This window comes from Pseudomonas sp. MIS38, from assembly GCF_019891575.1.
Classification (GTDB): domain Bacteria; phylum Pseudomonadota; class Gammaproteobacteria; order Pseudomonadales; family Pseudomonadaceae; genus Aquipseudomonas; species Aquipseudomonas putida_A.
The window spans coordinates 57039-114709 of sequence record NZ_JAFLXF010000001.1; the positions used below are offsets into that span (position 1 = coordinate 57039).

49 protein-coding genes and 1 tRNA gene (2 of these 50 cut by a window edge) are annotated in these 57671 nt (G+C 60.9%); 31 read left to right on the top strand and 19 right to left on the bottom strand.

Annotated features, from left to right (window positions below; genetic code table 11):
• The 13 genes from J1G18_RS00260 to J1G18_RS00320 all read left to right on the top strand — a co-directional run.
• Window positions 1-3455 carry the 3' portion of a bifunctional diguanylate cyclase/phosphodiesterase gene (locus J1G18_RS00260; protein ID WP_223006912.1) on the top strand. Its footprint begins 292 nt before the window's first position, so only the last 3455 of its 3747 coding nucleotides appear in the window; the start codon falls outside the window, past its left edge; its stop codon occupies window positions 3453-3455.
• Between the two features lie 15 nt (window positions 3456-3470).
• Window positions 3471-3547, top strand: a tRNA-Ile gene (locus tag J1G18_RS00265).
• A 138-nt stretch (window positions 3548-3685) separates the two neighbouring features.
• Window positions 3686-4426 carry a hypothetical protein gene (locus tag J1G18_RS00270; protein WP_134787475.1) on the top strand — a complete coding sequence of 247 codons (741 nt, stop codon included), beginning with the start codon at window positions 3686-3688 and terminating at the stop codon, window positions 4424-4426.
• 157 nt (window positions 4427-4583) lie between these two features.
• On the top strand, window positions 4584-5045 hold the full coding sequence (locus tag J1G18_RS00275) for an Lrp/AsnC family transcriptional regulator (RefSeq protein WP_025108603.1): 462 nt from the start codon (window positions 4584-4586) through the stop codon (window positions 5043-5045).
• Window positions 5046-5252: 207 nt separating this feature from the next.
• The gene (locus tag J1G18_RS00280; RefSeq protein WP_098965925.1) at window positions 5253-6935 is read left to right on the top strand and encodes a flavin monoamine oxidase family protein; all 1683 of its coding nucleotides are present in this window, start codon (window positions 5253-5255) and stop codon (window positions 6933-6935) included.
• Window positions 6936-6947: 12 nt separating this feature from the next.
• Entirely contained in the window at window positions 6948-7742 is a 795-nt protein-coding gene (locus J1G18_RS00285) for a carbon-nitrogen hydrolase family protein (RefSeq protein ID WP_041070017.1), read from the top strand.
• A 48-nt stretch (window positions 7743-7790) separates the two neighbouring features.
• Window positions 7791-10208 carry a pyrroloquinoline quinone biosynthesis protein PqqF gene (pqqF, locus tag J1G18_RS00290; RefSeq protein WP_223006913.1) on the top strand — a complete coding sequence of 806 codons (2418 nt, stop codon included), beginning with the start codon at window positions 7791-7793 and terminating at the stop codon, window positions 10206-10208.
• Between the two features lie 158 nt (window positions 10209-10366).
• Window positions 10367-10441: a pyrroloquinoline quinone precursor peptide PqqA gene (gene pqqA / locus J1G18_RS00295; RefSeq protein ID WP_003422658.1), complete on the top strand. Its 75-nt coding sequence runs from the start codon at window positions 10367-10369 to the stop codon at window positions 10439-10441.
• Between the two features lie 81 nt (window positions 10442-10522).
• Window positions 10523-11434, top strand: coding sequence for a pyrroloquinoline quinone biosynthesis protein PqqB (pqqB, locus tag J1G18_RS00300; protein ID WP_210556537.1), 912 nt, complete (start codon window positions 10523-10525; stop codon window positions 11432-11434).
• Between the two features lie 135 nt (window positions 11435-11569).
• The gene (gene pqqC, locus J1G18_RS00305) at window positions 11570-12322 is read left to right on the top strand and encodes a pyrroloquinoline-quinone synthase PqqC (protein ID WP_223006914.1); all 753 of its coding nucleotides are present in this window, start codon (window positions 11570-11572) and stop codon (window positions 12320-12322) included.
• Entirely contained in the window at window positions 12319-12594 is a 276-nt protein-coding gene (gene pqqD, locus J1G18_RS00310; RefSeq protein ID WP_003228880.1) for a pyrroloquinoline quinone biosynthesis peptide chaperone PqqD, read from the top strand. Before pqqC ends, pqqD begins: the two co-directional genes overlap by 4 nt.
• Window positions 12566-13738, top strand: coding sequence for a pyrroloquinoline quinone biosynthesis protein PqqE (gene pqqE / locus J1G18_RS00315; protein WP_223006915.1), 1173 nt, complete (start codon window positions 12566-12568; stop codon window positions 13736-13738). The genes pqqD and pqqE overlap by 29 nt, the downstream gene beginning before the upstream one ends.
• Window positions 13704-15515 (top strand): S9 family peptidase, encoded by a 1812-nt coding sequence (locus J1G18_RS00320; protein WP_223006916.1) that lies wholly within the window; start codon window positions 13704-13706, stop codon window positions 15513-15515. The genes pqqE and J1G18_RS00320 overlap by 35 nt, the downstream gene beginning before the upstream one ends.
• A 136-nt stretch (window positions 15516-15651) precedes the next feature.
• Here the strand turns inward: J1G18_RS00320 and J1G18_RS00325 are convergent, their stop codons facing one another.
• Together J1G18_RS00325 and J1G18_RS00330 are read right to left on the bottom strand one after the other, a co-directional pair.
• Window positions 15652-15810 carry a YqaE/Pmp3 family membrane protein gene (locus J1G18_RS00325; protein ID WP_003228885.1) on the bottom strand — a complete coding sequence of 53 codons (159 nt, stop codon included), beginning with the start codon at window positions 15808-15810 and terminating at the stop codon, window positions 15652-15654.
• Between the two features lie 196 nt (window positions 15811-16006).
• Entirely contained in the window at window positions 16007-17290 is a 1284-nt protein-coding gene (locus tag J1G18_RS00330; protein WP_223006917.1) for an aspartate aminotransferase family protein, read from the bottom strand.
• 169 nt (window positions 17291-17459) lie between these two features.
• Between J1G18_RS00330 and J1G18_RS00335 the strand changes: the two genes are divergently transcribed.
• Entirely contained in the window at window positions 17460-18389 is a 930-nt protein-coding gene (locus tag J1G18_RS00335) for a LysR family transcriptional regulator (protein WP_096796669.1), read from the top strand.
• 226 nt (window positions 18390-18615) lie between these two features.
• Here J1G18_RS00335 and J1G18_RS00340 read toward each other — a convergent pair whose 3' ends face one another.
• The 9 genes from J1G18_RS00340 to bioB all read right to left on the bottom strand — a co-directional run bounded on the left by J1G18_RS00340 (window position 18616) and on the right by bioB (window position 29154).
• Complete coding sequence (locus J1G18_RS00340; protein WP_096796670.1) at window positions 18616-20394, bottom strand: acyl-CoA dehydrogenase C-terminal domain-containing protein; 1779 nt, start codon at window positions 20392-20394, stop codon at window positions 18616-18618.
• Between the two features lie 189 nt (window positions 20395-20583).
• Window positions 20584-21873, bottom strand: a complete 1290-nt coding sequence (locus tag J1G18_RS00345; protein ID WP_202370965.1) for a GGDEF domain-containing protein — start codon at window positions 21871-21873, stop codon at window positions 20584-20586.
• Between the two features lie 193 nt (window positions 21874-22066).
• Window positions 22067-23872: a phenylacyl-CoA dehydrogenase gene (locus tag J1G18_RS00350; protein WP_095137437.1), complete on the bottom strand. Its 1806-nt coding sequence runs from the start codon at window positions 23870-23872 to the stop codon at window positions 22067-22069.
• A gap of 276 nt (window positions 23873-24148) precedes the next feature.
• A complete protein-coding gene (locus tag J1G18_RS00355) occupies window positions 24149-24445 on the bottom strand; it encodes a pyrroloquinoline quinone biosynthesis protein PqqE (protein WP_223006918.1) in 297 nt (98 codons plus the stop codon).
• A gap of 109 nt (window positions 24446-24554) precedes the next feature.
• Window positions 24555-25235: a dethiobiotin synthase gene (gene bioD / locus J1G18_RS00360; protein WP_098965936.1), complete on the bottom strand. Its 681-nt coding sequence runs from the start codon at window positions 25233-25235 to the stop codon at window positions 24555-24557.
• Window positions 25232-26044, bottom strand: coding sequence for a malonyl-ACP O-methyltransferase BioC (gene bioC, locus J1G18_RS00365; RefSeq protein ID WP_134787486.1), 813 nt, complete (start codon window positions 26042-26044; stop codon window positions 25232-25234). The genes bioD and bioC overlap by 4 nt, the downstream gene beginning before the upstream one ends.
• Window positions 26037-26768 (bottom strand): alpha/beta fold hydrolase, encoded by a 732-nt coding sequence (locus tag J1G18_RS00370; protein WP_134787487.1) that lies wholly within the window; start codon window positions 26766-26768, stop codon window positions 26037-26039. The genes bioC and J1G18_RS00370 overlap by 8 nt, the downstream gene beginning before the upstream one ends.
• Entirely contained in the window at window positions 26761-27939 is a 1179-nt protein-coding gene (bioF, locus tag J1G18_RS00375; protein WP_098968458.1) for an 8-amino-7-oxononanoate synthase, read from the bottom strand. Before bioF ends, J1G18_RS00370 begins: the two co-directional genes overlap by 8 nt.
• 159 nt (window positions 27940-28098) lie before the next feature.
• A complete protein-coding gene (bioB, locus tag J1G18_RS00380) occupies window positions 28099-29154 on the bottom strand; it encodes a biotin synthase BioB (protein ID WP_047596458.1) in 1056 nt (351 codons plus the stop codon).
• Between the two features lie 91 nt (window positions 29155-29245).
• On the opposite strand from bioB, the gene J1G18_RS00385 reads away from it, so the two are divergent.
• The 5 genes from J1G18_RS00385 to rarD all read left to right on the top strand — a co-directional run bounded on the left by J1G18_RS00385 (window position 29246) and on the right by rarD (window position 35170).
• A complete protein-coding gene (locus J1G18_RS00385; RefSeq protein WP_223006919.1) occupies window positions 29246-29980 on the top strand; it encodes a ComF family protein in 735 nt (244 codons plus the stop codon).
• A 187-nt stretch (window positions 29981-30167) separates the two neighbouring features.
• On the top strand, window positions 30168-30932 hold the full coding sequence (locus tag J1G18_RS00390; protein ID WP_223006920.1) for a TOBE domain-containing protein: 765 nt from the start codon (window positions 30168-30170) through the stop codon (window positions 30930-30932).
• Between the two features lie 71 nt (window positions 30933-31003).
• A complete protein-coding gene (locus tag J1G18_RS00395; protein ID WP_223006921.1) occupies window positions 31004-32908 on the top strand; it encodes a PhoX family protein in 1905 nt (634 codons plus the stop codon).
• Between the two features lie 206 nt (window positions 32909-33114).
• The gene (locus J1G18_RS00400; protein WP_027610685.1) at window positions 33115-34089 is read left to right on the top strand and encodes a serine/threonine protein kinase; all 975 of its coding nucleotides are present in this window, start codon (window positions 33115-33117) and stop codon (window positions 34087-34089) included.
• Between the two features lie 193 nt (window positions 34090-34282).
• Entirely contained in the window at window positions 34283-35170 is an 888-nt protein-coding gene (gene rarD, locus J1G18_RS00405) for an EamA family transporter RarD (RefSeq protein ID WP_095137447.1), read from the top strand.
• Between the two features lie 223 nt (window positions 35171-35393).
• On the opposite strand, the gene J1G18_RS00410 is transcribed toward rarD, so the two are convergent.
• Window positions 35394-35912, bottom strand: coding sequence for a glycine cleavage system protein R (locus tag J1G18_RS00410; protein WP_210556518.1), 519 nt, complete (start codon window positions 35910-35912; stop codon window positions 35394-35396).
• A gap of 648 nt (window positions 35913-36560) precedes the next feature.
• Here J1G18_RS00410 and J1G18_RS00415 point away from each other — a divergent pair.
• On the top strand, window positions 36561-38738 hold the full coding sequence (locus J1G18_RS00415) for a malate synthase G (protein WP_223006922.1): 2178 nt from the start codon (window positions 36561-36563) through the stop codon (window positions 38736-38738).
• A 204-nt stretch (window positions 38739-38942) separates the two neighbouring features.
• Here J1G18_RS00415 and J1G18_RS00420 read toward each other — a convergent pair whose 3' ends face one another.
• On the bottom strand, window positions 38943-39389 hold the full coding sequence (locus J1G18_RS00420; RefSeq protein WP_096797572.1) for a response regulator: 447 nt from the start codon (window positions 39387-39389) through the stop codon (window positions 38943-38945).
• 259 nt (window positions 39390-39648) lie between these two features.
• On the opposite strand from J1G18_RS00420, the gene J1G18_RS00425 reads away from it, so the two are divergent.
• The 8 genes from J1G18_RS00425 (at window position 39649) to J1G18_RS00460 (ending at window position 48933) form a co-directional block, all read left to right on the top strand.
• Window positions 39649-41583, top strand: coding sequence for a putative nucleotidyltransferase substrate binding domain-containing protein (locus J1G18_RS00425; protein ID WP_316851766.1), 1935 nt, complete (start codon window positions 39649-39651; stop codon window positions 41581-41583).
• The gene (locus tag J1G18_RS00430) at window positions 41580-42287 is read left to right on the top strand and encodes a PolC-type DNA polymerase III (RefSeq protein WP_223006924.1); all 708 of its coding nucleotides are present in this window, start codon (window positions 41580-41582) and stop codon (window positions 42285-42287) included. The genes J1G18_RS00425 and J1G18_RS00430 overlap by 4 nt, the downstream gene beginning before the upstream one ends.
• Window positions 42288-42575: 288 nt before the next feature.
• Window positions 42576-43094: an RNA polymerase sigma factor gene (locus J1G18_RS00435; RefSeq protein WP_096797587.1), complete on the top strand. Its 519-nt coding sequence runs from the start codon at window positions 42576-42578 to the stop codon at window positions 43092-43094.
• Window positions 43091-44062, top strand: a complete 972-nt coding sequence (locus tag J1G18_RS00440) for a FecR domain-containing protein (RefSeq protein ID WP_223006925.1) — start codon at window positions 43091-43093, stop codon at window positions 44060-44062. The genes J1G18_RS00435 and J1G18_RS00440 overlap by 4 nt, the downstream gene beginning before the upstream one ends.
• A 234-nt stretch (window positions 44063-44296) precedes the next feature.
• Window positions 44297-46735, top strand: a complete 2439-nt coding sequence (locus tag J1G18_RS00445) for a TonB-dependent siderophore receptor (protein WP_223006926.1) — start codon at window positions 44297-44299, stop codon at window positions 46733-46735.
• Window positions 46736-46809: 74 nt separating this feature from the next.
• Window positions 46810-47934, top strand: a complete 1125-nt coding sequence (locus J1G18_RS00450) for a PepSY-associated TM helix domain-containing protein (RefSeq protein ID WP_223006927.1) — start codon at window positions 46810-46812, stop codon at window positions 47932-47934.
• Window positions 47931-48110, top strand: coding sequence for a hypothetical protein (locus J1G18_RS00455; RefSeq protein ID WP_098965951.1), 180 nt, complete (start codon window positions 47931-47933; stop codon window positions 48108-48110). The genes J1G18_RS00450 and J1G18_RS00455 overlap by 4 nt, the downstream gene beginning before the upstream one ends.
• Before the next feature lie 193 nt (window positions 48111-48303).
• Window positions 48304-48933 carry a glutathione S-transferase gene (locus J1G18_RS00460; protein WP_098965955.1) on the top strand — a complete coding sequence of 210 codons (630 nt, stop codon included), beginning with the start codon at window positions 48304-48306 and terminating at the stop codon, window positions 48931-48933.
• Window positions 48934-49105: 172 nt separating this feature from the next.
• Here J1G18_RS00460 and creD read toward each other — a convergent pair whose 3' ends face one another.
• From creD to J1G18_RS00480, 4 genes are all read right to left on the bottom strand, one after another.
• Complete coding sequence (gene creD, locus J1G18_RS00465) at window positions 49106-50476, bottom strand: cell envelope integrity protein CreD (protein WP_223006928.1); 1371 nt, start codon at window positions 50474-50476, stop codon at window positions 49106-49108.
• 203 nt (window positions 50477-50679) lie between these two features.
• The gene (gene creC, locus J1G18_RS00470; protein WP_098965961.1) at window positions 50680-52098 is read right to left on the bottom strand and encodes a two-component system sensor histidine kinase CreC; all 1419 of its coding nucleotides are present in this window, start codon (window positions 52096-52098) and stop codon (window positions 50680-50682) included.
• Window positions 52098-52778: a two-component system response regulator CreB gene (creB, locus tag J1G18_RS00475; RefSeq protein ID WP_135296717.1), complete on the bottom strand. Its 681-nt coding sequence runs from the start codon at window positions 52776-52778 to the stop codon at window positions 52098-52100. Before creB ends, creC begins: the two co-directional genes overlap by 1 nt.
• Before the next feature lie 68 nt (window positions 52779-52846).
• Window positions 52847-53350 carry an ATP-dependent zinc protease gene (locus J1G18_RS00480; protein ID WP_007962587.1) on the bottom strand — a complete coding sequence of 168 codons (504 nt, stop codon included), beginning with the start codon at window positions 53348-53350 and terminating at the stop codon, window positions 52847-52849.
• A gap of 309 nt (window positions 53351-53659) precedes the next feature.
• On the opposite strand from J1G18_RS00480, the gene J1G18_RS00485 reads away from it, so the two are divergent.
• On the top strand, window positions 53660-54547 hold the full coding sequence (locus J1G18_RS00485) for an acyltransferase (protein WP_135296718.1): 888 nt from the start codon (window positions 53660-53662) through the stop codon (window positions 54545-54547).
• 1 nt (window position 54548) lies between these two features.
• On the opposite strand, the gene J1G18_RS00490 is transcribed toward J1G18_RS00485, so the two are convergent.
• Complete coding sequence (locus J1G18_RS00490) at window positions 54549-55106, bottom strand: DUF2780 domain-containing protein (protein ID WP_135296719.1); 558 nt, start codon at window positions 55104-55106, stop codon at window positions 54549-54551.
• Window positions 55107-55254: 148 nt separating this feature from the next.
• Between J1G18_RS00490 and J1G18_RS00495 the strand changes: the two genes are divergently transcribed.
• Complete coding sequence (locus J1G18_RS00495) at window positions 55255-55890, top strand: RNA polymerase sigma factor (RefSeq protein ID WP_098965966.1); 636 nt, start codon at window positions 55255-55257, stop codon at window positions 55888-55890.
• Window positions 55887-56561 carry an anti-sigma factor domain-containing protein gene (locus tag J1G18_RS00500; RefSeq protein WP_098965968.1) on the top strand — a complete coding sequence of 225 codons (675 nt, stop codon included), beginning with the start codon at window positions 55887-55889 and terminating at the stop codon, window positions 56559-56561. Before J1G18_RS00495 ends, J1G18_RS00500 begins: the two co-directional genes overlap by 4 nt.
• Before the next feature lie 216 nt (window positions 56562-56777).
• Here J1G18_RS00500 and fdhA read toward each other — a convergent pair whose 3' ends face one another.
• Window positions 56778-57671, bottom strand: the 3' portion of a protein-coding gene (fdhA, locus tag J1G18_RS00505; protein ID WP_027610665.1) for a formaldehyde dehydrogenase, glutathione-independent. 306 nt of this gene lie beyond the right edge of the window; 894 of the gene's 1200 nt are visible here — the last part of the coding sequence; its start codon lies off the right edge, out of view — the gene reads right to left on this strand; it ends in the stop codon at window positions 56778-56780.

The window sequence follows — 57671 nt, forward strand, 5'->3', positions numbered from 1 at the left end:
TCGACCTGCTGCCAGGGATCATGTCCACGCCGGAGCGCCAGAGCTATCTGTCGTTTACCCGCCCCTACCTCGATTTCCCGATCGTGATCCTCGCCCACATCGGCGGCGCTCAGCCGCGCAAAATCGAGGACCTGTACGGTCTGAAGATCGCCGTGGTGGAGAACTACGCCCCCCACGAACTCCTGCGCACCCACCATCCCGACCTGAATCTGGTGGCCATGCCCAATGTCAGCTCGGCCTTGCAGGCTCTGGCTACCGATGAGGTAGACGCCGTGGTCGGCGACCTTGCCTCCAGCGTCTGGAGTCTGCGCCAGCTCAAGCTCGACGGTTTATACGTGAGCGGCGAAACCCCGTATCGCTATCAGCTGGCAATGGGCGTACCCCGCGACAACAAAATGCTGGTGGGTATTCTGGACAAAGTCCTCGCGGACATGAGCCCCGAGGAAATCAGCAGCATTCAGGAACATTGGGTCGGTAATGTTCTGGACCATCGGACATTCTGGTCGGATCTTCTGATCTATGGCCTTCCTGGCCTGTTGCTGCTGGTCAGCATTCTGGCGGTGGTCATTCGCATCAATCGCCGCTTGAGTTCGGAAATCGCCCGCCGCGTCGACCTAGAACAGGAATTGCGCAGCAGCGAATATCATTACCGCGGATTGGTCGAGAGCCTTTCGGCCATCGCCTGGGAAGCGCGCATGAGCGACTTCACCTACAGCTATGTGTCGCCCCATGCCGAAGATCTGCTCGGTTATCCACAGGCGCACTGGCTGATTCCGGGCTTCTGGCGCAACATCATTCACCCCGCCGACCTGACCCGCGCCCAGGCCATTTGCGATGAGGCGGTACGCGACGGACGCGATCACACCCTCGACTATCGGGTGATCACCGCTGACGGGCGCTGCCTGTGGGTGCGTGACATTGTCAGTCTGATTGAACATGGCCATGAGCCTGTGATGCGCGGGCTGATGATCGACATCAGCGAAACCAAGCGCACTGAGGAGGCGCTGCGGCTTTCGGAGCAGAAGTTCGCGTCGGTGTTCCAGCAATGCCCGGATATCCTCGTGATCGCGCGGTTGTCCGACGGCTGTCTGCTGGAGGTCAACGAAGCCTTTGAAGAACAGATCGGCCTCAAGGCCAAGGACGTCGTCGGCCAGACCGCCACCGAACTCAACATCTGGGGCATCCCCGGGGTCGGGCCCGGGCTGTTACAGCGCTTGCAGGCTGGCAGTATCCGCAACCTGGAGATGCCCTTTCGCCGCAACAATGGCCAGGTGTTCACCGGTCTGATCTCCGCCGAGCCCTTCGACCTCGACACCACTCCGGCGCTGGTGGTGGTCGTGCGCGACATCACCCAGCTCAAGGAAACCCAGCAGCAACTGCAAACCTCCGAAGAGAAGTTCGCCAAGGCCTTTCACGCCTCGCCGGACGGCTTGCTGCTGTCGCGTCAGAGCGATGGCTTGCTGTTGGAGGTCAACGAGGGTTTCAGTCGCATCACCGGGTTCAACAGCGCGATGTCGGTGGATCGCTCGGCGCTGGATCTGGGGATCTGGGTCAATCTCAACGAACGCAAGCAGATGCTCGACCTGCTGCACCGCGACGGCTTCGTACGCGATTTCACCTGCCATATCCGCCGCAGCGACGGGCAGATCCGTCTGTGCGAAGTGTCCAGCCGTCCTCTGCCGATCGGCGAAGAAGATTGCATGTTGACCATTGCCCGGGACATCACCGAGCGCCATTTGATGCAGGAAAAACTGCAGCAGGCGGCCACCGTATTCGAGAGCACCGCCGAAGGCGTGTTGATCACCGACACCCAGCAGCACATCAGCGCGGTGAACCGTGCGTTCACCGAAATCACCGGCTACAGCGAAAGCGAAGCCCTCGGCCACACCCCGCGCCTGCTCGCCTCGGGACTGCATGACAGCGCGTTTTACGCGGCAATGTGGCACCAGTTGACTGCTGAGGGACACTGGCAGGGCGAGATTTCCAACCGGCGCAAGAACGGCGAGTTGTATCCGAGCTGGCTGACCATCAGCGCCGTACGCAACCGCGACAAGTTCATCACCCACTTTGTTGCGGTGTTCGCCGATATCTCCAGCCTCAAACACGCACAGGCCAAGCTCGATTATCAGGCGCACCATGACCCGCTCACCGGCCTGCCGAATCGCACCCTGTTTGAAAGTCGCCTGCTCACCGCGCTGAACAGTCAGCAGGAAAACGGTGGTCAGGGCGCGGTGCTGTTCCTCGATCTCGACCGCTTCAAACACATCAACGACAGCCTCGGCCACCCGGTTGGCGATCTGCTGCTCAAAGGCATTGCCGTGCGTTTGAAAGAACAACTGCGTGATATCGACACCGTCGCACGACTGGGCGGTGATGAATTCATCATTCTGCTGCCGGGTCTGCAACAAGCCAGCGATGCCGACAACATCGCATTCAAACTGCTCAACTGCTTTGGCGCACCGTTTCAGGCCGGTGAGCACGAGTTCTTCATCAGCGCCAGCATCGGCACTAGCCTCTATCCACGGGATGGCTGCGATGTCGCCACCTTGGTGAAAAACGCCGACGCGGCGATGTACCGCTCCAAGGCCAAGGGCCGCAACCGCGTCGAAAGCTACACCCGCGACCTCACTGCCCAGGCCAGCGAGCGCGTGGCACTGGAGCACGAACTGCGCCGGGCCATCGAGCGCGAAGAGTTGTTCCTCTACTACCAACCGAAAATCAGCCTCGACGACCATCGCCTGGTCGGCGCCGAAGCACTGATTCGCTGGCGTCACCCGACCTTCGGGGAAGTGCCGCCGGAGCACTTCATTCCACTGGCCGAAGAGAACGGCATGATCCTGCAGATAGGTGATTGGGTGCTCGAAACCGCCTGTCGGCAGATGTTCGAGTGGAATCAGATCTACGACAGCCTTGGCCCGCTGTCGGTCAACCTGGCCGGCGCGCAACTGCGCCAGCCGAATCTGCTCGGGCGCATCGAACAACTGCTCAGGGACAACCGTCTGCAGCCGGATTTACTGCAACTGGAAATTACCGAAAACTTCATCATGAGCCAGGCCGAAGAAGCACTGGCGGTGCTGCACCAGCTCAAACACTTGGGCGTACAACTGGCGATCGACGACTTCGGCACCGGTTATTCTTCGCTCAGTTACCTCAAACGCCTGCCGCTGGACATCCTCAAAATCGACCAGTCCTTTGTTCGCGGACTGCCCGATGACCCGCACGACGCGGCGATTGTCCGCGCGATCATCGCTCTGGGCCGGAGCATGCAATTCACCGTGATCGCCGAAGGCGTCGAAACCCAGGCCCAGCAACAATTCCTCGCCGCCGAAGGTTGCGAACAGATCCAGGGCTACATCGTCAGCCTGCCGCTGCCCCCGGAAGAATTCGCCGCAACGTTTCTTCGTGTAACCGTATCGGATTATTCGGATAGCACAGCCGCCAAACCGTCGCTATAATCCGCGGCCTACTGAGGGCCTATAGCTCAGTTGGTTAGAGCAGAGGACTCATAATCCTTTGGTCCACGGTTCAAGTCCGTGTGGGCCCACCAAACATACAAAGGCTTATGCTTGATGGCATAGGCCTTTTTTGTTTTTGTGTCTCGTCAGCCACTCAGTCGACCCCATCCACCTGGATGTGAGTGGTGCCTGCGGGTCATACGTAAAATCAAATCGCAACGGAGCATGCAATGAGCGTAATGGAAAAGGAACTTCCAGAAATACACATCGACGATACCATCAAAGTTCTTGAACACTTGAGTACATGCAGACCCCTGAAGGCATCTGCACGGCGTAGCAGACTCGAAGTGAATGCGGAGAAATTTGCCAATTGGTGTCTCATTCTCGGCGGTGCCGGGATGGCCGTCGCGGCCTGCATGGCCTACTGGCATACGTCGCAGACTCCGTTGCCGGAAGAGGCCAAATATCTGGCTCTCTATCTTGTGTTCTTCTCGACAATATCTACTTTGCTGTCACTGCTTACACCCATGGCGGCACTGGTCTACGCGCTTTTCCGATGGGAGACCATCACCTTGAAAAGCATGATTGCCGATGTCAGACACGAGAATGCGTTGGTAGATTCACTTGAACCTCATTCGGAAGTGGCACTTCTAGATGCAAAGTATTGGCTCGAACTCAGAATCAATCGAGCAGAAGCGCGTGTCGCCCTGTTTTTTGGAGAAAAAGCTGCAGCCCTTGCTCTGCTGGGAACGGCCTACGTCTGCGCGGAAAAATTCGGCGGTTTCCCCTGGATCAGTAAGACCTTGTTGGCCGGACCTGTGAGCGGAAACTGGGGTGATAGCGCCTTATTGATGATCATTGCCTTGGTACTCGGTCTTTCAATAGGAGCGGTATTGCTCAAACGCGTAAATCTCCGATACCGCTTCCAGATCGAACTTATCGATCAAGCCTTACGCAGAATGGCCAGATAACGGTCAATCCAACGCATAAAAATCCGCGCAATTACGCGGATTTTTCTGTCCACTCTTCGCGCCCCGTTGGCCAATCATTCGATTACCGCCCACAAGCGTCTCGTCGGTTGAGCCTGTAACATGCTCGCTCCAAGATCCGCGCCCTATGGAGCCTTCCTTGCCCGACATCCGCCCGCCCGTGCTCGATGAAATCGACCGGCAGCTAATCGCCGCCCTGCAAATCAACGCTCGCGAGAGCGTGGCCATGCTTGCCCGCCAATTGGGCATTGCGCGCACCACAGTGACGTCGCGACTGGCGCGTCTGGAAAAGGCCAAGGTGATCACCGGTTATGGCGTACGTTTGGGGCAGCGCGTGGTCGATGGCGGGTTGCAGGCGTATGTCGGGATCAAGGTGCAGCCGCGTTCCGGCAAAGAGGTATTGCGCCGGTTGAGCGCGATGGCGCAGGTGCAGCAGTTGTGCGCGGTGAGTGGCGAATTTGATTATGTGGCGTGGTTGCGCACCGACTCGCCGGAGCAACTGGATCAGTTGCTGGATCAGATTGGCGGGGTGGATGGGGTTGAGAAGACCACGACTTCGATCATTTTGAGCAGCAAGATTGATCGGGGGCAGCCGGTTTGAGCGCTGGTGAGCTTGATGGCCTCATCGCGAGCAGGCTCACTCGTACATTTGGTCGGAATGCAGTCATTAATCGTCATATTGATCAATTAACTGGCAAAACGACGACACTTTGCGTCTTATTAACGTGTTCTACGCTCCCTAGAATGGCTGGCATCTTTTCCTATACTCAGACGCGCATCCTGCGTCGGGTCGCCAGCAAGGTCAGCCATGAACAAGAACAATCGCCATCCTGCAGACGGTAAGAAACCCGTCACCATTTTCGGCCCGGACTTTCCGTTCGCCTTCGACGACTGGATCGAACACCCGGCCGGTCTCGGCAGCATTCCTGAACACCATCACGGCGCTGAAGTGGCGATTGTCGGCGCGGGTATCGCGGGTCTGGTGGCCGCCTACGAACTGATGAAGCTCGGCTTGAAACCGGTGGTGTACGAGGCCTCGAAACTGGGTGGCCGCCTGCGTTCGCAAGCGTTCAACGGCACCGACGGCATCGTCGCGGAACTGGGTGGCATGCGTTTCCCGGTGTCCTCAACTGCGTTTTATCACTACGTCGACAAGCTCGGTCTCGAGACCAAACCTTTCCCGAACCCGCTGACACCGGCCTCCGGCAGCACAGTGATCGATCTCGAAGGCAAAACCCATTACGCACAAAGCCTGAAGGATCTTCCTGCACTGTTCCAGGAAGTGGCTGACGCCTGGGCGGATGCACTGGAGGCTGGCTCGCAGTTCGCTGATATCCAGCAAGCGATCCGTGAGCGCGACGTACCACGCCTCAAAGAACTGTGGAATAAACTCGTTCCGCTGTGGGACGACCGCACGTTCTACGACTTCGTGGCCACTTCCAAAGCCTTCGCCAAACTGTCATTCCATCACCGCGAAGTGTTCGGTCAGGTCGGCTTCGGTACCGGCGGCTGGGACTCGGACTTCCCCAATTCGATGCTGGAAATCTTCCGCGTGGTGATGACCAACTGCGACGATCACCAGCATCTGGTGGTTGGCGGTGTGGAACAAGTGCCGCAAGGCATCTGGCGGCATGTGCCGGAGCGCTGCGTGCACTGGCCGGAAGGCACCAGCCTGAAATCCCTGCACCGTGGCGCGCCACGTTCCGGCGTGAAGAAAATCGCTCACGCCCCGGATGGCCGCTTTGCCGTCACCGACAACAACGGCGACACCCGCGAATACGCTGCCGTGCTGACCACCTGTCAGAGCTGGCTGCTGACCACCCAGATCGAATGCGACGAAACCCTGTTCTCGCAGAAGATGTGGATGGCGCTGGACCGCACGCGCTACATGCAATCGTCGAAGACCTTCGTGATGGTCGACCGGCCATTCTGGAAGGACAAGGATCCAGAAACCGGCCGCGACCTGATGAGCATGACCCTCACCGATCGCCTGACCCGCGGCACCTATCTGTTCGACAACGGTGACGACAAGCCGGGGGTGATCTGCCTGTCCTACTCGTGGATGAGCGACGCGCTGAAGATGCTGCCGCACCCGGTGGAAAAACGCGTAGAGCTGGCGTTGAACGCGCTGAAGAAGATCTACCCGAAAGTCGATATCGCCGCGCGGATCATCGGCGATCCGATCACCGTGTCGTGGGAAGCCGACCCGTACTTCCTCGGCGCATTCAAAGGCGCCCTGCCCGGCCACTATCGCTACAACCAGCGCATGTACGCGCACTTCATGCAGGACGACATGCCGGCGGAGCAGCGGGGGATTTTCATCGCCGGTGACGACGTGTCGTGGACCCCGGCGTGGGTCGAAGGCGCGGTGCAAACTTCACTCAACGCGGTGTGGGGCATCATGAAACACTTCGGCGGTTCGACACATAAAGAGAACCCGGGCCCGGGTGATGTGTTCAAAGACATCGGCCCTATCGCCCTGCCCGAGTAAGAGGAATCCCCGATGCGTGTAGCCCTTTACCAATGTCCACCGCTGCCCCTGGAACCCGCCGCCAATTTGCATCGCCTGCAGCAACTGGCGATGGAGGCCAAGGGTGCGGACCTGCTGGTGCTGCCGGAGATGTTCCTGACCGGCTACAACATCGGCGCCGAGGCAGTCAGTACGCTGGCCGAGGTCTACAACGGTGAATGGGCGCAACAGATCGGTCGAATCGCCAAAGCCGCCGGGCTGGCGATCGCTTACGGATACCCCGAGCGCACGGCCGACGGGCAGATCTACAACGCCGTGCAGTTGATCGACGCGCACGGCGAGCGCCTGTGCAATTACCGCAAGACCCATCTGTTCGGCGATCTCGATCGATCGATGTTCAGCCCCGGCGAAGATGATTTTCCGGTGGTTGAACTCAACGGCTGGAAGCTCGGCTTTCTGATCTGCTACGACCTGGAGTTTCCGGAGAACGCGCGACGTCTGGCCTTGGCCGGTGCCGAGCTGATTCTGGTGCCGACGGCAAACATGATTCCGTTCGATTTCGTCGCTGACGTTACCGTGCGTTCCCGTGCCTTCGAAAACCAGTGTTACGTGGCGTACGCCAATTATTGCGGGCAGGAAGGCGAGATCCACTATTGCGGACAAAGCAGCATCGCCGCGCCGGACGGCAGCCGTATCGCCCAGGCCGGACTTGATGAAGCGTTGATCGTCGGTGAGCTGGATCGACAGTTGATGGCCGATTCCCGCGCCGCCAATCGCTACCTCAACGACCGTCGTCCCGAGCTTTACCATGCGTTGAACAAGCGCTGACCCCACCCAATCCGCTAGCATTGGCACTTCACTGTTCTGGAAGTGCCCATGCCTGCGCCGACTCACCCCCGCCCCCACACTGAAACCCTGCCAAACGGCTTGCGCGTGACCCTGCGTCAGGTGCCCGGCTTGAAGCGCAGCGCCGCTGCGTTGCGGGTGGCGGCCGGTAGCCATGATGTGCCACTGGAGTGGCCGGGGCTGGCGCATTTTCTTGAGCATTTGCTGTTTCTCGGCACTGAGCGTTTTCCTGCGAGTCAGGCGCTGATGGCCTACGTGCAAAGTCACGGTGGCCAAGTGAATGCCAGTACCCGTGAACGCACCACCGACTTTTTCTTCGAACTGCCGACCTCGGCCTTCAGTGCCGGGCTCGAGCGCCTGTCAGACATGCTCGCCCAGCCGCGTATGAATCCGCACGATCAGTTGCGCGAACGCGAAGTGCTGGACGCAGAATTTGTCGCGTGGTCGCAAGATCCCACGGCTCAGCAGGAACTGGCGCTGTACGAGGGATTGCCGGCCACACATCCGCTGCGCGGGTTTCATGCGGGAAATCGCGACAGCCTGAAAGTTGAGTTACCAGCGTTTCAACAGGCGCTGAAAGATTTCCACCGGCAGTTTTATCGCACCGGACAAATGACGCTGAGCCTGGTCGGGCCGCAGAGCATCGAGGAATTGCGCGTACTGGCGCAGCAGTTCGCCGCCGTGCTGCCTGTTGGGGATAAGGTCGAGCAAGCAGCGCCGCTGCCATTGGCGGTAAAAAGTTATCAACAGGTCGGCGAGCGAAGCGGCAATCTGTTGTTCGCTTTCGAAGCGCTGCCCGACTCGTCCGCCGAAGCGCTGGCGTTTCTCTGCCATTGGCTGAACAGCGCCAAGCCCGGCGGGCTGCTCGCCCATTTGCAGCAACAACGCCTCGCGGACGGTTTGAAAGCCGTGCCGCTGTATCAGTTCGCCGGGCAAGCGCTGCTGCATCTGCAATTCACCGCCCCCGCCGAATCCTTCAGCGTCATTCGTGAACAGTTTCTGGACTGGTTGAGCTTCTTTGCCGCGCAACAGGACTGGGCAGCGTTGCGCAAGGAATACACCAAGCTGCTTGAGCGTCAGCAGCAAATCAGCGGCGCCCTGCAACTGGCGCGGCTCGACAGTGAACAACACGAAAACGGTCTGTCGGAAAACGGCGTGGTTGCGCTCAAACAGATCCTGCGCGACATCGGCGTTGTGGATAACTTCAGCGACCATTGGCACCTGCCTGCCGCCAATCCTTTTCTAGGCTCCAACGAGCCTCTGGCCAACGCCGGCCTGATTCGCGGCCAGACCAGCGCCCATCGTGGCTTGCGGACTTTCGCTCAGGATCGCTCGCGCGGTCGGCGTGAGCGTTCGCCGATGCAGTTCAGCCAGGCGTTGCCGGATCATAGCGACCACGGCGCGATTTACTTGCGTTGGCAAACGCAGGCGGCGGCCGGCACAGATCTGCAAGGCAAGCTGCGACGCAGTCTGCGGGAAACGCAGGAAGACGCGCGGCAGGCCGGCGTCGAGTTGGCGTTCAGTGCCACCGGCACTCAGTGGCTGCTGAAACTGACGGGCTTGCAGGAGCCGATGCCCAGTGTCCTGGAGCACGCGCTGAAATGTCTGACGCAAATTGACGCCGATTCAGCGAGCGCAGAGGCAGAAACACCGTTGATACCGATCCGCCAGTTGCTCAAGGCGTTGCCTGAATATTGTCTGTCATCGGCCGTCGAGTCGCACGACGTCAAACAGCTGTGGACAACTTCGCGCTGGGACGGACTGGCCCTTGGCCTCAACACACAGACGCAATCGGCCATGGGCCTGGCCCTGAGCCGCATCCCCGGCACACCGGACAATCAATTGCCGGCAGCGCCGACGATCAATACGCAACATCTGTGGAGCCACATCGACACCGCGTCCAGCGAACATGCTTTGCTAATGTTCTGCCCGAGCGCCAGTCGCGAGATCGCCGACGAAGCCGCCTGTCGCTTGCTCGCGCAGCTGTGTCAGACACCGTTCTATCAACGCCTGCGAGTCGAATTGCAATTGGGCTACGCCGTGTTCAGCGCCCTGCGGCAGATGCATGGCCAAAGCGGATTGCTGTTTGGTGTGCAGTCGCCAAATACTGCGCCCGTTGAACTGCTTGGGCATGTCCAGCAGTTCCTCGAGGGCATTCCTGCGCTGATCGAAAACCTCGATGAAGAGCGTTTCACCCAACAACGCCAGTCACTCGCAGATCAGTTCGCTGAGAATCATCTGTCCGACAAGGACGCCGCCGAGCTGCTGTGGCAGGCCAAGCTCGCCGGCCACTCGTCGGATTATCTGGCGCAACTGCACACAGCCATTGGTCAACTGAAACGCTCAACATTGCTGGAGGCAGCGCAGCGCTTGCTCAACGCCAAGGGCGGCTGGCGCTGCCTGGCCAACGAATCGTCACCCGGCGGGCCGTGGCAAGCGACAAAATGATCATTACCCAGGCTGCAAGGAGCTTTCTCAAAGATTCACGGGCAATACCGTTGAAATTTTGAGTAACATAGCAGCCTAACTATTTGGAACATCCCTGCGCTGCCGTGGACTATAACTATGGACAGCGCTATCCCACCCACCCAATGAGGAGTCACCCTATGTCCTGGACAAAACCGGCTTACACCGACCTGCGTATCGGCTTCGAAGTCACCATGTACTTCGCCAGCCGCTGAGTTCTGCCTACGCAGACTTGCAGTGCAACGCCTCGGCTCGCCGGGGCGTTTTATTTTCAGCGTTGAAAGATGGGAGCGTTCATGTTCGTCCAGATTCTGGGTTCGGCCGCCGGTGGCGGATTTCCGCAGTGGAACTGCAACTGCGTCAATTGCGCAGGCTTTCGCGACGGCAGCCTGAATGCCAAGGCCCGCACCCAATCGTCCATCGCAATTTCCGATGATGGCGTGAACTGGGTGCTGTGCAATGCTTCGCCGGACATCCGCGCGCAACTGCAGAGCTTCGCCCCGATGCAACCGGGCCGTGCACTGCGCGACACCGGCATCAGCGCGATCATCCTGATGGACAGCCAGATCGACCACACCACCGGCCTGCTCAGCCTGCGCGAAGGCTGCCCGCATCAGGTCTGGTGCACGGACATGGTTCACGAAGATTTGAGCACCGGTTTCCCGCTGTTCAAGATGCTTACCCACTGGAACGGCGGTTTGAGCTGGAATCGCATCGAGCTCGACCAGAGCTTCACTGTCGCTGCCTGCCCGAACCTGCGCTTCACCCCGCTGCCGTTGCGCAGCGCCGCGCCACCGTATTCGCCGCACCGTTTCGACCCGCACCCGGGCGACAACATCGGCCTGATCGTCGAAGACATGAACACCGGCGGCAAACTGTTCTATGCACCGGGGCTGGGCAAGGTCGACGCACCGCTGCAGGAAATCATGGCCGGAAGTGATTGCCTGCTGGTGGACGGAACGCTGTGGGATGACGATGAAATGCAGCGCCGTGGCGTCGGCACCCGCACCGGTCGCGAGATGGGCCACCTGGCGCAGAACGGCCCCGGCGGCATGCTCGAAGTGCTGGAGCAATTGCCTGAGCAGCGCAAGGTGCTTATCCACATCAACAACACCAACCCGATTCTCGATGAAGATTCGCCGGAGCGCGCGGAGCTGGCGCGGCGTAATGTTGAAGTGGCCTATGACGGCATGAGTATTGTGCTGTAGCGGATGGCCCCATCGCTGGCAAGCCAGCTCCCACAGGATTCTGTGGCGTTCACAAACCCTGTGGGAGCGAGCTTGCTCGCGAAGACGTCCGAACAGACACCCAGTATTCCAACGGTTGTTCCCCGGAGAACCGCAATGACCGACACCCCGCTGTCCCCCAGCGAATTCGAAGCCGCCCTGCGCGCCAAAGGCGCCTACTACCACATCTACCACCCGTATCACGTGGCGATGTACGAGGGCCGTGCCACCCGCGAGCAGATTCAGGGCTGGGTTGCCAACCGCTTCTACTATCAGGTGAACATCCCCCTGAAAGACGCGGCGATCCTCGCCAACTGCCCGGATCGCGAGATTCGCCGGGAGTGGATTCAACGCCTGCTCGACCACGACGGCGCTCCCGGTGAAGACGGCGGCATTGAAGCCTGGCTGCGTCTCGGTCAGGCGGTCGGCCTCGACCCGGATCAACTGCGCTCCCAGGAACTGGTGCTGCCCGGCGTGCGTTTCGCCGTCGACGCCTACGTCAACTTCGCCCGCCGTGCCAGTTGGCAGGAAGCCGCCAGCAGCTCGCTGACCGAACTGTTCGCACCGCAGATCCACCAGTCGCGTCTCGACAGCTGGCCGCAGCATTACCCGTGGATCGACCCGACCGGTTACGAATATTTCCGCACTCGCCTCGGTCAGGCGCGGCGCGATGTCGAGCATGGTCTGGCGATCACGCTCGAGCACTACAAGACCCGCGAGGGTCAGGAGCGCATGCTGGAAATTCTCCAGTTCAAACTGGACATTCTTTGGAGCATGCTCGATGCCATGAGCATGGCTTACGAACTGAACCGCCCGCCGTATCACAGTGTCACTGAGCAGCGGGTCTGGCACAAAGGAATCACCCTATGAGTTTTGATCGCAGCAAGATCCCGACCTGGCGTCCCGGCTACCGTTTCCAGTACGAACCGGCGCAAAAAGGTCACGTGCTGCTCTACCCCGAGGGCATGATCAAGCTCAACGACAGCGCCGCGCTGATCGGCGGTTTGATCGACGGTGAACGCGATGTCGCGGCGATCATCGCCAAACTCGACGAGCAGTTCCCCGGCGTGCCCGAGCTCGGTGAAGACATCGAGCAATTCATGGAGGTTGCCCGTGCGCAGCACTGGATCGAACTTGCCTGAGGCATCGGTGCAAGTACCGCCTAAACCTGAAGTCGGCCTGCCGCTGTGGCTGCTCGCCGAGCTGACTTACCGCTGCCCGCTGCAATGCCCGTACTGCTCCAATCCGCTGGATTTCGCCGAGCAGGGCAAAGAGCTGAGCACCGAGCAGTGGATCAAAGTCTTCCGCGAAGCGCGGGAGATGGGCGCGGCGCAACTGGGCTTTTCCGGTGGCGAACCGCTGGTGCGCCAGGACCTCGCCGAACTGATCCGTGAAGCGCGGCAGTTGGGTTTCTACACCAACCTGATCACTTCCGGCATCGGCCTGACCGAGCAGAAAATCAGCGACTTCAAAAAGGCTGGGCTTGATCACATCCAGATCAGTTTCCAGGCCAGTGACGAACAGGTAAACAACCTGCTCGCCGGCTCGAAAAAGGCCTTCGCGCAGAAGCTGGAAATGGCTCGGGCGGTGAAGGCCCACGGCTATCCGATGGTGCTGAACTTCGTCACCCATCGGCACAACATCGACAAGATCGACCGCATCATCGAGCTGTGTATTGCGCTCGAAGCGGACTTCGTCGAACTCGCCACCTGCCAGTTCTACGGCTGGGCACAGCTCAACCGTGTCGGCCTGTTGCCGACCAAAGAGCAACTGGTGCGCGCCGAACGCATCACCAACGAATACCGCGCCAAACTGGAAGCCGAAGGGCATCCGTGCAAGCTGATTTTCGTCACCCCGGACTACTACGAAGAACGCCCGAAAGCCTGCATGAACGGCTGGGGCAGCATCTTTCTGACGGTTACCCCGGACGGCACTGCCCTGCCCTGTCATGGCGCCCGACAGCTGCCGGTACAATTTCCCAACGTGCGCGACCACAGCATGCAGCATATCTGGTACGACTCGTTCGGCTTCAACCGCTTTCGCGGTTACGACTGGATGCCCGAGCCATGCCGCTCCTGCGACGAGAAGGAACAGGACTTCGGCGGCTGCCGCTGTCAGGCGTTCATGCTCACGGGGGACGCGAGCAATGCCGACCCGGTGTGCAGCAAGTCCGACCATCACGGCGTGATTCTCAAGGCCCGCGAAGCAGCCGAGACCGCCACCCAGACCATCGAACAACTGGCCTTCCGTAATGAACGAAACTCACGCCTCATCGCCAAGGGCTGAGCCTTTCAGCGCCGCCCAGGCTGTCGCCGCCGGAATGGACTTCGCCGAACTGCAACTCGGTGCCCAGGGTTTGTTCTGGAATGAATATCGCCCCGAAGATGCTGCGTGCCGGATCTGGCACTGGCGAGACGGCGCGGCGAAATGTCTGACGCCGAATGGCTTCAGTGTGCGCAGCCGGGTGTACGAATATGGCGGTGGTGCGTTTTGTCTGACGCCAAGTGGAGTGGTTTTCGTCAATGAGGCGGATCAGCAGTTGTATCGGCAGGCGCTGGATGGCGCGCCCGAGGTGCTGACTTCTGGCGAGTGTCGTTATGGCGATCTGCATTTTGCGTTCGGCCAAGTGCTGGCGGTCGAGGAACTGCGCGACCAGCATCGGCTGGTAGCGATTGATCTGGCCGACGGCACCCGGCATTTGCTGGCTGAAGGTGCGGATTTTTATGCAGCACCGGTGATCAGCCCGGACGGTTCGCGATTGGCGTGGATCGAGTGGAGTCGGCCGCATCAGCCGTGGACCTCCACGCGATTGATGGTGGCCGAGCGTCTGGCTGAGGGTGGTTTTGGCGCACCGCGTTGCGTGGCGGGGGCTGACCTTGAAGAGTCGATCCAGCAACCGCGGTTCGACGCGAAAGGACGCTTGTTGTGCCTGACTGATCGCGGCGGTTTCTGGCAGCCGTGGGGCGAAACGTCCGACGGTTTGCAGCGACTGCCCTGCGCCGAGGCCGATCATGCGCCCGCCCCGTGGCAAATGGGGGGCTGCACCTGGTTGCCGGTGGGCGATTCGTTTCTGGCGAGCTGGAGCGAAGGCGGTTTTGGTCGCCTGGCGCTCGACGGTGAAGATTTCACCGGCGACTACAGCCGCTTCCGCCATCTGGCGCTGGATCAGCAATTTATCTATTGCATCGCCGCTTCGCCGATCAGCCCTTCTGCGGTGATCGCCATTGATCGCGCTACCCGCGAAGTGAATGTGCTGGCTGGCGGTGTGGCGCCTTTGCCGGCGGAGTGCATCAGCCGTCCGCAGACCTTGCGCTACTCGAGCGGCAGCGGTGAGGCTCACGGCTTCTTTTATCCGGCGATGAACGATGAAGTGCGACCGCCACTGGTGGTGTTCATCCACGGCGGTCCGACCTCGGCCTGCTACCCGATGCTCGACCCGCGCATTCAGTACTGGACGCAACGCGGCTTCGCCGTCGCCGATCTCAACTATCGCGGCAGCAGCGGTTATGGCCGCGAATACCGTCAGGCGTTGCATCTGAGTTGGGGTGAGGTGGATGTCGAGGACGCCTGCGCAGTGGTGGCATATCTGGCCGAGCAAGGTCTGATCGACGGCGAGCGCGCGTTTATCCGCGGCGGCAGCGCCGGGGGTTACACCACGTTATGCGCGTTGGCGTTTCAGCAGGTGTTCCGCGCGGGCGCCAGCCTCTATGGCGTCAGCGACCCGGTGGCACTCGCCCGGGCGACCCACAAGTTTGAAGGTGATTATCTCGACTGGCTGATCGGCGATCCCGGACAGGATGCCGAGCGCTACGCCGCCCGCACGCCGCTACTGCATGCGAGCAACATCCGTGTGCCGGTGATTTTCTTCCAGGGTGAACTGGATGCGGTGGTGGTGCCGCAACAGACCCGCGACATGGTCGCGGCGCTGGAGCAAAACGGCATCCCGGTCGAGGCGCATTACTACGCCGAGGAACGCCATGGCTTCCGCCGGGCGGTGAACCAGGCGCATGCGCTGGAACAGGAGTGGAAGTTTTATCGGCGGGTGATGGGGTTGGCGGACTAAGCGCCGCATTTACATTTCAAAATAGCGGTGCCCCTATCGCGAGCAGGCTCACTCCTACAGTTGACCGTGTTCACAACACAAATCCCCTGTGGGAGCGAGCCTGCTCGCGAAAGCTATCTATCTGGTGCCGCTGAACTCAGCGCTTGGCGATGATATACACCGCATGCACGATCCCCGGGATATAGCCGCACAGCGTCAGCAGAATGTTCAGCCAGAACGCCCCGCCGAACCCGACCTGCAGAAACACACCCAGTGGCGGCAACAGAATAGCGATGATGATACGAATGAAGTCCATGGGTCAGCTCCTGAATGGGGGTTGGCTCACATGAGCCATACAAGCTAATCGACCTGCGCCGTTCTTCAGGGTTCAGTGCAAACGCCATTTGATCGCCACCATCGGGCACAAAAAAACGCCCCACGCCAAAAGAATCAGGCGTGGGGCGTGCGTTATACCGCGAGACGGTTCTTCAAATCGGGTAGGAAACTTCAGCTCAGACGGCAATCCCTTTGCGGCATTGCAGTTGCGCGGTACGCACTCGCGAGAAGGCGCGGGCCAGGCGAAGGAGCATTTCGTCGATGTTGGCCTTGCTGACGCTGAGTGCCGGGGTGAAACGCAGGCAGTTGGCTTGCGGCGCGTTGAGCAGCAGGCCTTCGTGCAAGGCGGCATTGACTACGGCATCAGCGGAATCCTCTGACAGGCTCAGTCCCCAGAACAGGCCTTGACCACGCAGTTCGCCATGCCCGTAGCGGTGCGCCAATCGAGCTAGACCTTCGCGCAGGTGCTGGCCGAGGTCTTTGACCTGCTCGAGAAATACCCGATCCTGCACGCTATCAAGCACCACCAGACCGGCCGCTGTCATCAGCGCATTGCCGTGATGAGTGCCGCCCAGTTCACCGGCGTCAAAACAGCAGGCCTTGCCACGGGCCAATAACGCCGCCAGAGGAACACCACCGCCGAGGCCTTTGCCGAGCACAACGATATCGGCGCGCACGCCGTAGGACTGTTCAGCGAGCAATGTGCCGCAGCGCCCGATGCCGGTCTGCACTTCGTCGAGGATCAGCAAAATGCCCAATTCTCGGCACAGACGCTCGACGCCTTTGAGGTAATGCTCGGTGGCCGGAATCACCCCGGCATCGCTCTGGATCGGTTCGAGCATGATCGCCACGGTTTGCGCATCGACAGCCGCATGCAGCGCCGGCAAATCGTTGAACGGCACCAGATCGAAACCCGGCAGCAACGGTGCGAAGCGGTTGTGCAGGTTGCAACTGTCCGACGCGGAAATCGTTGCCAGGCTGCGGCCATGGCAACCCTGCTTCGCAACAATGATCCGCGAGGCGCCGCCACGATGCAGTTGGCCCCATTTGCGCGCCAGTTTGATCGCTGCCTCACAGGCCTCGCTGCCGCTGTTGAGCAGGTAAGCCTGATCGCTGGAGGTGCTGGCGCACAGGCGTTCGGCAAGGCTGAGCATGCCGCGGTTGTGCAGATTGAAACCGGGATTGATCAGCGCCTGGGCCTGACTGGCGATGGCTTTGACCAGCGCCGAAGGGCTGTGGCCGAGGCTGTTGGCGCCGCCGGCCTGGGAGAAGTCGAGATAAGCGCGGTCGTTGCTGTCCCACAACCAGGATCCCTGGCCACGCACGAAGACCTGCGCCGGTCGCTCGACGCTGGGCATCAGTCGCTCGGCATTCAGGCTATCGCCTGCCTGGGGTGGACCGGCCTCGAAAGCGAGGTCATCGAGACTCGGCGCCTGACGCCGCAGACTGAACAGATTCATTGCAAAAAACCTCGCTTGAGGTTTTTTGCACCGCCTATGCAAACATTGTCGAAGCAAACGCTATTCATCGCGCTCTCTGGCCCTGTAAGCCTTGTGATTGCGGTTAGACTAGGCTCACTGACGGCTTCGGGCCATTTCGATTTACCAGCATTTTCGATAAGTATTACTTATGGATTTCAAACAACTGCGTTATTTCGTCGCGGTCTACGAAGAGGGCCATGTCGGTCGGGCCGCCGAACGCCTGTCGATTTCGCAACCGGCGCTGTCGCAGCAGATTCGCCAGCTCGAACAGAACCTCGACGTCACGCTGTTCGAACGCAGCAGCAAACGCCTGTTGCCGACCCTTGCCGCGCACACGCTGTACAACCACGCCGTGCCGCTGCTCGACGGTTTGCAGCGGGCGCGGGAAGCGCTGGGCAACTTCAAGGGGCAGGCCTTGCGCACGCTGGCGATCGGCGTACTGCAAACCGTGCACACCAGCCTTGTGCCGCAAATGCTCGAACGGGTGCGCAAGGCGCAGCCGCATCTTGTGGTGCAGATCTATGAACTGACGGGGCTGGAGATCGAGCGCCGTTTGCTCAACGGCTCACTGGACATCGGCATCAGCTACCTGCCGCCGCGCCAACCGGGGCTGCATGGCGTGATGCTGTACGAGGACGAACTGACGCTGGTCATCCCGGCGGATCATCCACTACGTGAATTCAAGAAGGTCTCGATGCGGCAGGCAGCGGAATTGCCGATGTTGCTGCTGGGCGAAGAGTTTCAGATCCGGCAGATCTGGCAGGCTCAGTTGACCAGCCTGGGTAGGCGCCCGCAAGTACAGGCCGAGCTGAACAATATGCTGGGGATTCTCGACAGTCTGCCGCACACCAAACTGGCGACGGTGCTGCCCGGGCGTTCACAGAAGGAATACGACGATGAGGATCTGTTGTGGAAGCCGTTGAGCGAACCACGGGTGCCGCTGAAGGTTGGGCTGGTGTGCCGCGATGTGCAACGCCAGCAGGCGTCTTTGGCGTTACTGCGCACATTGCTGGAAGAAGTGATTCAGCGTGAAGACAAACCGCTGAAAGCCGCGCCGCCACTGGATCCGCTGGCCTGATACTTTTCTTCAGGCAAAAGAAAACCCCGCCGAAGCGGGGCTTTGCAGACTGTTTCCCTGACATCCATTTCACTCCGCCACCCTGGCAGAATCCTACGTGTCCGTGTTGTTGCTTTGCGCTTCCTGCGCGACGTCCATGAGTTGTAGATTAGCTGTGGATCCAATCTTCGCCTATGGGAGAACAGCAGCACGTCATGTAAGAGAATGCTTACATGACGTTACATCATCAGAACTGCTCAGCATTCAGCAGGAACAGCGACTCGCTACCCGCCTTCACCGACGCGCTCAGCGAGTGGATACGCGGCAGCAGACGGGCGAAATAGAAGCGTGCGGTACCCAGCTTGCTGGCGTAGAAATCCTCCTGGGCTTCTTTGCCTAGCGCGGCTTTCGCCATCAGTGCCCACATGTAGGCATAAGCGGTGTAGCCAAACGCTTGCAGATATTCGACCGAGGCCGCGCCGATTTCGTTCGGATTGGTTTTCGCCCGATCCAGCAGCCACGCCGTCAGCTCGTCGAGGGTACTGACGGCATCGTTCAGCGGCTTGGTGAATTCGCCGAGGTCAGCGCTGGCGGTCGCGGTGAAGTGGCGGATCTCGTCAGCGAACAGCTTGTAGAACGCGCCGCCGCTGCCGACGATCTTGCGCCCGACCAGGTCCAGTGCCTGAATGCCGTTGGTACCTTCGTAGATCTGGGTGATGCGCACGTCACGCACCAGTTGCTCCTGGCCCCACTCGCGGATGTAGCCGTGGCCGCCGAAAATCTGCTGGCCGTGCACGGTGGTTTCCAGGCCCAGGTCGGTGAGGAATGCCTTGGCCACCGGAGTCAACAGTGCGACCAGATCTTCTGCGCGCTTGCGGGTGGTCGCATCTTCGCTGAACTTGGCGGTGTCGAGTTGCATCGCCACGTAAGTGGAGAAGGCGCGACCGCCCTCGTTCGAGGCTTTCATGGTCAGCAGCATGCGACGCACGTCCGGGTGGACGATGATCGGGTCGGCGACCTTGTCCTTGTTCTGCGCGCCGGTCGGCGAACGGCTCTGCAGACGATCGCGCGCATATTCGACGGCGTTCTGATAGGAACGCTCACCGCTGGCCAGACCTTGAATACCGACGCCCAGACGCTCGTAGTTCATCATGGTGAACATCGCCGCCAGGCCCTTGTTCGGCTCGCCGACCAGATAGCCCACAGCTTCGTCGAAGTTCATCACGCAGGTCGCGGATGCCTGGATGCCCATCTTGTGTTCGATCGAACCGCAGTTCGCCGGGTTGCGCGCGCCCAAACTGCCATCGGCATTGACCATGAACTTCGGCACCAGGAACAGCGAAATGCCTTTCGGGCCAGCAGGTGCGTCCGGCAGTTTCGCCAGCACCAGGTGGATGATGTTCTCGGTCAGGTCGTGCTCACCGCCGGTGATGAAGATCTTGGTGCCGCTGACCTTGTAGGAACCGTCGGCCTGCGGTTCGGCCTTGGTGCGGATGATGCCCAGGTCGGTGCCGGCGTGCGGCTCGGTCAGGCACATGGAACCGGCCCAGATCCCGGCGTACATGTTCGGCAGGTAAGCGGCCTTCAGCTCTTCGCTGGCGTGGGCGTTGATCGACAGGCAGGCGCCGGCGGTCAGCATCGGATACAGACCGAACGACAGGCTGGCGGAGTTGACCATCTCTTCTACTTGAGCCGAAACGGCCTTGGGCATGCCCATGCCGCCGTAGGCCGGATCGCCACCGACACCGACCCAGCCGCCTTCAGCGTAAGTCTGATAGGCCTGTGGGAAACCGGCCGGGGTGCTGACGGCACCGTCCTTCCAGTGGCAGCCTTCTTCGTCGGCCGCACGGCTCAGGGGGGCGATGCTTTTGCTGGTGACCTTGCCGGCTTCTTCGAGAATGGCTTCTACGGTTTCTGCATCGACAGTCTCGGCCAAGGCCGGCAGTTCGGCCCAGAGTTTGGCGACTTCGAATACTTCATTGAGGACGAAGCGCATATCGCGCAGCGGCGCTTTGTAGTCAGCCATGGCAAACCTCGCAAGATCTAAACAGGTGATTCGTGGAAGAGTGTTTTCGTTGAGGCCGAGTGTACCTCAACAACTTTTGCGACACATAGGGTCAACCGGTGACTGATTTGTTATTTTTGGTCACCAGCATTCAGAGATAAAACAAAGCCCGCAATCAGCGGGCTTTTGAGTGATGACGTGTGGCTTGAGTCAGCCAGCGGCGCTGTCCATTCGCACCGCGCCGCGACGGTTCTGTCCGAACGCCATGACGCAGTTACGCCCGGCGCCCTTGGCGCTGTACAACGCCTGGTCGGCAGACTTGAGGACTTCTTCCGGCGTCCGTTGCTCGACGCGCTCGGCGACGCCGATACTGACCGTGACCGAAACACTGGAAGCACCGCTGCCGCTACGACGCTGACGACCTTGCTGATCGTCCTGCGGACGGCTCTCCTGGTTGCGCAACTGGATGTTGTAGGAGGCAATCGACTCGCGGATGACTTCCAGGTGCGGCATGCACTCCTCGAGGGTTTTGCCCGCAAACACCAAGGCGAATTCTTCACCCCCATAGCGATACGCCCTACCGCCACCGCTGATTTTCGACAGCTTGCTGGCGACCAGCCGTAGCACTTGGTCACCGACGTCGTGACCGTGGGTGTCGTTGAATTTCTTGAAGTGATCGACGTCGCTCATCGCCAGCACATAGTTGCGCCCCAGGCGCTGCATCCGTTCATTGAGCGCACGACGCCCCGGCAGACCGGTGAGTTCATCGCGGAAGGCCATTTGATAGGCCTCATGCGCCACGGCAGCGGCAATCATCAGCATCACCTGACTGCACATGATGTTCAGGGTGAACGGCAGGATGAAAGTTTTCGGCAGCATCCAGAACACCCCGAGCAGGCCGACCAATTGCGCCGCGTGCAGTGGACGCGGATTGCGCCAGTATTGCCAGGCCAGCAACAGGAACGCCGAGAGGAATACCGGATAGGACATCTGGATCAGGCTCATCCAGGCGCCGTGGAGCGCCGGCCAGCGGATTTCCGAGAGCCACATCAGCAGCGCCTGCGGATAACTCTGTTCAAGGCCTAGAGCAACGCTACCAAAGGCCAGCAACACGGCGAACCGCGCCACCATGTCCTGAAATAGATGGGTACGTTCCTGCCACGCGGCGAACAGCCCGAACAGCAACGGCAGCAGTAGGCAGACCAGGTGGAACACCACGGCTGCGTCATCGCGCACTTTGCCATTGTCGCGGTAATAGTCGGTCTGGGTGTCGAGCAAAAAGTAGGCGATGTACACCGTGAGCATCAGAAACAGCTCGCGCTGACGTCGGTAAACCGCACAGTAAGCCCCGCCCAACAGCAGAACCAGGGTCGGCAACACGTTGAACAGCGAAGTGAAGAACACGTTGAGGTCTTTGACGTACGCAGCCGCCAACCCCGCGAGCAACAACAGCAGTGAAGGTAGGAAATGGCTGAAACGTACAGCAGAAGAACGCGGCAAGGGTAAAGCTCCGACCCGTCATATCAAAGAGATGTCATTGTGCCTGCAATGTGGCCAGTTAAGCACACACAATGTGATCCAGATCACACGCAGTCTCTTTAACGGCAGAAAACCCGGGTTGCTGAGCGATTCAGCAACAAAAAAACCGCTGCCCCCCGAGGGAGCAACGGTTTTCGTCAGACCGCGTTGAGGCTCAGTAGCCCAGTGCGAAGTCTTCTTCTTTCATGTCCATCAGGTTGTTGGCGCCCGACAGCATGGTGGCCACGTGGGTACGGGTCCGTGGCAGGATGCGCTGGAAGTAGAAGCGCGCGGTTTGCAGCTTGGCGGTGTAGAACGCAGCGTCGCCGGTGCCTTCTGCCAGCTTCTCGGCTGCCAGACGTGCCATGTCGGCCCAGAAGTAGGCCAGGCAGGCGTAACCGGAGTACATCAGGTAGTCCACGGAGGCCGCGCCAACTTCTTCGCGATCTTTCATGGCAGCCATACCGACCTTCATGGTCAGCTCGCCCCATTCCTTATTCAGTGCAGCCAGCGGCGCAACGAATTCTTTGACGGCTTCGTTGCCTTCGTTGTTCTGGCAGAACTTGTGGACGATCTTGGTGAAGCCTTTCAGGGCCTCGCCTTGAGTCATCAGCACTTTACGGCCCAGCAGGTCGAGTGCCTGGATACCGGTGGTGCCTTCGTACAGCATCGAAATGCGGCTGTCGCGAACGTTCTGCTCCATGCCCCACTCGGCGATGAAGCCGTGGCCACCGTAGATCTGCACGCCGTGGTTGGCGGCTTCGAAACCGACTTCGGTCATGAACGCCTTGGCGATCGGCGTCATGAACGCCAGCAGTGCGTCGGCTTTCTTCTTCTCTTCTTCGTCGACGCCGTATTTGACGATGTCGACCTGTTTAGCGGTGAAGTACACCATCGCGCGGTTGCCTTCGGCGAAGGCCTTCATGGTCAGCAGCATGCGACGTACGTCAGGGTGCACGATGATCGGGTCAGCGGCCTTGTCCGGCGCTTTCGGGCCAGTCAGGGAGCGCATTTGCAGACGATCGCGAGCGTATTTCAGGCCACCCTGGAAGCCGATTTCGGCGTGGGCCAGACCTTGCAGCGCGGTACCCAGACGTGCGGTGTTCATGAAGGTGAACATGCAGTTCAGGCCTTTGTTCGCCGGGCCGATCAGGAAACCGGTGGCACCGTCGAAGTTCATCACGCAAGTGGCGTTGCCGTGGATGCCCATCTTGTGTTCCAGCGAACCGCAGCTCACTGCGTTGCGCGCACCGATAGTGCCATCGGCGTTCGGCAGGAACTTGGGAACGATGAACAGGGAAATGCCTTTGGTGCCAGCCGGAGCGTCCGGCAGGCGGGCCAGTACGATGTGGACGATGTTGTCGGCCATGTCGTGTTCACCGGCCGAGATGAAGATCTTGGTCCCGGAAACCTTGTAGGAGCCATCAGCCTGAGGCTCGGCCTTGGTGCGCAGCATGCCCAGGTCGGTGCCGCAGTGCGGTTCGGTCAGGCACATGGTGCCGGTCCATTCGCCGGAAACCAGTTTGGTCAAATAGGCTTCTTGCTGCTCAGGGGTACCGTGCTCGGAGATGGTGTTCATCGCGCCGTGCGACAAGCCTGGGTACATGCCCCACGACCAGTTGGCTTCACCGACCATTTCGCTCACAGCCAGACCCAGCGACTCTGGAAGGCCTTGACCGCCGTGCTCGACGTCGTGCGCCAGACTTGGCCAGCCGCCTTCGACGAATTGCTTGTAGGCTTCTTTGAAGCCAGTCGGGGTTTTCACGCCGGACTCGCTCCAGGTGCAGCCTTCGAGGTCGCCCACGCGGTTCAGCGGTGCCAGTACCTGCTCACAAAACTTGGCGCCTTCTTCAAGAATGGCGTCAACCATGTCCGGCGTTGCTTCGGAGCAAGCTGGAAGGCTTTGATAGTGCGCTTCGTAACCGAGCAGTTCGTCACGAACGAAGCGAATATCACGCAAGGGGGCCTTGTAGTCAGGCATAGCGATAAACCTCTGCTGATGTAACCGGGAATGAACGACCGCGTTGATTTGTTGTGACGGTCAAACAGTTGTTTGAAACATACGTTTACGCCGAAATCTTGTCAAGCGTCGATCTTTTGCCGTTCGTCATGACTTTTTTCAAATGCCGGACACGGCAAACCGCCATGGACTGCAAAGCGCCACGGGCAATGAAAAAAGATTAGTTGAGGGAGAAGGACTTACAACGAAAAACGCCGCGACGAGGCGCGGCGTTCAGCAGGCAGGAGGCGCGAAAATTCAGGCAAACGTATCGATGATCGTACCGAGCATTTCATCGGAAGCCTTGGCGACCTTGGTGCCCAGCTCTACCTGAAACTTGCCCTGGGCCATTTCGGCCATGGCGCTGCCCGGATCCATTTGCTGACTGCGGTCGATACCGCGCAGACGATCGACCTGCGCCTCGGAAGACTGGCTGGTGACCGAACGCTCGATGGTGTTGTTGGCGATCTGGCTGGCGGCCTGATCGACACGGTTCTGACCGGTCTGAATCGTGCTCAAACCCGCATAAAAAGCTGTGTTACCGGAGACTTCCATGGGAGTTCTCATCCTTGGGAAGGATCAATGGCTGTCATTGAAGCAGAGGCGCCAGAAAAACACCCGTCAAAAATACTGATAGCACAGTGCCTTGTCATAGCCAAAAACATTAATCCAGCAGATCGAGTTGCAGATGATCAGCCACCGCCTCGGCGCTAAGCGACTTCAGTTTCGGTACCCGCCCCAGACAAGGCGCGGGAATCCGCTCGGCCAGCGTCGCCAGATTCTCCTCCAGCCGCGAGGTTTTCGGATCAATGATATTCGCCACCCAACCCGCCAGTTGCAGGCCATCGCGAGCAATTGCCTCGGCCGTCAGCAACGCATGGCTGATGCAGCCCAGGCGCACACCCACCACCAGAATCACCGGCAGCTTCAACGCGATGGCCAGATCCGACAGATTGTCCTGATCGGCCAACGGCACCCGCCAGCCACCCGCCCCTTCGATCAACGTGAAATCGGCATTCAGCGCCAGGATTTCGCGCATCGGCGCCAGCAGCGATTGCACGGTCAGCGCGACACCGGCCTCACGCGCGGCCAGATGCGGCGCGATGGCCGGCTCGAATGCCACCGGATTGACCTGTTGATAAGTCAACGGCACCGAACATTCCGCCAGCAGCGCCAGCGCATCGGCATTCCGCAAACCCTTGGGCGTTACCTCGCAACCCGAAGCCACCGGTTTCCCCGCCGCCGTACTCAGCCCTGCCGAGCGCGCAGCATGCAGCAACCCGGCAGCCACGGTGGTCTTGCCGACATCGGTGTCAGTCCCGGTGATGAAATAGGCTGCGCTCATAAGGGTTTCTCCAACACGGCGTAGACCACCTGGTAAGTCGCCGGCAATCCCTGCGCCTCACGGAACTGCTCGTAAGCCTCGATCAAGCCGAGAATCCGCGCGCGCCCGGTCAAGCCACCCGGCCGGCCAGGGTTCAGATTATGCGCGCCGAGTGCCTTGAGTTCGTGAGTCAGGCTGCGCACATCCGGGTAGTGCAACACATGCGCCTGATTCTGCAGACTCACCGTACGCAAGCCACTGGCGGCACACAACTGCTCATACCGGGCGAATTCGCGGAAGCGGTTGACGTGCACCAGACCATCGACCTGCCGCCAACTGTCGCGCAACTCGTACAACGTCCCTACACAAAGACTAGCAAACGCAAAAATCCCACCGGGTTTCAGTACGCGAAAAGCCTCACTGAGCACCGATTCGAAGTCCGCGCACCACTGCACCGCGAGGCTGGAAAAAATCAGCTCACACATCGAATCCTGCAACGGCAGACACTCAGCATCACCCGCGATGAAATGCTGCGCACCGCCCAATGGCCGTGCGTGGTTGAGCATGCCCTCGGCGATATCCAGTGCCAGACCCTGACCGTCGACAAATCGCTCGGCCAGTGCACGAGTGAAGTAACCGGTGCCGCAGCCCAGATCCAGCCAGGTTGACGGCAGTAAACTTGCCGGCAAACGCTGCAGCAACTGTGAACCGACGTCGCGCTGCAACTCGGCAACGCTGTCGTAGCTGGCCGCCGCACGGGAGAAAGAGGCCGCGACCTGGCGCTTGTCAGGCAAGCCGCCGGGCAGCGCAACAAGAGACAAATCAGTCATCACCGCACTCGTGTAGAAAAGCCTGGATCGCACCCGCCACGCCATGGGGGTCTTCCAGAAGAAACGCATGACTGGCCTGTTCGATCAGACCAATTTCGATATCCGGCAACAGCGCAAACAACGCCCCCGCCGCTTCTGCCGGCACCAGGCCGTCCTGACCGGCGAACAAGTGCAACTGTGGGCCGCGAAACGCCTGCAACGCTTCCCGGGTATCCAGCTGTGCGAGCAATTCCAGCCCGGCCATCAAGATCTCGGCCGCCGCATTCGGCGCACCGCCGAGCATCAGCCGCGACATGCCGCGCGGGTCTTGCGCGCCCTGGGCACACAACAACGAGAACCGTTTGAGGGTCATCCGCGGGTCGGTCTGGCAACTGGCGAGAAATGCATCGAACGTCTCGCCCGGCATCGCACTCGGCCAATGCTCATGGGCGACAAATGAAGGATTGCTCGCCAGCGTCAGCAGACCGCAGCAACGCTCGCCGCGCCGTGCTGCCAATTCAGAGGCAAGCATGCCGCCCAGCGACCAACCGCCCAGCCACACGTCTTGAGGAATACGTTCATCGAGTTCGTCGAGCCAGTCCTGCAAGTCGCTGGAGTCCAGCTCCGGCAACGGCTCGATCTCGACATGCAGATGCTCGTCGAGCCCTTGCAATGCCGCGGCCAAGGGCTCCAGCGGCGAAACGCCGAGGCCCCAGCCGGGCAGCAGAATCAGGCGATCACGCATGGCTTGGCTCCGGCGGCAGTTGGGCAAAGCAATCGGCCAGTCCTTCTAACAATAGCTGCACCTGCGCCTCGCTGTGAGCGGCGGTCAGGGTCACGCGCAGGCGTGCACTTCCTGCCGGGACGGTAGGCGGACGGATTGCCGTGACCATCAAGCCGCGTTCGCGCAGCATCTGCGACAGGCGCACGGCTCGACCGGCGTCGCCGATCAGGATCGGCTGGATCGGGGTGAAGCTGTCCATCAGTTGCAGACCGATCTGCTCGGCCCCTCGACGAAATTGGCGGATCAGCAGGTTAAGGTGCTCACGCCGCCAATGCTCGGTGCGCAGTAATTCCAGACTTTTCAGCGTCGCACAGGCCAGCGCCGGTGGCTGGCTGGTGGTGTAGATGTAGGGCCGGGCGAACTGGATCAGGCTTTCGATCAGCTCTTCACTGCCGGCGACGAAAGCACCCGCCGTACCGAACGCCTTGCCGAGGGTGCCAACCAACACCGGCACATCGTCCTGACTCAAACCGAAATGCTCGACGATCCCGCCGCCATTGGCACCGAGCGGGCCGAAGCCATGGGCATCATCAACCATCAGCCACGCGCCCTTGGCCTTGGCCTCGCGGGCCAGCGCCGGCAGATCGGCGAGATCGCCGTCCATGCTGAACACGCCGTCGGTGACCACCAGCGTGTTGCCGGTGGCTTTCTCCAGGCGCTTGGCCAGGCTGTCGGCGTCGTTGTGCAGATAACGATTGAAACGCGCGCCGGACAACAGACCGGCATCCAGCAACGAGGCGTGATTGAGGCGATCTTCCAGCACCGTATCGCCCTGCCCGACCAGCGCCGTGACCGCGCCGAGATTGGCCATGTAGCCGGTGGTGAACAGCAACGCACGCGGCCGGCCGGTGAGATCGGCGAGGGCTTCTTCCAGTGCGTGATGCGGGCCGCTGTGGCCGATCACCAGATGCGACGCTCCGCCACCGACGCCCCAGCGCTCGGCACCGGCGCGCCAGGCTTCGATCACCTGCGGGTGATTTGCCAGACCGAGGTAGTCATTGTTACAGAACGCCAGCAACGGCTGGCCGTCGACCACCACTTCAGGCCCTTGCGGGGACTCGAGCAACGGACGCTGGCGGTAGAGATTTTCGGCACGGCGGGCAGCAAGGCGTGCGGCGAGATCGAAAGACATGCAGGCCTCGACTTTCAAGTGACACAGATTCCCTGTGGGAGCGGGCTTGCTCGCGAAGGCGGTCTGACATTCAACGTTAATGTCGACTGCACTGACGCTTTCGCGAGCAAGCCCGCTCCCACAGGGGTTTTGCATTCCTTCAGAGAAATCCGCGCAGGTTTAGACCGCCGCGTTATAGAACTGCTCGCTGCTCTTCTGCTCCACCAGCGCCTGCTCGATCGCGGCCTGATGCACTTCATCGGAATGCTCTTCGCGTGCTTCCGGCTGAATGCCAAGGCGCGCGAACAGTTGCATGTCCTTGTCGGCCTGCGGGTTGGCAGTGGTCAGCAGTTTGTCGCCGTAGAAAATCGAGTTGGCACCGGCGAAGAACGCCAACGCTTGCATCTGCTCGTTCATCGCTTCACGGCCGGCGGACAGGCGTACGTGGGATTGCGGCATGAGGATGCGCGCGACAGCGAGCATGCGGATGAAGTCGAACGGGTCGATGTCTTCGGCGTTTTCCAGCGGCGTGCCGGCGACTTTCACCAGCATGTTGATCGGCACCGACTCCGGATGCTCCGGCAGGTTGGCCAACTGGATCAGCAGGTTGGCGCGGTCGTCCAGCGACTCGCCCATGCCGAGAATGCCGCCGGAGCAGATCTTCATCCCCGACTCACGCACGTAGGCCAGCGTCTGCAAGCGTTCGCTGTAGGTGCGGGTGGTGATGATGCTGCCGTAGAACTCCGGCGAGGTGTCGAGGTTGTGGTTGTAGTAATCGAGGCCAGCCTTGGCCAGCGCTTCGGTCTGTTCCTGATCGAGACGACCGAGGGTCATGCAGGTTTCCAGGCCCATGGCTTTCACGCCTTCGACCATCTTCAGCACATACGGCATGTCTTTGGCCGACGGGTGCTTCCACGCGGCCCCCATGCAGAAACGGGTCGAGCCGATGGCCTTGGCGCGGGCAGCCTCTTCGAGGACTTTCTGCACTTCCATCAGCTTTTCTTTTTCCAGGCCGGTGTTGTAGTGACCGGACTGCGGGCAGTACTTGCAGTCTTCCGGGCAGGCGCCGGTCTTGATCGACAGCAGCGTGGAAACCTGCACCCGGTTGGCGTTGAAATGGGCACGGTGCACCGTCTGCGCCTGGAACAGCAAGTCGTTGAATGGCTGTACGAAGAGCGCTTTGACTTCGGCTAAAGACCAGTCGTGACGCAGGGTGGCAGAGGTGCTGGCGCTCATGGGCAGTTCCTTGGTTATGCTTGGCTGGCGGCTGTGGGAACGGAATACCCACAGGCGCGACACGGATGTTCGGCATATTTAAGGAAGAGTCATGCGCTGTCAACCACGAGACGAAGCACAGGTTTACATCTGTTTAAAAAACGTACAAAGCTGTTTGTTGTGCGATGAACCCGCAGAAGCAGAAGTGCCAATCTGCGTCGCCTGCGAAACCGATCTGCCCTGGCTCGGCGACCATTGCCAGACCTGCGCCTTGCCGCTGCCCAGCGCTGGCCTGACCTGCGGCGGATGCCTGCTAGAGCCGCCGGTGTTCGAACAGGTGGTGGTGCCGTGGCGCTATGACTTCCCGGTGGACAGTTTGATTACGCGTTTTAAACACAACGCGAAATGGCCGTTTGGCCACTTGCTCGCCGATGTTGCCGGACAATACCTGCAACATCGCTTCGATGAAGGTTTGCCGCGGCCCGATGTGTTGTTGCCGGTGCCGTTGGCGGGGAGACGTCTGCGTCAACGCGGGTTCAATCAAGCGGCAATGCTGGGGCGATGGTTAAGCCAACAGCTGGATCTGCCTTTTGAGGAACATGCTCTACGGCGGGTCCACGACACCAGCGCCCAACAGGATCTCGACGCTAAGGCGCGCAAGCGCAATTTGCGTCACGCCTTCGCCCTGGCCCCTGACGCCGAGGTGAAAGGTCGGCACTTCGCGTTGATTGATGATGTGCTGACCACCGGCGCCACGGCCCAGGCACTGGCGCGACTGCTGCGGGATGCAGGGGCGTCGAGAGTTGACGTGTATTGCCTGGCGCGCACGCCAAAACCCGGAAGCTGAAACCGACACAATCCCTTGTAGGAGTGAGCCTGCTCGCGATAGCGCAATCACTGCCAACATTGATGCTGACTGTTCCACCGCCATCGCGAGCAGGCTCACTCCTACAAGGGCACTGTGTTTGGCTTGACTGATGCGTCGCAAGCCGCCAACTTCACTCTCCACCGCCACTGTGAAAAAGCCCCCACCAATGTCCCTGCCCACCCTGTTGTCCCAGCACATCGTCCGCCGTCCGCAGCGCATCGCCCTGCTGCAACACATTGCCGAACAGGGCTCGATCACCCGCGCCGCGAAAAGCGCCGGGCTCAGTTACAAAGCGGCGTGGGATGCGATCGATGAGCTGAATAACCTGGCGCAGAAACCGCTGGTGGAGCGCGCGGTCGGCGGCAAGGGCGGCGGCGGTGCCAGATTGTCCAGCGAAGGCGAACGGGTGTTGCGTCTGTACCAAAAGCTGCAAGCTTTACAGGCGCAGGTGCTGGAGGCCGCTGAGGACGCCAGCGATCTGGATCTGCTTGGGCGATTGATGCTCAGAACCAGCGCGCGTAACCAGCTGCACGGCAAAGTCGTGGCCATCGAAGGTCAGGGTCGCAATGACCTGATTCGCCTCGAACTGGCCGAAGGCCTGTGGATCAACGCGCAGATCACCCACGACAGCACCGTGCACCTGGAACTGCAACCGGGCACCGAAGTGGTGGCCTTGATCAAGGCTGGCTGGCTTGAACTACTGCCCCCGGAGCAAGTTGCAACATCTGGACACAATCTTCTGCAGGGCACCATTGAAGCCATTCTCGATGCCGAAGACGGCCCCAGCGAAGTTCGCATCGCCCTGCCCAACGGCCAGACGCTCTGCGCTCTGGCGGAGCCGCTGCAGCTTCGCACCCGTGGGCTGAGTGTCGAGCAACCGGTGCAGGTGCAGTTCTCGCCGTCCAATGTGCTGATCGGCACGCCGCTGTAACGGACTTTCTGCAACAAAAGCTTCATAGCCCCCCATTAAGGTTGCTGCCAAAACCAAGCAGGGAGCCTGATGTGAGCCTATTAGAAGAAAACCAATCGACTGATCTGGAAAAAATGGTCGGCCTCAGCCGTCGCGGTTTCATCAGCGCCGGTGCACTGTGCGGCGCTGCTATGTTCCTCGGCGGTAACCTGCTGAGCCGCAGCGCGCTGGCCACCGGCATCAGCGCCGGCAACAGCCGCCTGCTCGGTTTCGAGAGCATTCCCGCCGCGACCACCGACGTCATCAGCCTGCCCAAGGGCTACAAGTCCTCGGTGCTGATCAGTTGGGGTCAGCCATTGCACAAGAACGGCCCGGCGTTCGACCCGAGCGGCAATGGCACCGCTGCCGCCCAGGAAGTGCAATTCGGCGATAACAACGACGGCATGAGCCTGTTCGAATTCCCCGACGACCGAAACCGTGCGTTGATGGCGATCAACAACGAATACACCAATTACCGCTACCTCTACCCGCACGGCGGCACGCCGCAGTCGGCCGAAGACGTGCGCAAGGCGCTGGCCTGTGAAGGCGTGTCGGTGATCGAAGTGCAGCGCAGGAACGGCCAATGGCAGTTCGTCCAGGGCTCGCGCTACAACCGCCGCATCCACGGCAACTCGCCGCTGCGCATCAGTGGCCCAGCGGCGGGTCACGAGTTGATGAAGACGGCCGCCGACAAGCACGGCAAAAAAGTCCTCGGCACCTTCCAGAACTGCGCCAACGGCAAGACGCCGTGGGGCACCTATCTGACCTGCGAAGAAAACTTTACCGACTGCTTTGGCAGCAGCAACGCCCAGCAGCAGTTCGACCCGGCGCAGAAACGCTACGGTGTCACGGCCGCCAGCCGCGAGATCAACTGGCACCCGTTCGACCCGCGCTTCGACATGGCCAAGAACCCCAACGAACTCAACCGTCACGGCTGGGTGGTCGAGATCGATCCGTTCGATCCGCAATCGACCCCGGTCAAGCGCACCGCACTCGGTCGCTTCAAGCATGAAAACGCCGCGCTGGCCGAGACCGATGACGGTCGCGCCGTGGTGTACATGGGCGACGACGAGCGTGGCGAGTTCATCTACAAGTTTGTCAGTCGCGACCGCATCAACCATCGCAATGCGAAAGCCAACCGCGACATCCTCGACCACGGCACGCTGTATGTGGCCAAGTTCGACGCCGGTGACGGCAACCCTGATCACCCGAAAGGCCAAGGCCAGTGGATCGAACTGACCCACGGCAAGAACGGCATCGACGCCAGCAGCGGTTTCGCCGATCAGGCCGAAGTGCTGATCCACGCCCGCCTCGCCGCCAGTGTGGTCGGCGCCACGCGCATGGACCGCCCGGAGTGGATCGTGGTCAGCCCGAAGGACGGCCAGGTTTATTGCACCCTGACCAACAACGCCAAGCGCGGCGAAGACGGGCAGCCGGTGGGCGGGCCGAACCCGCGCGCGAAGAACGTCTACGGGCAGATCCTGCGCTGGCGCACCGACCGCGACGATCATGCGGCGAAAACCTTCGCCTGGGACCTGTTTGTGGTCGCAGGCAACCCGGGCGTGCACGCCGGTACGCCGAAGGGCGGTTCGTCGAACATCACCCCGCAGAACATGTTCAACAGCCCGGACGGTTTGGGCTTCGACAAGGCCGGGCGCTTGTGGATTCTGACTGACGGCGACTCGAGCAACGCCGGGGACTTTGCCGGGATGGGCAACAACCAGATGCTCTGCGCCGATCCGAAGACCGGCGAAATTCGCCGGTTCATGGTCGGGCCGATTGGCTGTGAAGTGACCGGGATCAGCTTCTCGCCGGACCAGAAAACCCTGTTTGTCGGGATTCAGCATCCAGGCGAGAACGGCGGTTCGACCTTCCCCGAGCATCTGCCGAATGGCAAGCCGCGTTCATCGGTGATGGCGATTACCCGTGAGGATGGCGGGATCGTCGGCGCCTCATAAATCGCTTTCGCGAGCAAGCCCGCTCCCACATTGAATCGGCTGAGTGCATGAGATGGTCGGCACACCGGAGATCCACTGTGGGAGGGGGCTTGCTCCCGAAGAGGCCCTTCCAGGCAGCCCACTATTCAAGGCAAAACCCTCAACCTCCACAGTCTGCGCTACCATGCTGGGCCGGACGCGGCAGCCTGCTGCGCGCAGGAGTCAGCATGGCCCACCCGTTTGAAACCCTCACACCCGATCTCGTGCTCGATGCCGTCGAAAGCATCGGGTTTCTCAGTGACGCACGCATTCTGGCGCTCAACAGCTACGAAAACCGCGTCTATCAGGTCGGTATTGAAGACTCCGAACCGCTGATCGCCAAGTTCTACCGTCCGCAACGCTGGACCAACGAAGCCATCCTCGAAGAACACCAGTTCACCTTCGAACTGGCCGACGTCGAAATCCCGGTGGTGGCGCCGCTGATCCACAACGGCCAGACCCTGCACGAACACGCCGGTTTCCGTTTCACCCTGTTTCCGCGTCGCGGCGGCCGTGCGCCGGAGCCGGGCAATCTCGATCAGTTGTATCGTCTCGGCCAGTTGCTCGGGCGTATTCATGCGGTCGGCGCGACCAAGCCGTTCGAACACCGTGAAGCACTGGGCGTACAGAACTTCGGCCATGCCTCGCTGGCGACGTTGCTTGAAGGCAACTTCATCCCCAAGAGCCTGCTGCCGGCCTACGAGTCGGTGGCCCGCGACCTGCTCAAGCGGGTCGAAGACGTCTACGCCGCCACGCCGCACCAGAACATCCGCATGCACGGCGACTGCCACCCCGGCAACATGATGTGCCGCGATGAAATGTTCCACATTGTCGACCTCGACGACTGCCGCATGGGCCCGGCCGTGCAGGACATCTGGATGATGCTCGCCGGCGACCGTCAGGAATGCCTCGGGCAACTGTCGGAACTGATGGACGGCTACAACGAATTCCACGACTTCGATCCCCGTGAACTGGCGCTGATCGAACCGCTGCGCGCCCTGCGCCTGATGCACTACAGCGCCTGGCTGGCGCGGCGTTGGGATGACCCGGCATTCCCGCACAGCTTTCCTTGGTTTGGTACGGAACGGTATTGGGGCGATCAGGTGCTGGCGCTGCGCGAACAACTGTCCGCGCTGAATGAAGAGCCACTGAAACTCTTCTGATTCACCACAAACCTTTGTGGGAGGGAGCTTGCTCCCGAAGGCGGTGTGTCAGGCAATTATTCTGCTGCTGATACACCGCATTCGCGAGCAAGCCCGCTCCCACATTTGGCCAGTATTCACAAATTCAAAACTCATTTGCCAACAAATCTCCTTACAATCCCTGCTTTGTCAGCTGCCTAAGCAAGGATTCTGCATGCAAGCCGCCAACCCGCGTCGCGGGTACATTCTGGGCCTGAGTGCCTACATCATCTGGGGCCTGTTCCCGATCTACTTCAAGGCCATCGCCGAAGTCCCCGCTGTCGAGATCATCATTCACCGCGTGTTGTGGTCGGCACTGTTCGGTGCGCTGTTGCTGATGGTGTGGAAGCATCCGGGCTGGTTGCGCGAGTTGCTCGACAACCCCAAGCGTCTGGCGATCCTCGCCCTGAGCGGCACCCTGATCGCGGCCAACTGGCTGACCTACGTATGGTCGGTGAACAACGGGCGCATGCTCGAAGCGAGCCTCGGTTACTACATCAACCCGCTGGTCAACGTGCTGTTGGGGATGCTGATTCTCGGCGAACGCCTGCGGCGCATGCAGTGGATCGCGGTGGGGTTGGCGGCCGTTGGCGTGGCGCAGCAGGTGTGGCAAGTCGGCAGTCTGCCGTGGGTGTCGCTGGTGCTGGCGCTGACCTTCGGTTTTTACGGGCTGATCCGCAAACAGGCGCCGGTCAAGGCCTTGCCGGGGCTGGTGGTGGAAACCTGGATGCTGGTGCCGATCGCCGTGGCCTGGCTGCTGTTCAACCAGACCGCGACCAGCGCTCAACCCGAGTTCTGGACCACCTCGCAAGCCTGGTGGCTGGTGGCGGCGGGTCCTGTGACGCTCATCCCGCTGGTGTGTTTCAACGCGGCCACCCGTCATCTGCCCTATACCACCATCGGTTTCCTCCAGTACACCGCGCCAACCCTGGTGCTGCTGCAGGCGGTGCTGCTGTTTGGTGAGCATTTGTCGTCGAGCACGCTGATCGCGTTCATCTTCATCTGGGCCGGTCTGGCCGTCTACAGCGTCGATGCGGTGATCAGTTTGCGTCGGCGCAGCTGATCAAAAAACGCACAAAGCTTCGCAGGCCACGGTTCTCGTGGCCTGCAACGTTCCTTCCCAAGGTTATCCACAGCGTGATCCCCGCCGTTTGTGCGCAAGTCACTGAATGCTGGCGGTTTTTTGATCAGCATGCTGCAAGCCACCGCTGGCGTGGCGTTGCGCCCGGTCTCTACAGGTTATCCACAGGCAGGTGCACGTTAAAACTGGATAACCCTGGCGGCGCTTAAACCTCTGTGCGTAACACCAGTTCGACCATCAGATCATCGGCCAGGGTTTCCAGGCGCGATTGCAGCACGTCCAGCGACAGGGTCAGCGGCACCGCGAGAATTGCTTCGGCGTGGAATAACGGCTCGCTGCTCATCGGTGCCGGGCGCACTTCGGTCACCAGCCGTTCGAGGTTCACCCCCTGCTCGCTGAGCAACCGGGTGATGTCGCGCACGATGCCCGGGCGGTCATTGCCCACCAACTCCATGCCGATCGGTTTCCAGGTGCAGGACTGCTCGATACCACTCTCCGCGATCAGCACGCGAATGCCTTGGGCCGACAGTGCTTGTAGGGAATCGACTAATTCGTCGTAAGCCTCCGCCGGTACGCCCACTCGCAGAATCCCGGCGAACTGCCCGGCCATCCGTGACATGCGGCTTTCCAGCCAGTTGCCGCCGTGCTCGGCGATGCATTGGGCGATGCGCTCGACCTGCCCGGGCTTGTCCGGAGCAAACACAGTGAGTACGAGATGGTCCATGGCGCGCCCTCTTGTCATGACTTTTGTTATAGAAAGGCAAGTATAGGCAAGGGGTTTGATTCAGCCCGGGCAGCAATTTGTGCGAGTGACCTGTGTCTTGGTTTTGGATGCAACCTGTGGCGAGGGGATTTATCCCCGATCGGTTGCGCAGCAGCCGTAAACCCTGTCAGCTCGGTCTACCTGTCAGCGCGCAGGGGGCGGCTTCGCCACCCATCGGGGATAAATCCCCTCGCCACAGAGTGTGCACCGCAGGGGGATGCCATAGCAGGCAGAAAGGATTTATGTGTACAACTTTTTATATTTAGCTGGAACAATCCGATGGTTTTTTGAGAACATCCCGTTCCGCGACGTGACCGCAATGCGTCATGAGGTCGCAGAACGACGTTATTAGTCTGATTTTCACAAGCGCAACGCATCATGTAGTATGCCTCGGCGCGCACTACATAACGCTGGATCGATGTCTGCCCAAGGCATGTTCGCAACCCTGAAAGCCCCGTCAGCAAGGCCCCCAAGCCGTTGATTGGTCCCAGCCCAGCCGCCAGCAATGGCATGTACTGGTCGGAAGGTTTGTGGTTTAAATGGCCAGAGGCTTCATTGTCAAAATTGAAGAGCTGAAAAGCGAAATAGCTGAGCAGAGTGAGGCAAGCAATGACTGAACACGTTCAAGTCGGTGGCCTGCAGGTCGCCAAAGTCCTGTTCGACTTCGTGAACAACGAAGCCATTCCCGGTACCGGCCTCACCGCCGATAAATTCTGGGAAGGTGCCGACAAGGTCATTCATGACCTGGCGCCGAAGAACAAAGCCCTACTCGCCAAACGCGATGACTTCCAGGCTCGTCTTGATGCCTGGCATCAGGAGCGTGCTGGTCAGGCGCACGACGCCGTGGCCTACAAAGCCTTCCTGCAAGAAATCGGTTATCTGCTGCCAGAAGCGGCTGATTTCCAGGCAACGACGCAAAACGTCGATGATGAAATCGCCCGCACCGCCGGCCCGCAACTCGTAGTGCCGGTGATGAACGCCCGCTTCGCCCTCAACGCCTCGAACGCCCGCTGGGGTTCGCTGTACGACGCCCTCTACGGCACCGACGCGATCAGCGAAGACGGTGGCGCGGAAAAAGGCAAAGGCTACAACAAGGTGCGTGGCGACAAAGTCATCGCCTTCGCCCGTGCGTTCCTCGACGAAGCGGCGCCCCTGGCCGCTGGCTCCCACGTCGATTCGACGGCTTACAAGATCGTTGACGGCAAACTGCTGGTCACCCTCAAGGGCGGCAGCAACACTGGCCTGCGCAACGATGCACAGCTGATCGGCTTCCAGGGCGATGCCAATGCCCCGATCGCGATCCTGCTGAAGAACCACGGCCTGCATTTCGAAATCCAGATCGACGCCAGCACCCCGGTCGGCCAGACCGATGCCGCCGGCGTCAAAGACATCCTGATGGAAGCGGCACTGACCACCATCATGGACTGCGAAGACTCCGTGGCTGCCGTCGATGCCGACGACAAAGTGGTGATCTACCGCAACTGGCTCGGCCTGATGAAGGGCGACCTGTCCGAAGAAGTCGCCAAGGGCGGCCAGACCTTCACCCGCACCATGAACCCGGATCGCACCTACACCAAGGTCGATGGCAGTGAACTGACCCTGCACGGTCGCTCGCTGCTGTTCGTGCGTAACGTCGGTCACCTGATGACCATCGACGCGATCCTGGACAAGGACGGCAACGAAGTGCCGGAAGGCATTCTCGACGGTCTGGTGACGTGCCTCGCGGCGATGCACAACCTCAACGGCAACACCTCGCGCAAGAACACCCGCACCGGCTCGGTCTACATCGTCAAACCGAAGATGCACGGCCCGGAAGAAGCGGCGTTCACCAACGAGTTGTTCGGTCGCATCGAAGATGTGCTGGGCCTCAAGCGCAACACCCTGAAAGTCGGGATCATGGACGAGGAGCGCCGCACCACGGTCAACCTCAAAGCCTGCATCAAGGCTGCCAGCGAGCGCGTGGTGTTCATCAACACCGGTTTCCTCGACCGTACCGGCGACGAAATCCACACCTCCATGGAAGCCGGCCCGATGGTGCGCAAGGCCGACATGAAGGCCGAAAAGTGGATCGGCGCCTACGAGAACTGGAACGTCGATATCGGTCTGAGCACCGGCCTGCAAGGTCGTGCACAAATCGGTAAAGGCATGTGGGCGATGCCCGATCTGATGGCGGCGATGCTCGAACAGAAAATCGCTCACCCGCTGGCCGGTGCCAACACCGCCTGGGTGCCATCGCCGACCGCGGCTGCGCTGCACGCGCTGCACTACCACAAGGTTGACGTGTTCGCCCGCCAGGCCGAACTGGCCAAGCGTGCCCGTGCTTCGGTAGACGACATCCTGACCATCCCGCTGGCAGTCAACCCGAGCTGGACCCCGGAGCAGATCAAGAACGAACTGGACAATAACGCTCAGGGCATTCTCGGTTACGTAGTGCGCTGGATCGACCAGGGCGTGGGTTGTTCGAAAGTGCCGGACATCAATGACGTCGGCCTGATGGAAGACCGTGCGACGCTGCGCATCTCCAGCCAGCACATCGCCAACTGGCTGCGGCACGGTATCGTCACCGAAGCGCAAGTGATGGAAAGCCTCAAGCGCATGGCGCCAGTGGTCGATCGGCAAAACGCCAACGACCCGCTGTACCGTCCGCTGGCACCGAACTTCGACAGCAACATCGCCTTCCAGGCAGCAGTCGAACTGGTGATCGAAGGCACCAAACAGCCGAACGGCTACACCGAGCCGGTTCTGCACCGTCGTCGTCGCGAGTTCAAGAAGGCCAACGGCCTGTAACCTGCGCTGACTGCCGGACATGAAAAAGCCCTGATCTTGCGATCAGGGCTTTTTTGTTGGCCGCTAAAATCTAACAACCACTGGAGATCCATTGTGGGAGCGGGCTTGCTCGCGAAGACGGACTCACATTCAACATTAATTTCGACAGAAAGGACGCATTCGCGAGCAAGCCCGCTCCCACAGGGGGGCAGTGTTGCCTGAGAGTCAGGGCTCAATGCCCAATTCGTGTTTGACCAGGCCCAGCAGCTTCACCGTATCAATCGGCTTGAGCAGAAAGTCCACCACGCTCAGGTGCATCGCGGCGATGGCGTCCTTCACATCGGCATCGCCGGAAACAATGATGATCGGCAACGCCGCCCGCTCCGACTCACGCACCTGCCGAATCAAATCCAGTCCACCGACATTGCCCATACGCAAATCAGTGATCACCAGCCCGATCGAAGGTTTTTCGTCGAGCATCTTCAGTGCGGTTTCGCCGCTGGCCGCGGTCATGCAACGAATGCCATCTAACGCGAGTATCTCCGACAACAGCTCCCGGGCGTCCTTGTCGTCATCGACGATCAGTACACGCTGCGGCGGCAAGTCGGGTTCGAGCATTACTGCGCTGAGCGCTTCACGCTCGGCGTCGCTCAAAATATCGTGGTCGGACATGGCATTCTCTACGTTTTCAATTCAGTCACCTGGCACAGTCGTCAGACATCGCTAAGCAGAGCTTCAATGTGCACTTCGTCGGATTTTTTTCCAAGTGGCTGGCGGGGGAATTTCCGACTGTTTTTGTAGGGCACTTCCCAAATGTGCCGAACGGCATGGCAAACCTAGACTTACGTCCAATGGGCACCCCGCGCGCAGGGGCCGACCATGGCCGCAACGATCCGACAACAACAATTCAAAAAAGACTGCGGTAATGGTTATGAGTAAAGCGGACGCCTTCACCCAGGCAGGGAAAACCGCGGTGTTGCAGAACATTCAGGGCACCCTGCAATTCCTCCAGCGCTTCCCGCCCTTCAATCAGATGGAACACGCCCACCTGGCTTTTCTGGTGGAACAATGTCAGCTGCGCTTCTATGGCCAAGGCGAAAGCATCATCAAGCCCGCCGACGGGCCGGTCGAATATTTCTACATCGTCAAACAGGGCCGGGTGGTCGGCGAACGCCAGCACATCACCCGGCCCGGCACCGAAACCACTTTCGAAATCACCACCGGCGAATGTTTCCCGCTGGCCGCACTGATTGGCGAACGGGCGACCCGCACCGAGCATCTGGCCAGCGAAGACACCTTCTGCTTGCAACTGAACAAACCGGCGTTCATCAAGCTGTTCGCCCTGTCCAACAGCTTCCGCGATTTCGCTTTGCGCGGGGTCAGCAGCCTGCTCGATCAGGTCAACCAGCAAGTCCAGCAGAAAGCCGTGGAAACCCTCGGCACCCAGTACTCGCTGAACACCCGCCTCGGCGAATTGGCGATGCGCCATCCGGTGACTTGCAGCCCCGACACGCCGTTGCGCGAAGCGGTGAAGCTGATGCACGAGCAACAGGTCGGCAGCATCGTCGCGGTGGATGAACACAAGGCGCCGCTGGGGATTTTCACCCTGCGTGATCTGCGCGAAGTGGTCGCCAATGGCAGCGGTGATTTCAGCGAAACCATCGAGCGCCACATGACCTGTTCGCCGTTCTTTCTGTCGCCGGATCACAGCGCTTTCGACGCGGCGATTGCCATGACCGAACGGCACATCGCCCACGTTTGTCTGGTCAAGGATCAGCGTCTGTGTGGCGTGGTCTCCGAGCGCGACCTGTTCTCGCTGCAACGGGTCGATCTGGTGCACCTGGCCCGGACCATCCGCAGTGCCCAGCGCCTCGAACAACTGGTGAGCCTGCGCGGCGAGATCGGCCAACTGGTCGAACGCATGCTCGCCCACGGTGCGTCTTCGACGCAGATCACCCACATCATCACCCTGCTCAATGACCACACTGTGTGCCGGGTGATCGAACTGACCCTCGCCGAAAAAGGCGACCCCGGCGTGCCGTTCAGCTGGCTGTGTTTCGGCAGCGAGGGCCGGCGCGAGCAAACGCTGCACACCGATCAGGACAACGGCATTCTGTTCGAAGCGCGGGACGCGGCGCATGCGGCGGAGATTCGCGGCAAGCTGCTGCCGATCGCCCAGCAGATCAACCAGAGCCTGGCGCAGTGCGGCTTCAGCCTGTGCAAGGGCAATATCATGGCCGGCAACCCCGAACTGTGTCTGTCGCGGGCGGAATGGGCACGGCGCTTTGCGGCGTTTATCCGCGAGGCGACGCCGGAGAACCTGCTTGGTTCGAGTATCTATTTCGACCTGCGGGTGGTCTGGGGCGACGAAAAAGGCTGCGCGCAACTGCGCCGGGGGATTCTCGATCAGGTCGGCGACAACCGTTTGTTCCAGCGCATGATGGCCGAGAACGCCCTGCGCAATCGTCCGCCGGTGGGGCGTTTCCGCGAGTTTGTGCTGGCGCGCAAGAACGGCGAGAAAGCTACCCTTGATCTCAAAGTTCAGGGCCTGACGCCCTTCGTCGACGGCGCACGCCTGTTGGCGCTGGCGCATGGCATCGAAACCAACAACACTCTGGAGCGCTTGCGTCAGCTGGTCGAAAAAGAAGTCATCGAACGGCTCGATGGCGCGGCATATGAAGAGGCCTACCACTTCATACAGCAGACGCGCATGCAGCAACACCAGATCCAGAGCCGTGAGAATCTGCCCTGGTCGAACCGGGTCGATCCCGACAGCCTCAATCATCTGGATCGGCGCATCCTGCGCGAATCCCTGCGCCAGGCCCAGCGCCTGCAAAGCAGCCTGGCCTTGCGGTATCAGCTATGAGCCTGTTTTCGTGGCTGCGGCCGGCCAGCCCTCTGCTGTCGGCAGACCTGCAACAACGTCTGGCAAAACTGCCGGCGATCAGCGAACTGAAAGAATGCAGCCTGCGCGAACAGCGCTGGGTGGTGCTCGATCTGGAAACTACCGGGCTGAACCTGAACAAGGATCGCGTGCTGTCGATCGGCGCGGTGGTGATCGAAGACGGCGCGATCGACTTCAGTCAGCAGTTTGAGCGCACCCTGCAATGTCGGGAGCTGAAACTCAGCCCGAGCGTGTTGATTCATGGCCTGGGGCCGAATGCGATTGCTGCCGGCAGCGACCCGGCCGAGGCGTTGCTGGAGTTGATGGCGTTCATCGGCGACAGCCCGGTGCTGGCGTTTCATGCGCCCTTCGATCAGCACATGCTCGGGCGCGCATTGAAAGAACACTTGGGTTACAAGCTGCAGAGTGTGTTTCTGGATGTCGCGGACATGGCGCCGTTGTTGTGCCCACAGGCGAATATTCGCGACGCCGGCCTGGATGAATGGATCGACTGGTTCAGGCTTGAGGTGTTCGAGCGGCACAACGCGAGTGCCGATGCACTGGCCACGGCAGAGCTGGCGTTGATTCTGTTCAGCCGGGCGCGGCAGCAGCAGATTCATAGCCCGTTGAACCTGCAGCAGCGTTTGAGTCAGTGGAAACGTCGTCAGCAGGCGCCGTCCTTCTAAAAGCCCCCTCACCCCAACCCTCTCCCAAAGGGAGAGGGAGCTGACCTTATTGTCTTGCGTTATACATCGACCTGAAAAACCAGATCGATTATGGATTCAGCAAAGCACTTTCCGGTCGGTGCAGCTCCAGAATATTCCCTGATCGGTCCCCTCTCCCCCGGGAGAGGGTTAGGGTGAGGGGCAGCTCTTGTGCACCCACCCGACCAGTGGCCAATTGCTAACCATTCCCACCTCTGCGAGAATCGCGAACAATTCTCGTTGGTTAACATTTCCCAATCGGTGCGTCTGGTGTCGTCAGTCCCAAGCCCTCACAGTGAACTCGTCGGTGCGTTGTATCGCGACCATCGCGGTTGGCTGCTGAGCTGGTTGCGGCGCAATGTGGCTTGCCCGCAACGGGCCGAAGACCTGAGCCAGGACACCTTCGTGCGTCTGCTCGGTCGCGAGCAACTGCTGACGCCGCGCGAACCCCGGGCGTTTCTGGTGGCGATCGCCAAGGGCCTGCTGTTCGACTACTTCCGCCGCGCCGCGCTGGAGCAGGCCTACCTCACCGAATTGATGCTGATCCCCGAAGGCGAACAACCTTCGGTGGAAGAGCAGCAATTGATCCTCGAAGACCTCAAGGCTATCGACCGCCTGCTCGGCAAGCTTTCGACCAAGGCCCGCGCCGCCTTCCTTTATAACCGCCTCGACGGCCTCGGCCACGCCGAAATCGCCGAGAAGCTTGGCGTCTCGGTGCCCCGCGTGCGGCAGTACCTCGCGCAAGGCATTCGCCAGTGCTACATCGCCCTGTACGGTGAGCCGACATGAACCCGGCCAGTTCCAAACCGGTCTCGGCTCAGGTGCTGGACGCGGCGATTGCCTGGCAGTTGTCGCTGGATTCCGGCAGTTCGCTGGAGCGCGAAGAGTTCGCCAAGTGGCACGCGGCCCATGAAGAACACGCCCGCGCCTGGCGCCAACTGGGCATGCTCGATCAGCGCTTCAGCGTCGCCAACGGCCCGGCCCGCGCGGCCTTGCTGCAATCGCGCGAAGGCATTCGACGCCGTGTGCGCAAGCTCGGCAGCGGATTGGCCAGCGTGGTGGCGCTCGTCGGTCTGGCGTTGTTTGCCGGTGATCGCTACTTGCCGCTGGATTACTGGCTCGCCGATCAACGCACCGCCACCGGCGAGCAGCGTACGGTGCGCCTGGCCGATGGCACCGTGCTCAACCTCAACACCCACAGCGCGGTGGATGTGCGTTTCGATGCCAGGCAGCGGCTGATCGTGTTGCAGGCAGGCGAGATCATGGTCGAGACCGGTCACGGCGATGCGCGGCCGTTCATCGTCGAGACCCGCGAAGGCAGCATGCGCGCGTTGGGCACGCGGTTTCTGGTCAAGCGTGAAGACCAAGGTACGCGCCTGAGCGTCCTGCAATCGGCGGTGGCGGCGCATCCGCAAAGTCATTCTGAAGAGCAGATCCTGCGCGAAGGCCAGCAAGTGCTGATCCGCAATGACGGCCTCGACACGGTCGCCGCGCTCACGCCCGGCGCCGATGCCTGGACCCGCGGCATGCTGGTGGTGGACAACGCGCGACTGGAAGACCTGGTGCATGAACTGGGTCGTTATCGCCGAGGGCATCTGGGCGTCGCGCCGGAAGTCGCTGACCTGCGCATCACCGGCAGTTTCCCGCTGCACGACACCGACAAGGCCTTGAGTGCGCTGCTGCCGACCCTGCCGGTGCAGATCGAGCAGCACACGCCGTATTGGGTCACGGTGGCGAAGGCTGATACCAAGCCTTAAAAAATTCGTTGTCAGGGAAATAGCTATCGCGAGCAGGCTCACTCCTACAGTAGGAATGCGTTCCCCCTGTAGGAGTGAGCCTGCTCGCGATAGGGCCACCCGCAGCACTCGAAAATTCCGAATCGGCCGACCCACTCCCAGTTAATCGAAATTATTTTCATCCAGCCCTATCACTTTTCAATTCTCGTCCGGCACACAGGCAATTGAGAAATATTTCCATTCAGGAGCCTTCGCATGTCCCGTTCGCTAGACACCTTGTTGCGCCCCAGTCTGTTGGCCATCGCCATTGCCCTCAGCGCGCCGCTGCTCAGCAGCCCGTTGCTCGCTGCTGAACAGGCCTCCAGCGTGCGTGCCTACAACCTGCCAGCGGCGCCGCTGTCGACCACGCTGAACCAGATCGCCAGCCAGGGCGGCCTCGCGTTGTCGCTGAATCCGTCGCTGGCCGCCGGCAAGACCTCTGCGCCGGTCAGCGGTCAGTACGACGCCGCCGGTGCTCTGCGCGCGGCGCTGCAAGGCACCGGTCTGCAACTGGAACAAAGCAGTACCGGCACCTACACCCTGGTTGCAGTGCCGGAAGGGACATTGGCGCTGCCGGAAACCGCAGTCATCGGCGTGGAAAATCTGGAAACCGCCTGGGGCCCGGTCGAAGGCTACACCGCCATCCGCACCGCCGCCGGCACCAAGACCGACACCGCGCTGGTCGAAGCACCGCGCTCGATCTCGGTCGCCACCCGTCAGCAAATGGACGACCGCAGCGTGCACAGCCTCGATGACGCCGTACGCTACATGCCGGGCATCACCGCCAGCAGCTACGGCAGCGACACCCGTATCGACTGGCTACGGGTGCGCGGTTTCGAGCCGACTCAGTTCCTCGACGGCCTGCCGCTGCCCAAGGGCGTATACGCCAACCCAAAGCCTGAAACCTGGAACCTCGACCGCCTCGCGCTGCTGCGCGGCCCGGCCTCTTCCGTCTACGGCCAGACGCCGCCGGGCGGTCTGCTGGACATGGTCAGCCGGCGCCCGAGCGCGGAAGCCAGCAGCGAAATCCAGTTGCAGTACGGCAGCGACAACCATCGCCAGATCAACTTCGCCAGCACCGGCAAGATCGACGACGCCGGCCAGTTTCTCTACGGCATCAGCGGTGTAGTGCGCGACAGCGACACGCAGATCGATCACATCGAGAACAAGCGCTACAACATCGCGCCGAGCCTGACCTGGAACATCGATGACGACACCAAATTCACCCTGCTGACCCAGTTCACCCGCGACGATACCGGTGTCACCAGCCAGTTCTACCCGATTCAGGGCACCAAGATCGACATGCCGTTCGGCAAGATTTCCCATCACAAGAACCTCGGTGATCCGGACTACGACTTCTACGACCGCACCTACTACGCGCTCGGTTATGCCTTCGAGCATCGCCTCAACGACGTCTGGCAGTTCAAGCAGAACCTGCGCTACACCAAGTCGGATCTGTCGTTCCAGACCGTGACCGTCAACAGTTACAACCCATCGTTCGCCGGCTTCACCGTGGATGCTCAGGGCAATGTCGGTCGCGGCACCACCAACGTTGATGAAGACATCAGCCAGTTCGCCGTGGACAACAACTTCCAGGCCGACTTCGCCACTGGCGACATCCGCCATACGCTGTTGCTCGGTCTGGATCACCAGCGCAGCAACACCAACTACACGTCGATCTTCGGCACCGCGCCGGACATTAACGTCAACAACCCGATCTACGGTCAGCCGATCACCCGTCCAGCACGCTCTTCGGCGTTCTATGACTATGACCAGAAGACCTACCAGACCGGCCTGTACGTACAGGACCAGATGGCCCTCGACCAGTGGCGCCTGACCCTCGGCGGGCGTGAAGACTGGGTGCACACCGGCACGCAGTTCATCAACAAGGGCGACGCCACCAACACCCAGCGCGACAAGGCGTTCAGTGGCAACGCGGCGCTCAGCTACGTGTTCGACTCGGGCTTCGTGCCGTACCTGTCGTACGCCGAATCCTTCCAGCCAACCAGCGGCGCCGATGCCACCTCCACCGGTTCGCTCAAGCCGACCGAAGGCAAGCAATGGGAACTGGGCATCAAGTACCAGCCGCCGGGCAGCAAGACTCTGCTGAGCGCTGCGGTGTATGACCTGACCCAGAAGAACGTCGCGGTCAACAGCATCGTCAACAACGTGACCATCACCAGCCAGACCGGTGAAGTGAAGGTCAAAGGCCTGGAGCTGGAAGCGGTTTCCGACGTCACCGATAACCTGAAAGTCATCGCCGCCTACACCCTGGCCAAGTCCGAAGTGCAGAAAGGCGTGGACAAGGGCAATCGCCTGCAACTGATGCCTGACCAGCAAGCTTCGCTGTGGACCGACTACACATGGCACAGCGGCGTACTCGACGGTTTCGGCATCGGCGGTGGCGTGCGTTACACCGGCAACACTTACGGCGACAAGGCCAACACCTGGCTGGGCAAAGCGGACGCCTACACCGTGTTCGACGCCTCGGTGCATTACGACCTCGGTCGCCTGGACAACAGCCTCAAAGGTGCATCGGTCGCGGTCAACGCCACCAACCTGTTCGACAAGGACTACATCTCCACCTGCGACGGCTACTACTGCTACTACGGTGACCAGCGCAGCGTCATCGCCAGCGCCACTTACAAGTGGTAAGCGCGTGAGCTGAACCAGGTTCTGTCACCAGGCCGTCCCCCGTGGACGGCTTCGGTGTTTTTGAAGGTCATGAAATGAAAAGTAAAACAATTCGCCGCTGGTCGTTCATCCACACCTGGACCAGCCTGATCTGCACCGTGTTTCTGCTGCTGTTGGCATTGACCGGTCTGCCGCTGATCTTTCATCACGAAATCGAGCACCTGCTCGGCGATGCACCGCAAGTGCGCGAGATGCTGGTCGACACGCCGCGCCTGAACCTGGCGCAACTGGTCGAGGCCGCAGAAAAACATCGCCCAGGTGAAGTGGTGCAATACTTCGGTTTCGAAGACGACGAACCGAACGCCGTGCTGACGATCATGGCGAAAACCGCCGGCACCGAACCGAACTCGTCGCACACCTTCATGCTCGATGCGCGCACCGGTGAAGCGTTGGAAACCCCGTCGGCCAATGGCGGGCTGATGCTGTTCATCTTGCGCCTGCACGTCGACATGTTCGCCGGGTTGCCGGGCAAACTGCTGCTGGCGTTCATGGGCGTGCTGTTCGTGGTCGCAATTGTCTCGGGCACAGTGCTGTACCTGCCATTCATGCGCCGCTTGCAGTTCGGCACAGTGCGTCAGGACAAGTCCACCCGCCTGCGCTGGCTCGACCTGCACAACCTGATCGGCGTCGTTACCCTGACCTGGGCGCTGGTGGTCGGTGTCACCGGCGTGATCAGTGCCTGTGCCGATCTGCTCATCGCCGCGTGGCGCAACGACACGCTGAGCGCCATGGTCGCGCCCTACCGCGATGCCCCGCCGCTGACCCGACTGGCACCGGCCACCCGCCTGCTCGACATCGCCCGGGACGTGGCGCCGGGCATGAACCCGGACTTCATCGCTTTCCCCGGCACGCGGTTTTCCAGCGAGCATCATTATTCAGTCTTCATGAAGGGCGGCACGCACCTGACCTCGCACCTGCTGACGCCGGTGCTGATCGACGCCAGCACCCTACAGGTCACCGCTGTGGCCGAGCGCCCGTGGTACATGGACGCCATGGGCATGTCCCAGCCGCTGCACTTCGGCGACTACGGCGGCATGCCGATGAAGATCCTCTGGGCAACCCTCGACGTGCTGACCATCATCGTCCTCGGCAGCGGCGTGTATCTGTGGGTGGTGCGGCGTAAAGCGGCGAAACCGTTGCCGCGGGAGGCTGCTGCATGAAGCCGCGTCAGTCGAGTTTCTGGAAAGTGTTCAGCACGCCGCTGGTGATTGCGCTGCTGAGTGCGGCGGGGTTGTTTTCGGCGTTGCTGGGGGACGGGATCTGGGATGCGTTGAGTTGGGTCGGGCTGGGTGTTCCCGCATTTCTGGCCATTAGAGGTTTGCTGCCGCGCGAGTGATTTTTGTGCTGCCTGACAGGGCCTCTTCGCGAGCAAGCCCGCTCCCACAGGGGATTTTTGAACGAAACAGATCCAGTGTGGGAGCGGGCTTGCTCGCGAAGGCGGCCTGATGAACACCAGCAAATCCCTCGCCAGCCGTTCTGTATCTGACTAGGCTAATCTCCTGCTCTTCGATGACCACCGAGGTTTGCCAATGTCCGCCCCCAGCATGACCCTGTTTCACAACACGCTCTCCCCGTTCGTGCGCAAAGTGATGGTGCTGTTGCACGAGACCGACCAGCAGGATCGCGTCGCCCTGCAAGACTGCGTCCTCACTCCGGTCAGCCCGGACACCGCGCTCAACGCCGACAACCCGCTGGGCAAGATCCCGGCGCTGCGTCTGGCGGACGGTAGCGTGATTCATGACAGCCGCGTGATCCTCGAATACCTCGACCAGCAACACGTCGGCAATCCGCTGATCCCTCGCGAAGGAGCGGCCCGTTGGCGGCGTCTGACCCTGGCCTCGCTGGCCGACGGGATCATGGACGCCTCGGTGATGGTGCGTTACGAACTGGTGCTGCGCGCCCCGGAAAAGCACTGGGACGAATGGCTCGACGCCCAGCGCGAGAAGATTCGTCGCGCCCTGGCCTATCTGGAAAGTGACGCCATCGCCGAGCTGACCAGCCATTTCGACGTGGCGGCGATCAGCGTCGCTTGTGCACTGGGTTACATCGATCTGCGTCATCCGGATCTGGACTGGCGCAGCGCCAATCCGCAACTGGCCAACTGGTATTTCGACGTGAGCCAGCGACCGTCCATGGTTGCCACGATGCCCAAGCCTTAAGGCTGCGGCGCCTGTTCCGCCCTCTTCGCGAGCAAGCCCGCTCCCACATTGGAATGCGTACTCCTGTGGGAGCGGGCTTGCTCGCGAAGGCACCACTTCGTTTCCACAGGCAGAAACCCGACAATCCGCGTCACCAACTCTTCCTTCCAGCGCTGATCCTCCCGCAACCCGCTCATTGCATCGCCCCCACATCAAACTCCAGCGGCCTGGCCGGTTTCTGCCCGATCCCATACCAGTCGAGTTTGCGCGTCAGCACCATGAACACCCCGAGCAAGCCGAACAGCAGCAGCGACCCCATCAGCAGCGCGTAGTCCTCAGCGCTGAGCAAGCCATACAGCAGGCCATACAACGCCGCCAATCCCGCAGAAAAACTCAGGCCGTGGCGCACGCTGTGCAGCACGTGGCAAACATAAAACCCGATCAACAGCACACAGCCACTGGCCGACAGCAGATACGCCAGGGCAAAGCCGATGTGCTCCGACAACGACAACAGCAACAGGTAGAAAAACGCCAGCGCCACCCCGACCAATGCGTATTGCACCGGGTGCACCGCCAGACTTTTGAGCACTTCGAACAGGAAGAAACCGGCGAACGTCAGGACGATGAACAACAGCGCATATTTGATCGCCCGATCACTCTTCAGGTACTGATCCACCGGATCGATGAAACTCACACCAAAACTGCGCCCGTTGAATGCCTCGCAGTCATTGCCCATCACGCAACGGCTCATGGCTTCTTGCAGGTTGGTGGAGAAAAATGTGGTCTGCCAATCGGCGCTGAAACCCTGGTCGCTGATCTCGCGTTTGCCCGGCAGGAAGTTGCCGACAAAACTGGGGTGCGGCCAGTTGGCGGCAAGACTGACGTGACTGCTTTTGCCCACCGGCAACACCTGCAACGAACCGGTGCCTTGCAGACGCAGGTCGAAACCGAAGGTCAGCTCCGTGGCGTTGCGGGTATCCAGCGCTGGCAACGTCACCCGCACGCCTTCGCCGAGCCAGCCGACTTGGGTACCTGGTACGAAGTCCAAGCGCTGGCCATCGAGTTCCAGTTTCAGGGCGTTTTCGATGCCGCGAATATCGCTGATGCCCACTGCCAGAAACGGCGCGTCGAACTGGTAATCGGCAAAGTCTTCCTTGATCCCCAACTGCGCCGGCAACGAGAAATGCCCGTTGATGCGATTGTCGGCATGGAACAGTCGCGCTTCGTAGATACCGCGATTGCGCAGCTCGGTCTGCACCTGACCGTCGAGCTCGAAGCGCTCCGGGAGAAAGTACAGCCGACCGCGTTCTTCGCCCAGTTCTTCGTAGCGCTGACTGGTTTTCTCGTTGGTCTTCCAGGTGCGCACCACTTTGCGATACGGCACCACCATCACCGGCCCGCTCAGTTGCTGGCTGTAGCTGGAGCTGCGGGCGATGTCTTCGAGCACGCCGTCGCGCAGTTGCTGGCGATCATCGATGATGCCGTCAATCATCAGCAGCGGTATCAGCAACAGCAGGATCAGCAGGGCAATCGCCCCGAGCTTGATGGTCAGATTCTTGTTCATGGGACTCTCCCTGTTTGGATGGGCAGAGTCTGCTGTTGATGTATGAGGGGAATGTGGGGGGAATATGGAGATTGTGTGGAGACTGCACCGGCCCCTTCGCGAGCAAGCCCGCTCCCACAGTTGATCTTTGGTGTGACCGAGACCTGTGTTTCAACACCCCCCCCTGTGGGAGCGGGCTTGCTCGCGAAGGCAGCGACTCGGTCTCAGGACAAGCGCAATGTCACTTCCACACCGCTCTCGACGTTGCGGATATGCATCGACCCACCATGCAACTTCACCACTTCTTCAACAAAGTTCAGCCCCAAACCGGTGCTCTTGCGCCCACTGTCCGGGCGCGGCAGCGAATAAAATCGCTCGCTCAGGCGTGGCAAGGCGTAATCGGGAATCGCCGCTGCTTCGTTGAACAAGCGCAACTCGACCTGCTCCCCCACGCGCTCGGCACTGAAGCGCAGCAGCCCGGCGACCGGGGTGAAATCCAGCGCATTCTCCAGCAGATTGCCCAACGCCTGACGCAACAGAAACGGCTCGCCGATCAGCAGCAGATCTGGCGCAATCGTCTGCTCGACCTTGAGCCGCCGGCCTTCGATGCGCGCTGCCTGCGCCCGCAACAATTCATCAACCAATGCCGCCAGCGGCACCGCCACGCGCTCCTCAAGACCCTGCCGCTGTTCCACCTGAGCCAGATTCAACAGCCGCTCGATCAACTGCTGCATCCGCGCGCTTTCGCTGTCGATGTTGCCGACAAAGCGCAAGCGCTGAATCGCTGGCATCTCGTCCTGCAGCAATTCCGCCGCACCGCGTATCGCCGCCAGCGGGCTTTTCAATTCATGGGTCAGGGTGTGCACGTAGCGCTCGACGTAAGCCTTGCCTTCGAGCTGGGTGCGCATCTGTTCCACCGCCGTCGCCAGTTGCTCCAGTTCGCCGCCACGGTAATGCGGCACTTCCACTCGCCGGCCTTCGCTCACCGCCTGCGCATACCCGGTCAAACGGTGCAGCGCGCGGCTCAGCCACCACGACAGCAAAGCGCCGAACAGCAGACCGAGGCCGATCAGTCCGGCACCGTAAAACAGCAAGCGCCGCTCGGTACGATCAACATAAGGCTGCAATGAGCTGTTGGGTTTGGCCACGGTAACCACGCCGATGATCCGGCCGTTGTCGCGGATCGGCGCACCGACGTGCATCACCGAGGAGTTCGCATCATTCGGATCGCTGCGGCTCGAACGAGCGCCGTACTCACCACGCAAAGTCAGGTAGACGTCGTTCCAGCGCGAGTAATCCTGACCGACCGCCACGCCGCTGGAATCCAGCACCACGATGCCTTTGGCGTCGGTGACGTAGATGCGGTGGTTGACCTGGTTTTTCGGCAAGCCCCAGATCGTCGCCTGTGGTTGACGCTCGCCGTAGGCCCGCAACAATTCGGGCCAGCGGTTCTCGCTGAGCGTGCCGGCCTTGAAATCATCACGGAGAATTTCCGCCATCAGGTTGGCGGTGTCGACCAGGGTTTCTTCGGTGGACTGGCGCACGCCGGGGCGGATTTCTTCCATCACCGTGTTGAGCACGAAGTAACCGGTCAGGCCGATAAACAGCACATACACCAGAAAAATCCGCAGCCCCAACGACATCAGCTGTGCCCCGGGCTGTAGCTGTAACCGAGGCCGCGGTGGGTCTGGATCGGCTCGGCATCGGCCCGCACCAGGCGCAATTTGGCGCGCACGCTTTTGATGTGGCTGTCGATGCTGCGCTCGTAACCGGCGTCCGCCGCCACGCCCAGCGCATCGAGCAATTGCTCGCGGCTGAACACCCGCTGCGGTTGTTCGAGCAGGCATTGCAACAGGCGAAACTCATGACGGGTCAGGCTCAGCGGCTGTCCCCGATAGACGATCTGCACACGCTCGGCATCGATGCGAAACAGCGCCGAGGACGCTTCAACCGCAGGACGCGGCGCCATGCGCTTGAGAATCGCCCGTACCCGCGCGGCGACTTCCCGTGGGCTGAACGGCTTGACCACGTAATCGTCGGCGCCGATCTCCAGCCCCACCACCCGATCGATCTCGGCGTCCCGGGCACTGAGGAACAGCACCGGCACTTCACTGAAGCGCCGCAGCTGTTTGCAGGTTTCGAAACCGCTGATGTCCGGCAGGCCGATATCGAGAATGATCAAGTCAGCCGGGGTCTGCCGTTGAAACTCCAGCGCCGCCGCGCCGAGGCTCAGCCACGTGGTGGCGAACCCCTCGCCCTGCAGGGCAAAAATCAGCGTGTCGGCAATCGCCGCTTCGTCTTCGACAATCAGGATATGAGGCATGGCGTCCGAGCCCATGGGTTAAGTGCGCGAACGGTGCCCCAAGCCTGACGTTACGTCAATGAGACCACTTAGCAGTCCGGCTTGTCGGCGGTGAAACGCCGCGCCGGGTTCACTGCCGCGCCGAACTCGCGCAAGGCCTTGGCACCGATCAGCAGCGGGTAGTTGAAGTTGCTGCGGTCGGTCAGGTTGACCTCAACGGTGCGCTTGACGTTGCCCAGGCACAGTTCCAGATCGACCACAGGGCGCTTGGCGACTTCAGTGCTGTCACCCTCGTCCTCTTCATCCGAGCGGCTCTTGATCTTGCTGATCCGCGCGACCTTGTGTTCGTAGACCTTGTTGCTGGCATCCTTGGTGCCGAGGCGGAAACGCACCCAGTTCTCGCCGTCGCGGGTGAAAGTCTCGATGTCCTTGGCCGACAGCGAGGCGGTCAGCGCGCCGGTGTCCATCTTGGCCTTGAGCACCTCACCACCGATTTCCGGCAGCGCGATGTATTCGTAACGCCCGTACAGGGTCGGCTCGGCGGCCATGACCGGCAGGGCGACGAGGGCAAACAGTGCAAGGAGGGATTTCACGTAGAGGGCTTCCTTGGAAAATGAGGGCGTCAGACGCGAGATTTTAGACAGCCGGCGAGCAATTGGTTCGCTTGAGTCCGCCTTCGCGAGCAAGCCCGCTCCCACAGGGGATCCGGGATCTGTTGGAGATGGCATGCACACTGAAGATCCACTGTGGGAGCGGGCTTGCTCGCGAAGAGCCCAGCCCTGCCAACACAGTAATCAGCGCCAGCATAGCCAGCCAAAAGTGAAACATTCGTCACCATCGATTTGGCCTCTCACCCGAAGCCACTTATCATGGCGCGCCCATCCGCCTTCATAGAGTTGCTTATGCGCCGCCTGCTCACCGGCTGTTTCGTCACCCTGCTGCTGTTGCTCAACACCCTGATCCTGATCGGGCCGTTGTTGGTCTTTGCCCTGCTCAAACTGATTGCGCCGGGGCGCTGGCGCGACTACGCCTCGTGGGCGGTGATGTGGATTGCCGAGACCTGGGCGGAAATCGACAAGCTGATTTTTCGCCTGTGCATCCCCACCCAATGGGATATTCGCGGCGGCGCAGACCTGCGTGGTGACACCTCGTACCTGGTGGTCAGCAACCACCAGTCGTGGGTCGACATTCCGGCGCTGATCCAGACTCTCAACCGGCGCACGCCGTTCTTCAAGTTCTTCCTCAAGAAAGAACTGATCTGGGTACCGTTCCTCGGTCTGGCGTGGTGGGCGCTGGATTACCCGTTCATGAAGCGCTACACCAAGGCGTTCCTCGCTAGGCACCCGGAACTGGCGGGCAAGGATCTGGAAATCACCAAACAGGCCTGCGAGCTGTTCAAACGCCAGCCGGTGACGGTGGTGAATTATCTGGAAGGCACCCGCTACACCGCGGCGAAAAGCGCGCAGCAGCAGTCACCGTTCAAGCATCTGCTCAAACCCAAGGCGGGAGGTGTGGCGTTTGTTCTGGCGGCGATGGGGGAACAGCTGGATGCGCTGCTTGACGTGACCGTGGTTTATCCACAGCAGAAGATTCCGGGGTTCTGGGATCTGATCAGCGGCAGCGTGCCGCGGGTGATTGTCGACATCCAGACCCGCGAACTCGACCCGGCACTGTCGCAGGGCGATTACGAGAACGATCCGCAGTTTCGCCAGCAGGTCCAGAACTGGGTCAACCAGCTCTGGACCGAGAAGGATCAGCGCATCAGCGAACTGCGCGGCGAGCGCGGCTGAATCAGCTACCGGTGCCGGCGCCCCAGATGCTGCCCAGACTCTGCAGCAGCGGGCCGCCGACGCCCTGATCACCCAGGTACTTGAGCAACACCGGGGCAAACTGGCCGACCATGCCGCTGTCCATGCCCAACGCACCGAAGGCATTGTTCAGGTCGTTGGTGTCCTTGACGTTGCCCAGCGCGTTTTCCAGCCCGGCCGACTTGCCCGACGAACCCAGCAAACCACTCAACGCCGCCAGGTTGCCGCTGCCGCCCGACAGTTTGTCGATGCCCGGCACTTCTTTGGCCAGCTGCGAATAATCGGTGCTGCTCAACTGATTCTTGGCCAGGCCGAGCATGGCGCTGGTGCCACCGACGGCTTGCTGAGGCGTAACACCGAGACCGGTAACGGCTTGCAGCAAACCGGCGGTTTCCGAGGTCGGCGCGGCGGCGGTGGCAGCGTTGCCACCCTGCATGCTTGCAGCCGCTTTGGTCACGTCGTCCAGACTGAAGCCGGCAAACACCGGGCTCGCTGCAAGGGTCATCAGTGAAGCCAAGGCAATACCGCGTGAAATCTTCATTCAGACATCCTCTTGCGCTGTGGTAACCGCCCGTCTATGAGCGGCAAAACTGCCGGTTTGACCGGGTTTCAGCCAGCATGTTCCTCGCCGACGCATCCATTTTCAGCATAGCCACGTATATAAAACGTGAAACCGCGGATAACCCGAGATGAATGGCACAAGCGCCGTCGCTGAACTAGCCTGTGAACAGCCCGAGCAGCGCCCTCGTCGCCCGCCCATTGCCTGGAGAGCCGTCATTTCCATCGCCGACCCCGATCAGTTGCGCCAGCTGTTGGCCCAGTGCTCACTGGGCGACCGCGGTGCATTCGAAACGCTCTATCGCAGCGTTGGCCCACGCCTGCACGGCGTGGCCCTGCGCTTCATGGGCCGGGCGGATCTGGCCGAGGACGTGCTGCAGGAAAGCTTCGTGCGCATCTGGAATAACGCCTCGCGCTACGAAGCCCACTTGTCGGCGCCGCTGACCTGGATGATCAACATCACTCGCAATCAGGCCATCGACCAATTACGCAAACAGCGCGAACGGCCGCTGACCGACTTCGAACAGGACACCCTGCCGGACGATGGCCCTTCAGCCCACGACCTGTTGAACAGCAGCCGCGAAGCCAGCGCGCTGCACCGTTGCCTGGACACCCTTGACGGCATGCAGCGCCAGTCGATCAGCGTCGCCTACTTCCAGGGCCTTTCCTGCTCGGAACTCGCCGAACACCTGGCGGCACCGCTGGGCTCGGTGAAGTCGTGGATTCGTCGCGGCATGGAGCGTCTGCGCAGGTGCCTTGAATCATGAACTACCAGACCCCCGCCTTGCGCCGCGCCCTCGCTGCCGATTACGCCATTGGCCTGATGTCGTCGGCGGCGCGTCGGCGCTTTGAACAATTGCTGCTGGATGACGCAGCACTGCGAACCGAGTTGGCGCAGTGGCAGGAGAGCCTCGCCAGCCTTACCGAAACGCTGCCGGAGCAACCGGTGCCAGATCGGGTGTGGCAAGGCATCACCGCGCGGATCGAGCCGCAAGTACTGCACGTCCCGGAAAAACGTCCGTTCTGGAACTGGCTGCGGGTTACCGCCGCACTCTGCTCGATCGTGGTCCTGGTATTCCTCGGCTCGCTGTACAACCGCGACGACGCCCGCTACCGCGCCACCTTGCTGAGCGCCGACACGCAGCCGGCACTGAAGGTCGAGGCGCATGCGGATTATCTGCAAGTCGAACCGCTGACATTGGCGGCAGTCGGGCCAGATCGCAGCCTGGAACTGTGGGCGATACCGGCGGACGGCAAGCCGATTTCGCTGGGGGTGATTCCTGCAGGCGGCAAAGGCAAGGTTGAACTGAGCGCGGCGCAGAAAGTCTTGATCGGCCAGCCGATTGCGCTGGCGGTGAGTCTGGAACCGAAGGGCGGCTCGCCGACCGGGCAGCCGACGGGGCCGGTGCTTTACCAGGGCGCGTTAGCGGCTCTCTGACTCTGGCACCACAAACCTTTTGTGGCGAGGGAGCTTGCTCCCGCTGGGCTGCGAAGCGGCCCAAATCTTGTGTGGGTAATTTTCCTGAGACGCCGCATGTGTGGATTTTACGACGGCTTCGCCGCCGAGCGGGAGCAAGCTCCCTCGCCACAGGTTTCGTGCTCATCCCCGTAAAAAACGGCGACCTTGAGGTCGCCGTTCTGCACTGCCTGAAGCTTACGCCGCACTGAACAACCGATGCGGATCGATCACAAACTTCTTCGGCACACCGGCATCGAACTCGCCGTAACCTTCCGGCGCCTGATCGAGGCTGATGACCTGCACGCCAACCACTTCGGCGATGTTGATGCGGTCCCACATGATCGCCTGCATCAGCTGGCGGTTGTACTTCATCACCGGGGTCTGACCGGTGTGGAAGCTGTGGGATTTGGCCCAGCCCAAACCGAAGCGGATGCTCAGGCTGCCCATTTTCGCGGCGGCATCGACCGCGCCCGGATCTTCGGTCACGTACAGGCCCGGAATACCGATCTTGCCGGCGACGCGCACCACGCCCATCAACGAGTTGAGCACGGTGGCCGGGGCTTCGGCTTTCACCCCGTCATGGCCGTGGCCGCGCGCTTCGAAGCCCACGCAATCCACCGCGCAATCGACTTCCGGCTCGCCCAGCAGTGCGGCGATCTGTTCGTGCAGCGGCGTGTCCTTGGACAGGTCGACCACTTCAAAACCCTGAGCCTTGGCGTGCGCCAGGCGGATGGTGTTGACGTCGCCGATGATCACCACCGCCGCCCCCAGCAGACGCGCCGAGGCTGCAGCGGCCAGACCGACCGGGCCGGCGCCGGCGATGTAAACGGTGCTGCCCGGGCCAACGCCCGCCGTCACTGCGCCGTGATAACCGGTCGGGAGGATGTCGGAGAGGCAGGTCAGGTCGCGGATTTTCTCCATGGCCTTGTCGCGATCCGGCAGTTTCAGCAGGTTGAAGTCAGCGTAAGGCACCAGCACGTATTCGGCCTGGCCGCCGGTCCAGTCGCCCATGTCGACATAACCGTAGGCACCGCCGGCACGGGCCGGGTTTACGGTCAGGCAGACGCCGGTGTGTTGCTCCTTGCAGGA

Excerpts from the sequence above, each read along its gene's own strand:
- J1G18_RS00270 (WP_134787475.1), top strand. The coding sequence starts at position 3,686 with ATGAGCGTAATGGAAAAGGAACTTCCAGAAATACACATCGACGATACC.
- J1G18_RS00280 (WP_098965925.1), top strand. The coding sequence starts at position 5,253 with ATGAACAAGAACAATCGCCATCCTGCAGACGGTAAGAAACCCGTCACC.
- J1G18_RS00285 (WP_041070017.1), top strand. The coding sequence starts at position 6,948 with ATGCGTGTAGCCCTTTACCAATGTCCACCGCTGCCCCTGGAACCCGCC.
- pqqF (WP_223006913.1), top strand. The coding sequence starts at position 7,791 with ATGCCTGCGCCGACTCACCCCCGCCCCCACACTGAAACCCTGCCAAAC.
- pqqB (WP_210556537.1), top strand. The coding sequence starts at position 10,523 with ATGTTCGTCCAGATTCTGGGTTCGGCCGCCGGTGGCGGATTTCCGCAG.
- pqqC (WP_223006914.1), top strand. The coding sequence starts at position 11,570 with ATGACCGACACCCCGCTGTCCCCCAGCGAATTCGAAGCCGCCCTGCGC.
- pqqD (WP_003228880.1), top strand. The coding sequence starts at position 12,319 with ATGAGTTTTGATCGCAGCAAGATCCCGACCTGGCGTCCCGGCTACCGT.
- J1G18_RS00320 (WP_223006916.1), top strand. The coding sequence starts at position 13,704 with ATGAACGAAACTCACGCCTCATCGCCAAGGGCTGAGCCTTTCAGCGCC.
- J1G18_RS00325 (WP_003228885.1), bottom strand. The coding sequence starts at position 15,810 with ATGGACTTCATTCGTATCATCATCGCTATTCTGTTGCCGCCACTGGGT.
- J1G18_RS00330 (WP_223006917.1), bottom strand. The coding sequence starts at position 17,290 with ATGAATCTGTTCAGTCTGCGGCGTCAGGCGCCGAGTCTCGATGACCTC.
- J1G18_RS00335 (WP_096796669.1), top strand. The coding sequence starts at position 17,460 with ATGGATTTCAAACAACTGCGTTATTTCGTCGCGGTCTACGAAGAGGGC.
- J1G18_RS00340 (WP_096796670.1), bottom strand. The coding sequence starts at position 20,394 with ATGGCTGACTACAAAGCGCCGCTGCGCGATATGCGCTTCGTCCTCAAT.
- J1G18_RS00350 (WP_095137437.1), bottom strand. The coding sequence starts at position 23,872 with ATGCCTGACTACAAGGCCCCCTTGCGTGATATTCGCTTCGTTCGTGAC.
- J1G18_RS00355 (WP_223006918.1), bottom strand. The coding sequence starts at position 24,445 with ATGGAAGTCTCCGGTAACACAGCTTTTTATGCGGGTTTGAGCACGATT.
- bioD (WP_098965936.1), bottom strand. The coding sequence starts at position 25,235 with ATGAGCGCAGCCTATTTCATCACCGGGACTGACACCGATGTCGGCAAG.
- bioC (WP_134787486.1), bottom strand. The coding sequence starts at position 26,044 with ATGACTGATTTGTCTCTTGTTGCGCTGCCCGGCGGCTTGCCTGACAAG.
- J1G18_RS00370 (WP_134787487.1), bottom strand. The coding sequence starts at position 26,768 with ATGCGTGATCGCCTGATTCTGCTGCCCGGCTGGGGCCTCGGCGTTTCG.
- bioF (WP_098968458.1), bottom strand. The coding sequence starts at position 27,939 with ATGTCTTTCGATCTCGCCGCACGCCTTGCTGCCCGCCGTGCCGAAAAT.
- bioB (WP_047596458.1), bottom strand. The coding sequence starts at position 29,154 with ATGAGCGCCAGCACCTCTGCCACCCTGCGTCACGACTGGTCTTTAGCC.
- J1G18_RS00385 (WP_223006919.1), top strand. The coding sequence starts at position 29,246 with ATGCGCTGTCAACCACGAGACGAAGCACAGGTTTACATCTGTTTAAAA.
- J1G18_RS00390 (WP_223006920.1), top strand. The coding sequence starts at position 30,168 with ATGTCCCTGCCCACCCTGTTGTCCCAGCACATCGTCCGCCGTCCGCAG.
- J1G18_RS00400 (WP_027610685.1), top strand. The coding sequence starts at position 33,115 with ATGGCCCACCCGTTTGAAACCCTCACACCCGATCTCGTGCTCGATGCC.
- rarD (WP_095137447.1), top strand. The coding sequence starts at position 34,283 with ATGCAAGCCGCCAACCCGCGTCGCGGGTACATTCTGGGCCTGAGTGCC.
- J1G18_RS00410 (WP_210556518.1), bottom strand. The coding sequence starts at position 35,912 with ATGGACCATCTCGTACTCACTGTGTTTGCTCCGGACAAGCCCGGGCAG.
- J1G18_RS00415 (WP_223006922.1), top strand. The coding sequence starts at position 36,561 with ATGACTGAACACGTTCAAGTCGGTGGCCTGCAGGTCGCCAAAGTCCTG.
- J1G18_RS00420 (WP_096797572.1), bottom strand. The coding sequence starts at position 39,389 with ATGTCCGACCACGATATTTTGAGCGACGCCGAGCGTGAAGCGCTCAGC.
- J1G18_RS00425 (WP_316851766.1), top strand. The coding sequence starts at position 39,649 with ATGAGTAAAGCGGACGCCTTCACCCAGGCAGGGAAAACCGCGGTGTTG.
- J1G18_RS00430 (WP_223006924.1), top strand. The coding sequence starts at position 41,580 with ATGAGCCTGTTTTCGTGGCTGCGGCCGGCCAGCCCTCTGCTGTCGGCA.
- J1G18_RS00440 (WP_223006925.1), top strand. The coding sequence starts at position 43,091 with ATGAACCCGGCCAGTTCCAAACCGGTCTCGGCTCAGGTGCTGGACGCG.
- J1G18_RS00445 (WP_223006926.1), top strand. The coding sequence starts at position 44,297 with ATGTCCCGTTCGCTAGACACCTTGTTGCGCCCCAGTCTGTTGGCCATC.
- J1G18_RS00450 (WP_223006927.1), top strand. The coding sequence starts at position 46,810 with ATGAAAAGTAAAACAATTCGCCGCTGGTCGTTCATCCACACCTGGACC.
- J1G18_RS00455 (WP_098965951.1), top strand. The coding sequence starts at position 47,931 with ATGAAGCCGCGTCAGTCGAGTTTCTGGAAAGTGTTCAGCACGCCGCTG.
- J1G18_RS00460 (WP_098965955.1), top strand. The coding sequence starts at position 48,304 with ATGTCCGCCCCCAGCATGACCCTGTTTCACAACACGCTCTCCCCGTTC.
- creD (WP_223006928.1), bottom strand. The coding sequence starts at position 50,476 with ATGAACAAGAATCTGACCATCAAGCTCGGGGCGATTGCCCTGCTGATC.
- creC (WP_098965961.1), bottom strand. The coding sequence starts at position 52,098 with ATGTCGTTGGGGCTGCGGATTTTTCTGGTGTATGTGCTGTTTATCGGC.
- creB (WP_135296717.1), bottom strand. The coding sequence starts at position 52,778 with ATGCCTCATATCCTGATTGTCGAAGACGAAGCGGCGATTGCCGACACG.
- J1G18_RS00485 (WP_135296718.1), top strand. The coding sequence starts at position 53,660 with ATGCGCCGCCTGCTCACCGGCTGTTTCGTCACCCTGCTGCTGTTGCTC.
- J1G18_RS00490 (WP_135296719.1), bottom strand. The coding sequence starts at position 55,106 with ATGAAGATTTCACGCGGTATTGCCTTGGCTTCACTGATGACCCTTGCA.
- J1G18_RS00495 (WP_098965966.1), top strand. The coding sequence starts at position 55,255 with ATGAATGGCACAAGCGCCGTCGCTGAACTAGCCTGTGAACAGCCCGAG.
- J1G18_RS00500 (WP_098965968.1), top strand. The coding sequence starts at position 55,887 with ATGAACTACCAGACCCCCGCCTTGCGCCGCGCCCTCGCTGCCGATTAC.